Raw genomic sequence first — 57,671 nt, 5'->3', positions numbered from 1 at the left:
ACGCGGCTCAGTACGGCAAGTTCTGATGGGGTATAGGCGTCCCTATGCATCGCATCTCAACTCCCGCGCGGCCCGCCTCCGGAAGGGCCGAGGTGGCCTCAAGCTGGTGTGCCAGCTCCGACGCCAAAGAAACAAGAAATCGTAAACAAGCATTCTCCGGCGCGGCCTAACGCTGAACGGGACAGAATGTTCCGCAGGTTTCGTGGAAGGAGGAAAAACGAAAAACGATGGGGCTTGCTGTGCATTTTGAAGTTGAGAAACGGCGGTTGTGATCCGCGGTAGAAAGAAGACTGTCGCCACTTACATATACAACTGGAATGGTCGGGTTGGACCTCCGCAAGCCGAGCGACCTCCGATTGTCCCGGCCCCAGGCGATGTCGGTGAACGCGGCCTTGGGCGGGTGGAAAGCCGCGCCTGGGCAGCATTTCGACCGCCGACGAACTGGAACCAAGCCTCCTCCAACCCTGACTCGAGGTCGAGCAGTGTCATCGGCTCATCTTCGACGATCAGAACGGCGCCATCGTTCACCGGAATATCCCCAAGTCGCCGCTACCTCGGCGTCAACTTGGTTCCGTCACCCATCGGCGGTGGGTGACTCCGAAGCGTTACGCCACCGCGACATCCAAGCGGAGTGATGAAGGCCCGCCTCGGACAAAACCGAGACGGGCCGAAGCTGCTTTGACAGCCTTGAGGCCAAGACAATGAGGGAGGATTGTAGGCCTGCAACCAAACATTGAGCAGCGGTAAATGTTCCTCGGGGGGTAAGCTCTTTCTTTGATCGGTCTCGGCGGCGGCCCACTCGACCTGTGCATCTTGTTTGCTCAAGATTTCTCCTGATCTGCGGAAGCTTGCTGGATTTGCGTCATCACCTGCCGGGGATCGACATTCTCGGCCAGTTGCGGCAGCTCCTCATCGGCCGGCGTCGAGACATTCAGACGGCCTGTCAAGGCGGCCACCATTTCGATGAGCCGCGTGGTTTCGTGCTCGTTGAGAAGGCTGATCTGGAGGTCCAGTTCCGCTCGGCGCTCGCTGTGTTCGGCCATTCTGTTTTGGTTGATCAGCACGAAAGTGGACAGGAAGATTGCCTCGACCGAGGCGACCATGGCCAGGATCACAAAAGTTGGGTCCCAAGCTGGGATGGCGGGTATCGCGTCAAGGTTGGCAAGAATCCAGGCGACGAGAATTGCGAGATGCAAATAGACAAAGGCCATACTTCCCGCGAAGCGCGAAATGGCGCCAGCAATTCGCGCTTGAACGCCTTGGTCCTCCTCCTGCTGTCGCCTGTGGTCGATCAGGGCCTGGATGTTCTGGTGAAGGACCGACTGTATGTCGGCGGGATGTTGATCGTTCATTTTTTTAAAGCCCGGTTTGGCGGGGATATCATCTGCGGGCCCTCATCGCCGGCTGGTACCTCCGGCGAGACCGAACTCGTCGGCTGGCCTAGGTCGCGGCCGACGGCCCCTTGAAACGAGGAGTGCCGTCCTGCAATCGCGTGGACCATGGCCACCACCGCCTGAGGGGCGCTCTGGTGAACCATATGGCCGGCGTCCGCAACGACGTTGAGGAGGGACCCGCTGACCTCCGCATGCAGGCGTCGTGCTTCCTGCTCCGCGTCGAACAACCGGTCTCCAGAGGCGGCCACGATGCCGGTCGGCACGGCAATATCCCTGTAGCTGGCCTTCGTCAGCAGGGCCGCGGCCAGCATCGATGCCGACTCCGAGCACACGGCGCGCAGTTGGGAGGGGCGGCTGGCGACCTCTTTTGCGCGAGCGGCGAAGTCGGCAGCGACAACCGCCGGGTGAAAGATCTTCTGCATCGCCCACGGCCAGGCAAGCCTCACAAGCGGCGGCAGCAAGGTGTGGCGAAACGCTGTGCCGGCGACCGGCAAAGCCGGAAGTGCGGCCAGCGCAAGATCAAGCCGCGGGGGCGGATAATAATAGCCGGAGACCAGCACGATGCCGGCAATCGAAGGAGAATGCCTGCGCGCCAGTTCGAGGGCTATCCAAGCGCCCCAGGAATGTCCAAGCACCAGATATTTCTCGATGCCCAGCCTGCCGGCGGCGGCATGTATGAGATCGGCTTGGTCGCGGGCAGACCACCGCCGGCCCCGCGCCCGCGTGCTTCGCCCGAAGCCCGGTCGATCAAATGCGAGCACCCGATAGGTCTTTGCCGCCAGATCGAAGATGCCACTCGACTTGAAATCCTGCGCCATCGATCCGTTTCCATGCAACAGAATGAGCGGCATGCCAGTGCCGGCTTCGAGAAAATGCAAGCGTATACCGTCAACCTCCATCAAACGCCCGTGCGCCGCCCGGCCGGCGAGCGCACTCTTGGCGCGGACGTGGTTGTATCCGGCAAGTGCCGCCAACGCGGCGACAAGCAGCACGGTCGAGAGCTTCGGTCCATCTCTGTCGAACGCCATGCCAATGCCTGCCAGGAACTGTCTTGCTCGGTTGCCCGCCGTGTCGAACCTTCCTGGCGACAGCTTGTTCCGCCAGACAAAGAGTTTGTAGCCGGCTGAAACGGCTTAGGCGGTAAGCTCTCTATGGGCATGTGACGCGGCAATGGCAGCCTGTCCAAATGCGACGGCTATCTGGTTCAGCGCTTTTACAACGTCACCGATCGCGTACATGCCGTCGACGGACGACTGCTGGTGCTCATCGACCGTGACGTAGCCCTCCGCGCAACATCTCGCGCCGAGGCCCAGGGCGAGCTGGGAGCGCACCTTGCACCCCAATGCCGCATAGACTGCATCGAAGCGGCATGTCGTTCCGTCGTGCAAAATCGCCGCACACCCGTCAGCAGCCGGGCTGAGCTTGTCGAGAGTGTGACGGATGAGTATCCCTCTTTCGCCGGCCGCGCGGCGCGTGCTGGTTGAAAAATCCGATGCGTGGGTCCCCAGCATCGTTACGTGTGGCGTGAATCGGCTAAGGAAAATGGCCTCGTGCAAGGCTCTGTCGCCCTGCCCGACGACCGCTATCTTCCGGTCGATCACCTCGTATGCGTCGCACACCGGGCAAAGCCGAATGACACCTGCGGCAATTGCCTCCGCCATGCGAGGCAAAACGGGCGTCGTGTCGATAATTCCGGTCGACAGGAAGACCTTACGCGCGCGGATTGTGCCGATCGAGGTCTCAGCGTTAAAGCCTCCGTCGCCAGAGACCAGCGAAAAGACTTGCCCCCGCATCACGGTTGCTCCGTACAAGCTCGCGTGACGTCGGAGCCGATCCAGAAGATCGGGGCCACTTATCCCTTCTGGAAAGCCCGGACAGTTATGGCTCATCGGGATCAGGGCGGCACGGGGATCGCCGGCATCGACCACCAGCACGCGATGGCGGAAGCGGGCAAGATACTGGGCCGCGGTCAGTCCCCCCGGCCCGCCTCCGACGATCAGCACATCTTCGGCCTCGGTGTTCGGGTGACTGGCGTGGCTGTCATGCCTGGTTTGTTCCATTAGTGGTGAACTATCTGGATTGTTCGATGTTCCAGCACGACACGACAAGCCAACCGATCACGCGCCAGCCTGGATCGAACTTGACTGGGGGCCCGACTATTGAGAAATCCGGGCTTCAGAGCGATTGTGCGCACCTGACCGTCAACGTCAGGCAGCGTTGCTGTCTTCCGTTTTCCAATCGCCCTGCCAACGCGCGCGCACGGCAATCATCAGCATGGCCGGTTCCGTCATCCCGGTCTGGAAAAGCCTGATCAGCTCTCTCGCGACGGAATGTGCTGCCGCGGTGTCCGGGAGAACGTCAAACTCCTGGCACATTGCGTCGAAGACCGCACGGAGCGTATCCAGATCATTGGGGTAGAAGGTGTCCGTGCGAATGGGCCGGTCAAGCATCAAGCGTCTCCAAACGAGCGAGAGTGCGATGGTCTCCCAAGCAGCGGAGCATTGCCCGCTGACCTCGCGTTTATGCGGCACAGCGCACGATCTGTCGCTAACCTATGATGTACCAAGCCAAGTCCGCGTACAAAGACTCAGGCCCGTGCTCATCCGCTGCCGCGCTCAAACCGCACGGAGCGGTTTCCGGGTCGAAGTAAGCCACCCTCCAGAAATCGCGCGATGAGTGCTGGTTAGAGGGCTCGCACGCCACACTTGCGAGCAGCGGGCGAGCCCTATCCGCGCAGGAAGGGACATAGCTGCGCGGATCCCGTTGGCCGCCCTCGTCATCCAAGAGCTACGCCGATTGCCAGGAGAGTAATCGCCATCGCGAAGACCGGTGCCAGTAACCAGCGTGCCTGGCCAACACTTTTTTCCATGACGCTTTCTCCAAATTTGCGGCGGTTAACGGCGCCAGTCATGTGACGGTTCCTGGTTTTGCTGAACGCAGACCTTTTCAGCATCATTCCAAGCCCAAAGTCCGGGATGAAATCGGACCTAGGTGCGGGCTCGGAACGTTTCGGATTTGGACACGTTGGGTCCGGGGTGATTATGCCCGAGCTCACAGGAAGGCTGTCACATGAGAATGGATTTCACCGCCGCCGCTGCTTCGTTTCTGCTCCTTGCCGGTGTCGGCGTCGCTGCAGCCCAGGACGTCGTTATCGCGCCTGAACAGGACACCGTCATTCAGGAGTACGTCCACAAGCAGCCCCTCGCGTCCGTGGAAGTCCCCGGCGTCGAACTCAGCGTCGGCGCCGCGCTTCCCGACACCGTCGAGCTTCGCGAAGTTCCCAACGTCAAGTACCGCTATGTCGTGGTCCACAACCGGACAGTTCTCGTGGACCCGGGCACCCGCAAGATCATCAAGGTCTATAATTGACCAAAGTGCGGGTAGGCCCGTCGCTGACCGGGGCGACGGGCCGTACCGATTCAGAAATGGCGATCTTGGGCGTCTCGCCATAGGCGAGGTTGGCGACAGCATCGATGACCGCAAATGCTGTCAACTTCCTCCCCATTCCGATATCCCGCCTTCACGGCATTCCGATCACGTGTTCACCGGTTCGGCCGAAGCGCCGACTCGGCGACCGCTGTGGTGAACCCAAATAGGAAAGCAGCGCTCTCGACTAACCACCTGGCGAGTTGCGCGGCAGACCATTGTGGGCGCGCTCTCCGGCGGTGAGCGTCAGTGGGAGGAAGGCCGGTGCTTTCTCAGCCTGGTAATCGCCGAGCGTCCGACGGTGATCACGCCGCCGCAGTCAGTCCGCACCGTCAACTTGTCGGCTTTGCGATCGATGCGGATGATGTCTCCAACAAGAACGACCTTATCTCCAGCACGGGTTTTAGGTGGAGGGTCAACCGAATAGGGTCGGTCATACGATGGAATGTTTACTTTGGCGCGTCCGCTAGGCAGCATCGTGCTGACCGTACCCGTCAAGGTGACTTCGTCACCGATCTCAAGTTCCCGGGGCACGCTATAGTGTAGCATAGACTCCTCCGGCGCGTTCCTGATATTAATGCCGGCAAACTGACTTGGTTGCGTGAAATCGCAAGTCTCTGCCCCGTTGCCTCCATCAGGCCGAGCACCCCTGTGCCAATGACGGGTAGGAATTGCCGACGCCGCCGATGAATGCATGGATTGATCGCCGCCCATCCAGCGCGCCCCTCAGGGCTGGCTATCTTGTCGAGAACCGCGGCTCGTGACAATTCCCTTACGGAACAAAAGGAGATCAGAGACATTCTCTCCTGCTCAGACAGGAGACCTCAAATGCAGAACCTAACCGACAATGCTGATGTTTCAGCCAATATTGACAAGGACCCTGATGAATGGGTTAGTGGAGACGATCCAATGACGCCATCGCAAGCCTCATACTTGAAGACCCTGAGTGAGCAGGCCGATGACGCCGCGAGCTTCGAACAAGGGCTTAGTAAGGCCGAGGCATCCAAGCGCATCGATGCGTTAAGGGCTAAGCTGAAACTCTAACCGAACCTCCCGCGCTAGCCGTTCAACGCTGGAGACGGCGCAGCGCGTCACTTTGACGGCGCACCATTGCGACTGCCCCACGAGCGGGAGCCTCGGCGAAATCGGCACTATCGTTAACGGACTTCGCTGTGCATGATTGCCGTGAATGCTTAGGCTGCGGGACGGCGTCGTCTGGCGGACCATTGACGAAGGAGCAGGGATCAGATCGTCGCCTGCATCCTTCCCAGCCCACCCTTTGGGATGAGGATGGCTACGACTTTCTGAAAGCCCTTCAATTCGCCTTCCTGATCTCGGCCGCCTTCATTTTGGCCCTGAGCTTGCCCACGCGTGCAGCCAGCGTATCGGGGCCCACTGTAGGGGAGCTACGCTCGATAACGTCGGCTACCTTCACGCTCGATCTTCGCACGTGGATGACGCGGACATCGGCTGTGCCGTTAGCGCAGTCGCTCAGCAACAGGTCTAGAGACTGGACTACGGCCAACGCCGCAACGGCGGAGGCCAACCGCATTGGCGCGTATACGTCGATCGAACCTCCAGCTCCATCCAAACGGGCTTGAGAACTCGTGCGCCGCGCAGCATCGGAACTTCTGGGTCTCTACAAGCTCATAGGCAAACGATCTTCCCTGACTACACGCCTTTGCAGGAATATATGTGAAGTCTTGCCGAGAGGGAGTCCGACTGAAGTCAGCCGGCAACAAACGCAGCAGTAGTTTCCACTGACCGCCTGGCCTCAAACCTTTCTTGGAGGCCTTGAGGTCGCTAGTGGCCGCGCGCCGCGCGCCAGACTCAGGCGGTGCGTCAGTCTTCATCACCTCCCGTTTGATGCGTCACCGGCGCGTCTTTGAAGAGCCGCCCCTGATCGTCGACGTCAAGACCGGGCCGCCGCCGGCGAAAGCGGCAGGCCAGAGTTGACCGGCCGTCGTGGAGCGCAGCCGGCTGCGGAACCATCGGCACGCGGGTCCGTTACGGTGTTCACGAAACGCGAGGGCTAACGTGGACAGAGAAGACGATGCGTCGCCAGTCGCTTCCGGCGTTGAAGGTCTCGATTACGTCCTTCGAGGTGGCTATGCGAAGTTCCGCTCTCATCTCGTCGAGGGCAGGCCTGGATCCGGCAAGACGACGATCGGCCTGCAGTTCCTGATCGAGGGCGCTCGCAACGGCGAGACATGCCTTTATATCACACTCTCGGAGAGCAGGCGCGAGCTGTTGTCGGTCGCCAACCGCCATGGCTGGGACCTGAACGGCATCGAGATCCTCGAACTGGTGCCGCCCGAGCTCAGCCTGGACCCCTCTCAGTTGCAGACGCTGGTGCATTCGTCCGACCTGGAGCTTGGCGAAACCGTGCAGTCGGCCCTTGCCGAGATAGAACGCATAAAGCCGGCCCGGGTGGTGTTCGATTCGCTGTCGGAGATTCGGCTGCTGTCGCAAGGCTCCTTGCGCTACCGCCGGCAGGTGCTTGCGCTGAAAAGCTTCTTTCTGCTCAACAATGCCACCGTGCTGCTGCTCGACGACTTAACTGCCGAGCATGACGATCTCAACCTGCATTCGATCAGCCATGGCGTTATCCGAATGGAGCAGCTGTCGCCGACCTATGGCGGCGAAAGGCGGCGCCTGCGCGTCATTAAGATGCGCGGTGTGCAGATCCGTGGTGGCTTCCATGACTTCGCCATCCGGGTCGGTGGCGTCGTGGTGTTTCCGCGGCTTGTCGCCTCCGAGCACGAATTGGGCGCGCACGGCACGCCGGCGACAAGCAAAAGCTCCCTGGACGCACTGATCGGTGGCGGTCTCGATCGCGGTACAAGCACGTTGCTGATGGGGCCTTCCGGCATCGGCAAGTCGAGCATCGCCAGCACCTACGCCCATGCAGCACTCGCGCGCGGCGAGCGAGTGCTGGTGCTGCTGTTCGACGAAACCAAGCGCATCTTCCTCGCCAGGGCGGCTGGCTTGGGCATGGATTTTGCCGGTTACACCAACGACGGGTCGCTGCTGCTGGAGCAGATCGATCCGGCCGAGCTTTCGCCTGGTGAGTTGTCGACGCGCATCCAGTCGGGGGTGGAGCAATCGGAGGTGAGAATGGTCGTCATCGACAGCCTCACCGGGTATCTCAATGCCATGTCGGAAGAGCAGCACCTGCTGCTGCAGATGCACGAAATCCTGACTTACCTCAACCAGAAGGGCGTGGTCACCATCCTGCTTCTGGCCAATCACGGCCTGATCGGCCACATGGCCGCGCCGGTGGACATGACGTATCTCTGCGATGGCATCATGCTATTGCGGTTCTTCGAAAGCGGCGGGCGCCTACGCCGCGCCATCTCGGTGGTCAAGAAGCGTGTCGGTCCGCACGAGGATACGATCCGCGAGTTCAAGATCAGCGGCACTGGCGTTACCGCGGGCGTGCCGCTGGAGGAGTTTCGCGGCATCCTGACTGGCGTGCCATTTTTTGAGGGCAAGCAGTCCGACCTGCTCAAGGACAAGGCATCGTGAGTCCAGCGGAGACCTCCGTCCTGGTGCTTACTCCGGTCGGACGCGACGCCCAGATTGCCGCCTCGATTTTGGCGGCGAGCAAGATCCACGCGCACATCTGCACGTCACTAGAGGACACCTTGCCGTTGCTGGATCAGGCTCAGTGTCTGGTGGTTGCCGAGGAGGCGCTGATCAACGCGGACCGAAGCCGCCTTGCGGCATGGGTCGAAAAGCAGCCGGCATGGTCGGATTTTCCGATCGTGCTTTTGGTGATGCGCGGGACCGATTTCGACCAGCGGCTGGCCTTTCTCGATCGCTACCTTATCGTACTGGAGAGACCCTTCCTGGCGTCGAGCCTGACCAATTCCGTACGTTCGGCGCTGCGCGCCCGCGCCCGCCAGCTCGAAGTCAAATCTTATATCGAACAGAAACAGGAGGTTGCAGACCGTCAGAAGCTTCTCATCCGCGAGTTGCATCATCGCGTCAAGAATACACTTGCCAATGTGCGTGCTATGATGGGAGCAACCGCCAAGTCGAGCGGCAACATCGAGGATTTCATGAGAGACTTCTCGGCCCGGATCGTCTCTCTGGCCGACACTCACTCCATGCTGACCGACGATTATTGGCAGACAGTTTCATTGCACAAACTGCTGGAGCGGGAGCTTCGCCACTACGAGACGCGCGACACGCCTCGCATCGTGCTCGAAGGCCCCGAGGTCTCGCTGATCGCCGACATTGCGATCCCAGTCGGAATGGCATTCCATGAACTTGCCTCCAACTCTTCCAAGTTCGGCGCGCTCTCGCGCCCGCTCGGTCGGCTCGACGTGCGCTGGTCAGTGGGCAGGTCGGGCGACGCGCGGATCGTCAATCTCCACTGGAAGGAACTGGACGGCCCCAACGTAGAGCCGCCAACACGGCGCGGTTTCGGCACGACGCTGCTGGAGAAGGTGGTGGCCGTGCAATGCGATGCCAGCATCCAGCTGAATTATCTTCGGGAGGGCCTGCATTTCACCATGGCGCTGCCATTGCGCGAGACGAGGCTGGTGCCGGCCTACTCATGATGCCAGCAATGCCGCTTTAGCGATAGCCCTCGTTTGGTGATCAGCTGGCAGGTTGCCGTTTGGGGTCATCTGGTTAATGGCATCCGGCAGATCCCTCGTGATCCTCGCAATCAGCTCCTCGCGCGAAAGGCCAGTCTGCCTCGAAAGAGCTTCCAGCGTCTGCACGTCAATGGCCCTTTCCACCTCGTGAGCCTCGATCGGCTCGTTTGGCCCGGTGCCAACCCAAGAGTCCACTTTCGCGCCTGCACCTGCATTTCTAAAACGGTCGAGAAGATCGCCGAGCGCGGTGCCGGAAACGCCCTTGGACACCTGGTCCAAAATCCCACCTTGCGGATTGTTTGGATCGCGCTCTCCCGCCCCACGGATCATCTCTGCGATCTTGTCGCGGTTTTGATAAGCCAGGACTCCCAGCATAGCGATCGCAAGTCTTCCAAGATTTGCCACTCGTTCCTCCTCTGGTCTCGACTATGGAAAAGGTCGCGCGCTGCCAAAGGTTCCCCAATTGGCCAGCTATGATCTCCGGACGCTGCAGATCGATCCGGTTGTCCAGGGCATCGATTTGGTCGTGTCCGGTCACTCGCATGTGCCGAGGATGGAGACAGTGGATGGCGTGCTTTATTTGAATCCGGGCAGCGCTGGCCACGACGGTTCAAGCTGCCCGTCACCCTTGCGACGGTCGACGTTACTCGGGGCAGCATACAGCCCTCGATGCGGAGCTTGGTAAACGGCTGAACCAATTCAGCGCATACTTAATATACGTCCGCGCCTATATCCGACTGTCTCCTAGTGGATGCTGCGGACCGAAATTGATGTTGAAATTTCGGACGGAATTCTCTGCCTCTCGCGGCTCGTTCAAGAGGGCCGCCTAACTTCCCCCCGAGCCGGTGGCTCCATTCGTCTGCCGGGCGGACATCGTTCCACCGGGGTCCGCCCGTCCAAATTTCGCCTCCTCCCCGACCGCCTCCACCAGCTGCCTGAGAAAGTTCACCAGGGCAGTCTGCGGATCATCGACCTCGCCGACGACCGCCGAAATGCCCCAGTGTCCAAGCACCGCCTCCTCCACGGGGTTTCGGCTCGCCATGAAGATGAACGAGGGAGGACGATCTTTTTCATAGCCGGATCGATGCCAGGTTTGCCAAAGGCGGTGCAACAGCAACCGGATGTTCGGGTCGGAAAGGCTATAGCCTATGAAGAGGATCGTGCTGCCAAGTGCATCGGCACGAAACCGCACATCGAGTGGGGAATTAAAGGAAAGCCGATCGAGGTAGTCCGTTTCGGTCAGGACAAGCGACGAATCATCGTCGAAGTCGCCATGGAATTTCACGATGTGGGTGACCCCCTGCCGGGCTTGCGCTACATCGCGTGCATTGGCCACTTTGACGTATCGCTGACCGTATATTTCGAAAGCCAGTTCCAGGTTACGGTCGTAGTTCGTGGTATAGATAATGGGGAAATTGAGCATCACAATGAGGCGATGCAACTCCGATGTCTCAATGCGGTCCCTGGCGACGGACCAGTTTCTGTCCATCCAGCTGCGCAGTGGTCCGATGCTGCCGTGCCTTATCCGATAGTACTCGGCCAGAGTTTGAAAACGGTCGCGCCGCATCGAAAACTCCTCATCGATCCCAAGTTCTTTTGCCATCTGCTCGATCAGCTTTTCCCAGGACGGAAGCCCAACGCTGATCGACACACCCGCTCCGACAAACAGGATCGCGCTACCGCGGCCGATCGCTTTTGCCAGTGATGCGAGCCCATCGGTCATAGACAGGAGCCGATGCTGGATGAGGCGCTCCAAGCAGTTGCAGCCGTGGCAGAACGCATTGACATTCTCTTTCGGATCACTGCCATCGTTCGTGACCAAACCAGCAGAGCGACGCTGTGTTCCCACGGTGCGGTCCGAAACTTGCGGTCGGGGCTGTCGCGTCTCGTCTGTTGGAGCAGGGCAGCCGTGCCTTGAGTAGTGGGGCGATTACGTCGCGCTGAAGGCACAACCCGGAAGCCAGCAGAGATGTGAGGTTCCGATCAGAGGATCGAGCTTGTCCGTGGCCGAGCACCTTGGCTGATTATTCCTGGGCAAAAATTCATAGCCATTAACAAATCTAAGTGCGGGCGAGTTCTGTTCCTGTACATTCGCGAGGAAAGGAGGCTGCGATGAGCCAAAAGCACCGCGATCTGGACTATCTCATCCAGCACTATATTGAGTGCAGGAGAGGCAAATCTTGGCCGCTTTCGGTATCGGCGGCCGTCGTCGCGATACGCACAGTTTTCCGGGGTTGCCTCGCTTCTGATTATGAACTGGCCACGCTCATTGCAAGAGCTGCGGTCAGCCGAGGCCAGATTGTCGATTTCGACCTCAATGAGCCTGCACAGGCGGCATAGCGCCAGCAGGACGCAGGTTACCTCGACAAATCCGCACGATGTGACAGAGAGTGAGGTGGCTCTTCGGATGTGATGCGGATAGCTCGTCAAGAAGACCCCACGCCGCCCGTCACGCGAATACGAACATGGTCTGTGCCAATTCGGTCAATAGCGCGGCTGCCCTGTTGCCGTGGCGCTCAGCAATTCAAGGCCGGCCGACCAAGTCAAAGGCAGTGGCAGGTCCTGACCAGCAAGAACACGCCCACTGCGTAAGGGATCAACAAAAGCACGACGGCCAACCAGTAACCAGGCTGAGCCATCGCCGCCAAATCTGATCGAAGCTGCTCCATTGGCTATCCAACGCAGGGCAGTTTTGCTTGTTCCCTGGCTGCGATCATCAGAGTCCGGCGGTCAAGCCGGCCCTTCCGGTCACTGGCGCGCTGCAGAAGAGGAAAGATATGCTCTCACCAAGAGCGCTGAGGGCACCTGCATTGGCAGACCACTCAAGGGCAGGCCAGCCCCGGCTGCTTCGCGCGCCTACTGTCGCTCCACGCATCAGGAACAAAGCAGCTCCTTGTTCGTTCGGTGCCCAAGAGCGGATCAGCTCCCATGTAGAAGGTGTTTCGAGGAGCCATGGACCGTCGCCAGTTTCCCTTACCAGCTCTGTGCCTCTTGATCCTGACGATTGTCGGGCTGGCACAAAACCCTGCGCGAGCCCAAGCGCCGTGTCCAGCCGACTACGAGAAGCTGCTCGCAGCCTTGAAGGCCAATGTCAAGGCAAGCGGGGGCCCGGCGAATGGCGGCTTCGAGACCAATGAATGGGCGGCCGTCGTCGCCCGCGACGGGACGGTCTGCGCCGTCGCCTTCAGTGGACCTACCGTCGATGCGCAATGGCCGGGCAGCCGGCTCATCGCCGCCGAGAAGGCGAATACAGCCAATGGGCTCAGCTTGGCGAACATGGCGCTCTCGACCGCGAACCTCTATGCAGGGGTGCAGCCGGGTGGCCCGCTGTTCGGGCTGCAGGCCACCAACCCCGTCAACCAGGCGGCAGCCTATGCCGGCGATGCCAAGACTTTCGGTAGCGCCCAAGATCCGCTGCTAGGCAAGCCGATCGGCGGCATTGTCGTTTTTGGCGGAGGCCTGGCTCTATACGACGGCAAAACGATCGTCGGTGCACTTGGCGTCAGTGGCGATTCCTCCTGCGCCGACCACAATGTCGCCTGGCGCGTTCGCGCGGCGCTCGGCCTCGACAAAGTTCCGGCGGGCGTCAATCCCAATCGTAAGGATGCCATTATCTATGATCTCGATCCCGGTGGCAAAAGCGCTTCCGGGTGGGGCCACCCGCTTTGTGCCGGGCATGAGGCCGATGTCGCGGCCGAACTTGGTTCTGGCGTCGGAGGCTCGACGCCGAAATGAAGCGAACAGCCCAACCTGTCGCGCCCTGCGTTGTCGCGGTATGCGCCAACCGCTCGGCGGCACCGAGAAAACGTCTTGCGAGCATCTTTGCGACGCTGCTGCTGGCTTCCACTCCCTTACTGATGGCCGCTTCGGAAGCTCCGTCAACGCCGGCGATCTCGCCGCCGCCTTCCGCCGCGCCGCCTGACGACGGGCAATGGACGATGCCCGCCAAGAACTACGCGTCGACCCGCTACAGCGAGCTCACGGAAATCAACGAAGGCAATGCCAAGGACCTGCAGGTGGCCTTCACCTTCTCGACTGGCGTCAATAAGGGCCAGGAAGCGGCGCCGTTGGTCGTCGGCGGCACGATGTACATCGTGAGTCCCTTCCCCAACATCGTCTACGCGCTCGATCTCACCAAGCCGGGTGCGCCGATGAAATGGAAGTTCGAACCCAATCCGGAACCCGCGGCGCAAGGCGTTGCCTGTTGCGATGTCGTCAATCGCGGCGCCGCTTTCGCGGACGGACGCATCTTCTTCAACACACTGGACGGGCACACCATAGCGCTCGACGCGAACACCGGTCAGCCGATCTGGAACGCCCATATCGGCAACATCAACATCGGCGAGACCATCACCATGGCGCCCTTGGTGGTGAAAGGCAAAGTGCTGGTCGGCAATTCAGGCGGCGAGATGGGCGTCCGCGGCTGGGTCAAGGCGCTCGACGCCGGCGACGGTCACGTCGTCTGGACGGCCTTCGCCACCGGGCCGGACAAGGACGTGCTTATCGGCCCGGACTTCAAGCCGCATTACGACATGGACAAGGGCAAGGACCTTGGCGTCACGACATGGCCGCCGGAGGCCTGGAAGATCGGTGGCGGTAACATGTGGGGCTGGATTTCCTACGATCCGGATCTCAACCTGATCTTCCACGGCACCGGCAATCCTGGACCGTGGAACCCCGATCTGCGGCCCGGTGACAACAAATGGACGTCAGGCATCTTCGCCCGCGATCCCGATACCGGCGCGGCGAAATGGTTCTATCAGTGGAGCCCGCACGACCTCCACGACTATGATGGGATCAACGAGCAGGTCCTGCTCGACATGAACTGGCAGGGCAAGCCGCGCAAGGTGCTGGTCCGGCCTGAGCGCAACGGCTACCTCTACATCCTCGACCGGACCACGGGCGAAGTGCTGTCCGCGAAACCTTTCGGCCCTGTCAATTCCAGCAAGGGTGTCGATCTCAAGAGCGGCCGTCTGATCGAAAACCCGGACAAGAAGACCGGGACCGGCAAAGTCGTCCGCGACATCTGCCCAACCGCGTCGGGGCTCAAGGACTGGCAGCCTTCCGCCTTCTCGCCGAAGACCGGGCTGCTCTATATTCCGCATAACAATCTGTGCATGGATGAAGAAGGCGTCGAGGTGAACTACATCGCCGGCACCCCCTATGTCGGCATGAACGTGCGCATGATCCCTGGGCCCGGTGGCAACCGGGGCGCCTTCACCGCCTGGGACATCGCTGCGCAGAAGCCCGCCTGGAGCGTCAAGGAGAACTTCCCGGTGTGGAGCGGCGCGGTCGTGACGGCCGGCGATGTCGTCTTCTACGGGACAATGGAAGGTTGGTTCAAGGCGGTCAGCGCCAAGACTGGCGATCTGCTTTGGCAGTTCAAGACGGCGTCCGGCATCATTGGCCAGCCCATCACATATCGCGGTCCCGACGGACGTCAATATGTAGCGATCCTGTCGGGTGTCGGCGGCTGGGCCGGCGCGATCGTATCGGGCGATCTCGATCCGCGCGACGCCACCGCCGCGCTCGGTTTCGTCAACGCGATGAAGGACCTCAAGGAGGCCACAACGGCGGGAGGCACGCTTTATGTGTTCCGGCTGCCCTGAACACCGGGCCGCGCGCCTGGCGCTCGGCATGGCCGCGCTCGCCTTGCTGTTCTTGCCGGTGGGAGCCAATGCCCGTGAACTGAGGGTCTGCGCTGATCCGAACAACATGCCATTTTCCAACGCGGCCGGTCAGGGTTTCGAGAACAGGATCGTTGAGATCGTGGCCGCCGATCTCGGTGCCAAGCTGACCTACACCTGGTGGGCGCAGCGCCGCGGCTTCGTGCGCAACACACTGAAAGCCGGCCTTTGCGATCTCGTACCAGGCACGCCCGCCAACCTCGAAATGCTGCGCACCACCACACCCTATTATCGCTCATCCTATGTTTTCGTCACCCGCCAGGACGGTCCGGATGTGGCGTCCTTCAACGATCCGCAACTGCGCGCTATGCGGATCGGCGTGCAACTCATCGGCGACGACGGGGCCAATTCGCCCCCCGTTCAGGCGCTTGGCCGCCGTGGCATCGTCGGGCACCTCGTCGGCTACCCGGTCTATGGCGACTACTCCGCACCCAATCCCCCAGCGCGCATCGTTGAAGCGGTGGCGACCGGCGAGATCGATCTTGCCGTTGTCTGGGGCCCGCTCGCCGGCTACTTCGCCCAGAAGCAGAAAGTGCCGCTGCGCATCACGCCGGTCACCCCTCGCATCGACGGACCGCAGTTGCCCATGATCTACGACATCTCGATGGGCGTTAGGCGCGAGGACGATGCGCTACGTGGCGATGTGAATAGCGCGCTGGCCAGGCACAAGGCCGAGATCGACGCATTGCTGTCGCAATATGGCGTGCCGCGGCTCGACGGCTCGGGGGGTCCAGTGCGATGAGGCCGGGCACCGCCATGCTCCTGTTTGCGCTCCTGACGCTTGCGGCATGCCAGCGCGAGGAGCGGGACACGCGCCCGCAAAATTCGCTCGGATCGAGCGAGCAGCCGACGCCTGTGACCACATTGGAACCCGGCGGACAGCGGGCTTCCGCCAGCGATAACAAGGCGGCGAGTTTCGAGGCCAACGCCTTCCACCTCAGCGAAGGCAAGCGGCTGTTCAGCTGGTTCAACTGTTCAGGCTGTCATGCCAATGGCGGCGGCGGCATGGGGCCGGCTTTGATGGACCAGAAGTGGCTTTACGGCAGCTCGATCGAAAGCATCCACGCTACGATCCGCGATGGTCGGCCAAAAGGCATGCCGAGCTTCCGCGACAAGATCCCCGATGACCAGATTTGGGAGCTTGCCGCCTTTGTCCGCTCGCTGAGCGGCAATGCGCCCTCGTCCGCCGCCCCGCAGCGCAATGACGACATGATGCCACATCCGTCGGAAAACCGCCTGCCCGATGCCGCCACACTGGGGAAATCACCGTGAAACGCCTTGCGTCGACCGGGTTCGGCACGGCCTGCGTCTTGTTTCTGCAGGGATGCTCGGGATGGCAATCAGCGCTCGATCCGAAAGGTCCCGCTGCCAGTGAGCTGGCATGGCTCATTTGGTTTTTTACCGCGCTTTGCGCAGTGATCTGGGTCCTGGTGATGATCGCGCTTGCCGCGCCGCTGTTGATGCGGCCTCGCACACGTTCCGAGCCGCTCGCGCTCGACGCGGGCGCCGACCATCGCAAGTTACGGGTCGTCGTGATCGCCGTCGGGCTGACTGCCGCGATCGTGGTCGGGCTGACCTTGCTGAGCTTCTTCGCCAACAGGACGCTGGCGGCGATCGGCTCGGACGCTGCGCTCACCATCCGCGTCACCGGCCACCAATGGTGGTGGGAGGTGCGCTACGAAGATGCCACGCCGAGCCGCATCCTGACCACGGCTAACGAGATCCACATTCCCGCCGGGGAGCCCGTGCGGCTTCTGCTGACCTCGACCGATGTTATCCACTCGTTCTGGATCCCGAGTTTGGCCGGCAAGCTCGACCTCATCCCCGGTCATATCAATGTACTTGATATCAGGGCCGACAAGCCCGGCGTCTATCGCGGCCAGTGCGCCGAGTTCTGCGGTGCGCAGCATGCTAATATGGGCACCTTTATCATCGCCGAGCCGCGGGCAAAGTTCGACGCCTGGTGGAACGACCAGTTGCAGCCGGCTGGGCCCCCGACGAACGGGGAGGCCAAAAATGGCGCGGACCTGTTCCTCAAGCGCCCCTGCGTGATGTGCCACAGGATCGGCGGCACTCCAGCGGGAGGAACCGTCGCGCCTGATCTCACGCATGTAGCCAGCCGGCAAACCATCGCTGCCGGTACCTTGATGATGAGCCGCGGCAATCTGGCGGCCTGGATAGCGGATCCGCAAGGCGTGAAGCCCGGCTCCCACATGCCGGTGGTGGAGCTCAACGGCGACGAACTCAACGCCATCGTCGCCTATCTCGAGGGTCTGAAATGAGCAGCGCGGATCTGACGAGCGAACGCGACCTGCCGCAACGGGAGACCGCCACCGAAGGCGACGTTGCTCCCGAGCATGACGGACCGCGTGATACCGGCATGGACGACGCCAGCCTGCACCGCTGGCTGGCGCGGGCATGGCGCACGCCGCCCGGCATCATCGGCGCTCTGTCGAGCGTCGACCACAAGGTGATCGCAAGGCGCTATCTGATCACGGCCTTCATCTTCCTATGCCTTGGCGGACTGAACGCGGTCGCCATGCGAATCCAACTCTCAGGGCCGCAGCGTGGGCTGATCGGGCCGGACCTCTACAACCAGCTGTTCACGATGCATGGCGTCACCATGATGTTCCTATTCGCCGTGCCTATCGTGCAGGCAACGGGAATCTATCTGGTGCCGCTGATGGTCGGCACCCGCAACATCGCCTTCCCGCGGCTCAATGCATTCGGCTATTGGGTCTATCTTTCGGGCGGCGTCTTTGCCTGGGTTTCATTCCTCCTCAACATGGCACCGGACGTCGGCTGGTTCGCCTATGTGCCTTTGTCCGGTCCCGAATTCTCTCCCGGCAAGCGCGCCGATGTCTGGGCGCAAATGATCACCTACACCGAAGTGTCCTCGCTTGCGGTCGCCGTCGCCACCATCGTGACCGTGTTCAAGCAACGCGCACCCGGCATGTCGCTGGACAAGATACCGCTTTATGTGTGGGCACTGCTGGTCACTTCGTTCGTCGTGGTCTTCGCGATGCCGGCAGTCATGATCACCTCGACCTTCCTCATTCTCGACCGGCTTGTCGGAACCCACATTTTCAATCCGGCGGAGGGCGGCGACGCTCTGCTGTTCCAGCATCTGTTCTGGTTCTTCGGCCATCCCGAGGTCTACATCATCTTCCTGCCGGCGACAGGCATGGTCTCCTCGATCATTCCCGCTTTTGCCCGGCGACCGGCGTTCGGGCATCTCGGGCTGGTCCTGTCCTTGATCGCGGTCGGTTTCCTGTCGTTCGGCCTCTGGGTGCACCATATGTTTGCGACGGGATTGCCGAAGTTAGGGGCGAGCTTCTTCACGGCGTCCAGCATGCTGATCGCCATACCCAATGGCCTGCAGATCTTCTGCTGGCTGGCGACTTTGTGGGATGGCAGACCGGTGATCCGCACGCCGCTGCTGTTCGTCTTCGGCTTCTTCTTCATCTTCGTCATCGGCGGGCTCACCGGCGTCATGCTCGCCTCGGTGCCGCTCGACCTGCAGGTGCACGACACCTATTTCGTCGTCGCCCACTTCCATTACGTGCTGATCGGCGGATCGGTATTCCCGCTGCTGGGCGCGGCCTATTTCTGGTTCCCCAAGATCACCGGCCGCATGATGAGCGAACGTCTCGGACGCTGGCATTTCTGGCTGGCCTTCATCGGCTTCAACGTGGCTTTCTTCCCGATGCATCTGGTCGGCCTGTGGGGAATGCCGCGCCGGGTCTACACCTATCCGGCGGAGCTTGGCTGGGGCAACATCAACCTGCTCATCAGCGCCGGCGCGGTGCTGTTCTTCCTAAGCTTCGTGCTGTTCACTTTCAACCTCGTGCACGGCGTATTGAAAGGCGTACCGGCCGGGGACAATCCCTGGGATGCCGGCACCCTGGAATGGGCAACGTCCTCGCCGCCTCCAAGCTATAATTTCACACGCATCCCGATCGTGACAAACGTTGAGCCGCTGTGGGCCGAACGAGACGCGCTTCCCGTCGCAACCGGCCTGCGCGTCGACGTGCGCGAGTTGCTCATCTCGACGGTGGCGGAAGCCCATCCCGACATCCGCGAGAAATCGGCGACGCCGTCAATCTGGCCCCTGCTTGCGGCGATCGCCGTGGGCGGCACTTTCCTCTACTCGATCTTCACGCCGTGGGCGGTCGTGTGGGGCGCCGTGCCGATCGCGGTCACGCTGGTCGGCTGGTTCTGGCCCAAAGGCGATCCGGAGGACGAGGAATGAACCAGCGACCCGTCGCCGACCTTTCCGGGCTTCCCACCTTTGGACATGGTCCGCGCAGCCCGACCTGGTGGGGCACGCTCGGCTTCATGGCGCTGGAGGGGACGGGCTTCGCGCTGGCGGCCGGCGCCTATCTCTACCTGGCAATGTCGTGGCCCAACTGGCGTCTGAGCGCCCCGGAGCCTAACCATTGGCCGGGAACGATCGTCACCCTCCTGCTGATCGCCAGCCTGGTGCCGAACCACATTCTCAATCGCTACGCCGAGCGTTGCGCCATTGTACCGGTGCGGATCGGCATGGTGGTGATGTCGCTGTTCGGTCTCGCCCCGCTCGTGGTGCGCTGGTTCGAGTTCCCGGCGCTGAATATCTATTGGGACACGAACGCGTACGGCTCGATGCTTTGGGTGCTGCTTGGACTGCACACCACCCACCTGATCACCGATGTCGGCGACACGATCGTGCTGACGGTGCTGATGTTCACACGCCATGGCTACAGCGGCCGGCGCTTCGGCGACGTAGGCGATAATGTCTTCTACTGGGATTTCGTGGTGCTCACCTGGATCCCGATCTACCTGCTCATCTACTGGGTACCGAGGCTAGGCTGATGCGCGCGCTGCGATTGGGAACGTCTTGGGGTGGCCTTCTGTCGGGGCCCTCGGCTTGGGCAATTTCGACGCAGCTGAATTACGCGCTTGTTCCCTGGCAATGCAATCGCCAGGTCCCGGTCGTGCTGCCGATCGCACTGCTGCTTGCCTTGCTTTCGCTTCTCGGCGGCATGCTTTCTTGGCGGGCAAAGCGGCAGGGGGGCGCGGCTTTCAAACCGGAGCGCACGCGCAGCACCGAACAATTCGTCGCCGATCTCGGCATTCTTGCGGCTTTGCTTTTTGCCCTCGTCATCCTCATGCAGGGGAGCGCCGCGCTCATCCTTGACGAGTGCCTGCGATGAGCTTCGAGGCTTTCCTCTCAACATCGATCTGCTATGGCGCCGGCGCGCCCGAAGCGGGATGGACACTTGCGTTTCCCATCACGCTCCCTCTGGCCACAATCGCGCTGATCTATGCGATCGGAGCGAGCCGGCTGTGGCGCCGCAGCAGCCGGGGCCGCCCCGAGCGGACGCGACAAGCTCTGTTGTTCGCCGCCGGCTGGGGCTTTCTGACGGGAGCGCTGGTCAGCCCGATCCATGCGCTTGGCGAACGGGTGTTTGCCGCCCACATGATCGAGCATGAACTGCTGATGGCGGTGGCGGCGCCGCTCCTTGTCGCCGCCTGCCCCGGCGCAGCCTTGATATGGGCATTGCCGGCGGCATTCCGCCGAGGAACGGGAATGCTCACGCACGGGAAGTTTCTCCAGGCGGTCTGGGCCGTTGCCAGCCGTCCGCTCAACGCAACCGCCATCCACGGTATCGCGATCTGGATCTGGCACGTCCCCGTCCTGTTCGAGGCAGCGCTTCAGCAGGGCGTCCTGCACTATGCCCAGCATGCGAGCTTCCTCGGCACAGCCCTGCTGTTCTGGTGGGTGATTCTGCCGCGTTCCGGCCGCCAGCAGGCCTATGGCAGCGCGATCATGCATCTCTTCTTCACCTCGCTGCACACCGGTCTGCTTGGCGTGCTGCTGCTGTTGTCGCCCAAACTCTGGTATCCGCAGAATGCCGCTGGCGCGGCGCTCTGGGGACTGACCCCGATCGAGGACCAGCAGCTCGCCGGCTTGGTGATGTGGGTTCCGGCTGGCCTGATCTATGGCGGAGCCGCCTTGCTGCTCGCCGGCCTTTGGATAAGCAAGAGCGGAATCAGGGAGGCCACCCATGGGCTCCGGCCTGGCTAAGATGACCGGCGGCGCGCTCGCCGCCATCCTGCTGCTGATCGCCGCCGTCGCCGGGGCGACCTTGTGGTCGGACCGGCGTGATCGTGTTCGCCACGAATCGGAGGTTGCGACCGGTGGCGTGGGCGCGCGCGCCATTCCGATCATGACCGCGAATGGCTGCTCGGGGTGCCATACAATCCCCGGCGTGCCGGGGGCACAAGGCCAGGTTGGTCCGAGCCTCGATTCCAGCCTTGCCGACCGGGTCTTTATCGGCGGGGTGCTGGCTAACAATCCGGAGAACCTGATCCGCTGGATACGAGAGGCCAGGGAGATCAATCCGCACACGGCGATGCCATCGACAAGGATTACGCAGCAGCAGGCGCGCGATATCGCCGCCTATCTTTATGCCCTCAGATGATTAGCCTTCGCCGCCGCGCCGGGACCACAAGCCACGACCGGGGTCATAGCCGACCACTGCCGCAAGGAAAAACCCGACGAGGCAAGCGAGAACGACGAGAGCCGAAACGGGATCGAAGCGCAGATAGAGGGCGAAGCGTATCAGCTCGACCGCCGAACTGAACGGGTTCCATGCGGCGATCATTGCCAGCACCGGCCCCGCCTCGGCGAGTCGCCATATCGGATAGAGAGCCGTCGAGGCGAAGAAGGTCGGGAAGATGACGAAGTTCATCACGCCGGCGAAGTTCTCCATCTGCGTCGAGATCGACGAAACCAGCAACCCAAACGCGCCGAGCATCAGGCCGGACAGGACGAGCGCCGGAAACACGGCCAGATAGCCTAGAACTGGGGGGCGCACGTCCCAATAGCGCGCGATCAGCAGGAACAGATAGACCAGCGGCAGACTGACGATGACGCTCGCAAGCAGCCGCGCGGCAAGCAGGTACCAGCGCGGAAGCGGTGCCGTCAGCAACAGGCGCATGCTGCCCATCTCGCGGTCGTAGACCATGGCCAGCGAACTTGCCATGGCATGGAAGAGCAGCATCATGGCCGCCAGTCCGGGGACGACATAGACTTCGTAGAGCACGTAGGTCTGGTAAGGCGGCGTGATCGACAGGCCAAGCACCGAGCGGAACCCGGCGGCGAAGATGGCGAGCCAGACCAACGGCCGTATGATCGCCGAGAGCAGCCGGCCACGCTGCCGCAGCGTTCGCAACATCTCCCGGCGCAGTATGCCTGTAAGGGCCCGCAGCGCGTGACGCCTTTTCATGCCGCCTCCGTCAGCACATCGAACGCATCGGCCATGCTGGCGACCGCAAGATCCGCCGCGACGCGGCCGGCCCCGCCAGCCCAACGCAGCCTGCCCTTATGCAGCACCACCAGGTCGTCGTCGGCCGACACCTCTTCCAGGAAATGCGTTGCCCAGAGAACGGCAATACCTCGTTTCCGGCAGAGCGCGCGCACATGCTGCTCGATCGCCCGGCGCCCAGGCACGTCGAGCCCGGTCGTCGGCTCGTCGAGCAGCAGGATGCGGGGCCGATGCATCAGGGCGCGCGCGATTTCGACACGTCGCCGCTGACCGCCCGACAGTGAACGGACCGGCTCGTCGCACCGGTCAAGGACCTCCAGCCGTTCGAGTTCTTCGCGCAACCTCGTTTCGCAGATGCCGGCCGCCAGCCCGTGCAGGGCGCCGTGATAGCGCAGATTTTCGGCGGCGGTGAGATCGAGGTCGAGCGTCTGCTGCTGGAAGACAACACCCATCTGGGCAAGTGCGGCGGCCGGATCGGCCCGCATGGAGTGGCCGAACACATCGATCTGGCCGGATCGGGCATGATAGAGGCCGGTGACCAGCGAGAACAACGTCGTCTTGCCGGCGCCGTTGCGTCCGAGCAGTATGCACATTCTGCCTTCCGCGACCGAGAACGACACGGCTTCGAGAACCCGCCGCTGTCCGAAGCTGTGTCCGAGACCTTCGAGTGACAGCGCCTTCATGGGCCGATCACCACTCCCCAGGGGCCGCGTCCCACCGGCACCGACTTCACCACCGCCTCGTCTTCAAGATCGATGAACGAGATGTCCCCGGAATTGCCATTGGCGCTTACCAGACGCTTCTGGTCATCCGACAGCGCCACATGCCACGGGCGCTGGCCGACGAGGTAGAGGCGGCGCACGGCCAGCGTCCTGGTATCGACTTCGGCAATCCGGTTGGCCGGACCAAGCGCCACATAGGCAGTGGCGCCGTCGCGCGTCATTTCGATACCTACCGCCTGGACGCCCTCGCGGCGGATACCGGGAACCTGGAACTGGACCTTGCCAGCCTCAGCACGAGACGTAGTGTCGAAGACGGTCACGGTTCCGCGTATTTCGGAAGACACCCAAAGCTGCTTCCCATCCGGCGAGAACGACGCCGCGCGGGGACGGGTGTCGACCAGGAGGTTGTCTACGAGGTCGAGCGTGCCGGCGTCGATGAGGTGCACCATGCTGGTGGTCTCCGAGGTGCAGGCAACGTAATGGCCGTCGGCACTGACCGCCATACCCTCGGGTTCGACCCCGACGTCAACGGTACCGATCACCTTGGCGGACGCGATATCGACGACTGAGACCAGATTGTCATTCTCATTGGCGACGAACAGGCGTTTGCCGTCAGGATGCACGACAAAAAATTCCGGATCGACTCCTGAGGGGAGCTGGCCGGTCACCTGCCGTTTGGCGAGATCGACAATGTCGATCCGGTTGTCGTCGCCCACAGCCACGAAGAGCAGCTTCTTGTCGACCGAAAGCGCGATCCCGCGCGGGCGCCTTCCGACGTTGATGGCCGTGGAGAGGCTCATGCTGGCGCCCTCCACCACCGCCACTGTGTTGTCCTGCTCGTTCGATACGTAGATCGTCTCCGCTGCGGCAGGTCCGGCGATAATCAACACCGACAGCAGGATTGGGATCACGACCCGCATGCGCTCTCCTCGAGGTCGATGCCCAGCGTGTCGAGGGGCGTGCGCTGATGCAGGAAACCCGGTTGCGGTGAGCTGGAGACGAGCAGCCGCGGCCCCGCTATCAGGATGGGCTGCCGCATCTGGCCGTCCCATGACCGGAAGCTGAGCCCCTGCCCCTTGAAGCCGGCGAGAAGGAAGCCGTCACTGCGCAAATATGCCGTGATCGCCGAAGCATCGAGGCTGCGCAGGCGTGTTGCCGCTTCTCCGACGCTGCGCACGGCGAGCCAACCGGCGTAGTCGTAAGCCGTCATCCAGCGCCCGGCCTGCTTGCGGAACCGGTCTTGAAGTTGCGTTGCGCCCCATTCCTCGTTGACCGCGCTCCAGCCGGTCGCCACGATCCCCTGCGTCCCGGCGACCGGCCGTGGTAGCGCGGTTCGGCCCTCGAGATAGGCGCCGAACTCGTCCGCCTCGTCGGCGACGACCAGCACGTCGTAATCGCCGACCTGGGTGGCGGCCGGTATCTCGGTCTGAAGCGTGACATGTCCCGTGTCCGCACGACCATTGGCAGGCCGGAACGTCCAAGGCTTGTCGACCACGATCTCGGCGCCGAAGTGTGTCGCCGCGCGGCGCAACGCTGCAGCCAGCGCCTCGTCAGCAGGATGCGGGCCGACCAGCAGGAACCAGTGCTGCCAACGCTTCCAGATGAGATATTGCGCCAGGCCGTCGGCGAGCATGGCGCGACTTGGAACGGTATGCAGGAGGTTCTTGCGGCAGTGCTGCTGGCGGAGCGCATCGTCCGGCGCACGGCTGTTGAACAACAGCATCTTGTCTGCTCCGGGTGCTGCGAGAGCCTGGTTCAGCGTGGCCGCATCGAGGTCGGCCACGACGAAAGTGACGCCGCTCGCGGCAAGGCTGGCGATTGCTTCGGTGGGCGCTTCGCCTGGCTTCAGCACTCGTTCTTCGAGCTGGAAATGCTGGCCGAGGAAGCGGCCGGTGCCGCCGTCATCGGCGATGCCCAGCCGGGCCCCCTGCAGGCCGTCATCGCTGACGGGCTGGTCAAGCGGTCCTAAAGGCAGGGGTGGCGTGCGCTCCTGGCCGATATAGCCGACCACCATGGTCTGCGGTGCGGCGGAGCCGGGGGCAGCGGCCAACAGGAGCAGCACGATCGACAGCACCAGTCTCATTCCGCTCCGCCTGCCTGCAAGCTGGCCGGGCCACGCCGTGAAGCCGGTCCACCACCCCGGGCAATCCCGACATCGCGCACGATAACTGCCGGCGAGCCTTCCAGAACGACGATGCGGTCGGCCAGCGACGAGACCTGGGCCAAATTGTGCGTGACAATAAGCGCGATGGGCGGCCGGGTATTGAAAACTTCACGCAGCAGGAGGCCCATCCTGTTCGCCGTCGCTTCGTCGAGCGAAGCGAAAGGTTCGTCGAGCAGCAACAGCGCGGGCTCGACGGCAAGCGCGCGGGCGAGCGCCACGCGCCGGGCCATCCCTCCGGAGAGACGCTGCGGATATTCGTTTGCGTGATCCTCAAGGCCTACGGCGGCAACCCACCTCGATGCCTCCTGCTCCCGCCCGGGGATCACGAGTTCGACATTGCGCAAGACGGTCAGCCAAGGGAGCAGACGCGGTGTCTGGAACATCATCCCGACAGGAAGCGCGCGTCCGTCCACCACGCCGCGGAATTCGCGGTCGGTGCCTGCGACGATCGAGAGCAGCGTCGATTTGCCAACTCCCGAGGGCCCAGCGATCACACAGACCTGGCCGTGCGGCACATCGAGAGCGAAGTCCCGGAACACGGTCCTACCCTGGCCCTGGCCAGGAATAGCGAAGGTCTTCATCTTTATCCTGATGGTCAGCATCAACGCCGCCACACGCCAAGTCGGCGTTCCAGAGGCCCGAGCAGGCCGTATTCGATGGCCAGCATCACCACTCCGAAGCTTATGGCATAGGCCAGGATGTGGGACACGTCGAAGTTCTGGAAATAGATCTGCAGCTGGAATCCAACCCCGTTGGAGCGGCCAAGCAATTCGGCGAGCAGCACGATCTTCCAGGTCAATGCCAGTCCGCTGCGCAGGGTGACGAGGAAAAACGGTGCCAATTGCGGGAGCACGATGTAGCGCAGCGACCTCGTGCCGCTGAAACGATAGACCTCGGCCATTTCCGTGAGGTCCTTGTCCAGCCGGCCGGCGCCCTCGCGAATGGTCACTGCCACATTGGGGATCTTGTTGAGCGCGACCGCGAACACAAGCGCGGTCTCGACCAGACCGAGCCAGACATAGATGAGGATGACGGTCACCAGCGCCGGCACGTTGAGCAGCAGAACGATCCATGGCTTCAACCAAAGATCAGCATCACGCGAGCGGCCGGCGGCATAGCCAAGCGCGGAGCCGACCACGATCGCGACGGAAAGGCTCACAATCACCCGCGTCAACGAGACGCCGAGGTGAAAAGCGAGTTCGCCCTGCAGCGCCTCTTGCAAGAGGACGATGGTGACCTCCAAAGGGCTTGGCAACAGCCGGCTGGCCACCACCCATGCCGCCGCCTGCCAGATCAGAAGCATACCAAGCAGCGCCGCGACGCTCTGCCATCGCTGGGCATTGGCGGAAGCGGCCAAGCTGTTGCTCATGGATGCGGTCTCAAGCGGGTATGCTCCAAAAGATGCCGGGATCGAAGCCTTTCGCCTTGCCGACCAGAGCTTCACCGCCCAGATCGGCCAAAATTGAAAACAGGCGCGCCGCGTCGTCGCGCTCCTTCCTGCCGAAGCGGCGGGGGATTCCATCCCGATAGGCGTCGCGCAAGGCGGCCTGAAGCCGGACATCATCTGTTCCCAGTTGCGGCGCCAGCGCGTGCCATTCGCTGTCGGAAGTGGCGAGAAGCGACTTTGCGGCCATGACCGTTTTCAGGAAACCGGTAAGAACCGCAGGATCAGCACGCGCCCAGTCTTCATGGAAGACATAGCCGAGCATCGGCAGCTCGCCGGAAACGCCCAGCCCCTCCAGAATCTGTCCAACGTTCAGCAACCGCTGGGCTCCGGCGGCTTCGAGCTGGGCCGCGAAGTTCCAGAATGTCAGCAACCCGTTGAGCCGGCCTGCAAGGAATTCCTGTTCGAGCAAAGGCGGCGCTCCGAATACAGGCTGCACGCTCGCGGCGAGGTCGCGTCCCGACTGTCGAAGGTTAAGCGCACGCAGCAAGATCCAGCTCTTGTCGAGCGGGCCGCCCGCGACCCCGAGCCGTTTGCCATCGAAATCCGCTAGCCTGCGCACGGGGGAACCGGCGGGTACCTCAAGTGCGCCGACCGCGCGCGAATAGGGAACAAAAACAAGATCGGCGCCTTCCGCGCGCTGGCGCGTCACCCAGACCCAATCCGATACGATGACGTCGACGCTGCCGGCCAGCAACGCGGTCTTGCCGGCTTCCGTGCTGGCAAGACGCCGCACCTCGAGAGAGACGCCGTGCGAAATGTCCAGCCCATATCGTTGGACCACGTCGACCTCCCAGGCGGCCGTGCCAAATCCGAGCACGCCAAACCGGACAGGGCGGGATTGCCCAGACGCGGCTGCAGTGGGACCGGCCACGATTAAGGAGGAAAGCGCTGCAAGAACCGCGCGCCGCGATATAAGGGGCCAATCGGCTCGGGTGAGCCACTCACGTGGAGGATTCGAGATCAGCACGAGCGCACCCGGTGTGGCGGAACCCCCCTAACGCCGGGCTGGCAGGAATGTTCCTCCTGGTGCGCTGACCATCGGGTACGCCTGGGCCGCCAATAGGAGTCGCTGCGGGGTCCGGGATTTAGCGCGCTGGAGCAGGCGGCTGATTCAAGGCGGCGATGTGAGCTTGCCTTTTCATACGGTTTCGCTCGGCGCTTAGCAGCTCTTCCTCGCCCATAAGCCCGTTCAGGAAAAGCTTCAGGACATGGGACGCGAGTGTCTGTGCCTGCGGGCTGTCGAGCGGAATATCCCGCTCTTTGCAGGCGGTCCGACAGACGCGGGTGAGCATTTCCAGTTCGTCGGACATGACGACTTGACCCGGAAACAACATGGCTCCTCCGTCCCGCAGATGTGGATTGAACGTTGCAACATGACTCCGCCTGCCCCTTTGAGTCTTTAACAAATGATGTGAGCAGGCGCCTTGGTCAGAAATGGTACAGTCTTTTGGAATTCGAACTGCACACCGGCGAGCGATAAACGCAGCGCATTGGGTTTGGCGTTCTCCGGCAAATCCTCGTCCGCACCGCGCGGAAGGGCGGCCACGGCCGCCGGATGCACAGTGCTCCGGCTTCTTTAGATAAGGGCTCTGAAACGGTCGTACAAAGTCAATTAAGTTTCTTCTGCAACTAGGCTCAGGATGTGCCAGACGGCACAGATCAGCCGTATTCCCCGGTAGCAGGTGGTGTTCCTCGCGGGGATGGCCAGCGGGTGATCAGCCGGGATGCGAGACATCTTCTTGCGAGTTTTTCAAATCTGCCGGTGTTTAGTGTTCTTGCGCTACTCCACGCTGCATGGATGGTGACGTCGAATATGCGCAGCTTGGGCTGAGTAGAGAAATACGATTGACGGAGGCTCAGCAGAAGGGAGATCGGATAGTCCTGCTTGAGTCCGAATTGATCAATGCGGCTGCTTCCAAAGGCAATCCAATTTGCTTAATGCGGGTCACCAGCTTCGTTGGCCAAAAGCTACGCTGGAACGCCTCGAACAATGCATAGCCTGGATGCCGAAACGGCTCTGACAGCGTCACCCAATCCATTGAATCCGTTCGGAGCTTTGCCATGCTGGCAAATCTGAGCCGCGAAGAGATGGCGGTTTCTGGAAATTCTCTGCAAATTCCAGACTGCCTTTATGCGATTTTTGGACGAACACACGGCGAACAGACCTCAACAGCTAGGTTATAAAGCGATCCTGATCAACGCTGGTCCTCCTCAATCCAAGCGACAAGGACGGCTTTCGAGTCTCGCCCTTTTGGCTACGACTTCGAGTTCACGGCCGAGTGAAAGCCGTCCAGCTCCTCGCCGATCTCGACAAGGGCCTTTCTGACTGTGTCCTCAACTTCCTGTCGTTTCTTCGGCGGCATCAGGCTCAGCCCCTTCAGCATCGCCTCGCGCCAGTGCTGCCCCCTACCCCACGCTTCCGAGAACGCTTTTGCAAGGTCATCCGTGCGACGGGTCGCCTCCAGTGCCTCGACGACGAGGCTGGCCTGATGGACGTCTTTTTCGCGCTTGGCGACGCCGTTTGCATCTGATTTCCGGCGAGAGGCGACGATGAGCTTGTGAACTGCATAGCGTTCCGGCGACGGCACGGTTACAGGCACCCCTGACCGATGCAGCATCACGGTCCGGATGGGCTCGTGGATCAGGAAATCGAGGAAACGCAAGGGCTGCGCCGAAGCTCCGCCCAGTGCTGGCATCGGACTGGCGTGGTCGGTGTAGTCACCGGATTCCCGGTTCGGCGTGAGGAACTCGACCTTGTATCTCGTTGCATTCTGGAATTGGGTCGTGTGTCCGGAATCCGATCTAAGCGGGGTCTCCCTGAAGGTTGGATCAATCTCTCTCAAGATTTCCAGGATCGGCGGCAGGGTGTCTTCGACTGACGACGAAATCAAATAGTGCTGCGCGAAATCGGCATCGCCGGTTTGCAATGAAGCACCAGGCAATCTTACGCCGAGATGTCCCGCATACATCTGGAAGGCAACCGTACCGACGAGCACGGCTCTTAGGCGGAAGATTCCTGCTGCTCCCATGGCTTCAACGACATCGCCAGTGAACCGGTCCGGTGCCGTCAGCCCTGCTTCGCGAGTCAGCGTGGAGACGATTTTCCGTCGGCTACGGAGGTCTTCCTTGATCTCTTGGAAGGCTTCAACGCGTTTCGCGATCTCGGGATCGTCGGACGGGCCGACATACTTCCGCGTTTTCTTGGGTTGGGTTTCCTCAAAATACCAGTAGACCCGCCCCTTCACCGGAACCCGGACGAAATTTCCCGCCGTGGAGAGGTCGGTTACGAACGATGCATCAAGGCAGCGCTGAACGAGTTCCGCATACATCGTGCGATAAACGAGATCGACCGTCTTCATGCGTCGGCTCCGTTATAAGAAAAATGCGTTTCTCTTATAACGACATGAGCTCAAGCGACGCAAGTGACGTTATAAGACAATTGCAGAGGTCTTATTACGCTGCCACATCGGCCAACCATGCAGGCGCGGCGATCAATGCCGGGTGCTTCGACACGGAGAAGTTCCGTTTCCACGGCCCGGATGGCTTCGAGGTGGACTACGCCGGGCTTACCAACTACTTCAAGTCCATAGCATTCGACCATCGCTCGATCCCTCGGGGCATCATCATCGTCGAAGGTGACTATGTCGCCTGCCAAACCTGGATCGAGGGACGCTTTGCCCGCGAATTCACACAGTCGCCCGTCGGCCCCCCTGCCTCCGAACGGCCGGCGTGTGACCTGGGATTTCTCCAACATTTTTCGATTCGACGATGAAAGCCGGCTCATTGAGGAGTGGGTGCGGACCGATTACCCGGAGTTTCCTTCACCAACTTGGTGCGGAAGGCCGATAGGCCCGTGGCACCGCGACGCTTCAAGCGATCTCCGCAACTACTCTGGCTCTTGCCCGGCCCGGCGACATTGTGCGGGCAAACTGAGAAGATGGTGGACGGAGGCAGGCAGTACGGATTCAGCTGAAAGCAGGCCGAGGCGCTGATAAGGCGCGACAATGATGGCAACAAGCTCCAAGCTTCTCGGCGAAACTTAAGAAGCAGTCGCGCGTTGGACGCGATTAAGCCATTTCGTCTTGGGTATGGGGCGGGTGAGAGTGGTCATGCCAACGTCGCGTAAGGCAATGCAGGGGTCAACCGCTCATCAAGCGACGTCGCCAACGCGAGACCAAGCCAATTTAGCACTGCCCACTTTTCGGCCCGTCCAGCTCGCAACACTCGTGGACGTCGTCCCTGCCGGCGACCGCTGGATTCACGAAATGAAATACGACGGCTATCGCATTCTTGTTGCGGTCGGCAGCGGCGAAGCGCGTGCCTACACGCGATCTGGCCTGGACTGGTCTCACCGTTTTCCGTCCATTCTTTCGGAGGCCCGCAAGCTCCAGGTCCGCTCTGCCCTGATTGACGGAGAGGCCGTCGTTGTCGATGCCGACGGACGATCAAACTTCCAGGCGCTTCAGAACGCATTAAAGGGTGCACCAGCCACTATCGACTTTTATGCGTTCGACCTCCTTCAACTCGACGGCGAAGATCTTACGAAGCATCCTCTCCTTGAACGCAAGGAAAAGCTCCAGAGGATTTTGCCCGCGAAGAACCCGGTGCTTCGTTATTCTGATCATATTCTGGGGCGCGGAGAAGAGCTGCTCGACCGCTTTTGCGCAGCCGGGCTCGAGGGGGTGGTTTCCAAGCTCGCCGATTCGCATTATGTGGCGGCCCGCGGCGGAAACTGGCTCAAGATCAAGTGCATCAACCGGCAGGAGTTCGTGATTGTCGGTTGGACGCCGTCCGAAAAGGTCCGCGCGTTCCGGTCATTGATCCTTGGAGTGCATGATGGCGGCAAGCTGCGTTATGCCGGAAAAGTCGGTACCGGCTTCGATACAGCTGAACTTTTCCGTCTCATGGAGATCATGGCACCGCTCGAGCAGAAGGCCGCGACCGTCGCGGCGCCGCGAGCCGAAGTTCGCGGAGCACACTGGCTTCGCCCCAAGCTGGTCGCGGAGATTGCCTTCACCGAGATGACTAACGAAGGAACGCTGAGACATCCGAGCTACCTCGGTCTGCGCGAAGACAAGAAGCCGGAGGCGGTCGTGCTGGAGACGGAACGTCGCACAGCCAAGCTGACCACGTCGCCGGCGAAGACCATCGCCATCAGCAACCGTGACCGCGTGATCTATCCGGAGTCGAATATCACCAAGGGTCAGCTCGCCGACCACTACGCGGCCGTCGCTGAGATCATGCTTCCTTGGGTTGGGAGTCGACCGATCAGTCTGGTTCGGTGTCCCCAAGGCCGGGCCAAGAAGTGCTTCTTCCAGAAGCATGATGCCGGGAGCTTTGGCGACAAAGTCCACCACGTCGGTATCACTGAAAAGGACGGCCACGAGGAGCCATACCTTTATGTCGACGATGCCGATGGGCTGATGACCTGCGTACAGATGGGAACGATCGAGCTGCATGGGTGGGGAGCTCGGATCGAGGATATCGAAAAGGCCGACCGCCTCGTTTTCGATCTCGACCCCGATGTGGGTCTCGATTTTGAAGCTGTCCGGGCCGCAGCTTTCCAGTTTCGTGATATTCTGAAATCATTGGGACTTACGACATTCCCGATGCTGACCGGAGGCAAAGGAGTGCATGTGATCGCGCCGCTCACCCCTCAGGCCGAGTGGCCGCAAGTGAAAGACTTCGCGCATCGCCTCGCGCAAGCGGTCGCTCAAAGCGATCCCTCTCACTTTACGGCCGCGTTGTCGAAGAAGCGCCGGAAGGGTCGCATCTTTGTGGACTATTTGCGCAACCAGCGTGGGGCGACCGCGATCATGCCCTACAGCGCAAGGTCCCGATCGGGCGCTCCGGTCGCGGCGCCGATCACCTGGGCGGAAATGAAGACGATTGATGCGCCCTCGCATTTCCACGTCGGCGACGCTTCTGAATTGAAGAAACGCGCAACCAGCAAATCTCTGGCGGGATGGGGGCGAGCCGACCAATCATTGCCTAATTTGTAGCCCCACTCCGCGAAGGCAGTAAGGCTGGTAACGGCTTCGTTGCCTTGGCCTGATTGGAACCTGCGAAGATTGGCCCCGTTTGCCTCGACCATGGCAAAAACCGATACCAGGACAGTCGCCAGCCTCCTAAGGGAATACGGACATCGCACGGCGCTGCGCGGGGACAACCCCTATCGCACCAAAGCCTATCTGCGCGCTGCCGACAGTCTGGCTGCGTTGTCGCAGCCGCTCGACCGGATCATCGCCGCGGGCGCCCTCATCAGGATCCCGGGGATCGGTAACGCGATCGCAGATATTGTGCGCAAGCTCTATGAAACGGGCACGCATCCACGCCTTGAGAAGCTGCGCGACGAGGTGCCGGCAGGTGTGATGGAGCTTTTTACCGTACCAGGGCTTCGGCCCGACAAGATCCTGAAGCTTCATCAGGCGCTCGGCGTGAACTCGTTGGCTGAGCTCGAAGCCGCCGCAAAGGCAGATCGAATCCGGCCAGTCAAAGGCCTCGGTGCTTCGCTTCAGACAAAAATTCTGCAGAACCTCCCTATCGCGCGAAGCGGCGAAACACAGCTTCACCTGCACAAGGCCGCCGCTCTTCTTGAGCATGCGATCATGTCGGTGAAGCAAGAGCATCCCGAGTTTTCGCGCGTGGAAATTGCCGGTGATTTCCGGCGCGGTTGCGAACTGGTCACCGACCTCGCACTGGTCGCAATGGGGAAGAAGCGGACCGCGATCGAGCAGTCCACCCTCACACTTGTGGTCACAGACAAGAAGCACTTTGGCGCGAGCCTTCTCGAAGCAACCGGTTCGGCCGCCCATCTTGAGCAGTTGAAGATGTACGCGACCGAGAGAGGGTTCGCCCTCAAACCCGACGGGCTCTATCGCGGCAGAAAGCTGATTGCAGCAGCGACAGAGGAGGAAATCTACGAAGCGTTGGACCTGCAGTTCATCGAACCCGAACTGCGCGAAGGCAGGGACGAGATTGAGCGGGCAGCGAGCCAGCAGCTACCACCCCTCGTCCGGGACGGAGATCTGCATGGCATCCTGCATTCTCACACGACCGCATCCGATGGCACCGAAACGCTTGAGGCAATGGCTGAAGCGACACGTAAGCGCGGGTTTGAATACTTTGGTGTCGCCGACCATTCGCAGTCTGCCCACTACGCGGGCGGGCTCACACTGCAGGAGATCACTGAACAGCACCGCGACGCGGATCGGCTGAACACGAAGTACGGTGGTAAATTCCGTGTCCTGAAGGGCATCGAGGCAGACATCCTGGCCGACGGCTCGCTTGATTATCCGGACCACGTCTTGAAGCAGTTTGATTTCGTTGTCGCGAGCGTGCACAGCCGCTTCAAGTTGCCTAAGAAAGAGCAGACAGAGCGTATCATTGAGGCAATCGCGAATCCCCTCACGACAATTATCGGGCACATGACCGGTCGCCAGTTGTTGCGTCGTCCCGGCTATGACCTGGACGTCGCCAAGGTCCTCAGAGCGTGCGCAAAATATGGCGTCGCTATCGAAATCAATGCGCATCCGTGGCGGCTCGATCTCGACTGGCGGTGGCATCAACAGGCGCTCGACTACGGCTGCATCTTCAGCATCAATCCGGACGCTCATTCAATCCGCGAACTCGACCACATGCATTGGGGTGTCGAGATGGCCCGCAAGGGAGGAGTGCCCAGGACGCGGGTTCTTAATGCGCTGACCTTGGCAGCTCTGCTTGCGCACCTTTCAAAGCGCAAGTCCGGGTCAAAGACCGGCGGCAAGCGCCGCTCGCCTGCGCGGAAAGCTGTCGCACGAGGCCCGAGTTCCTAGCGGCCCCAAACATGCACCAGTTCTCAATTAGTCGCTGCCTGGTGTGGATCGCTCGGAGCGCCGGGAACGCGATGAAGGAGCCTCATAACGCAACCCCTTTCTTGTGGCGGTCAACATGCCCCTCGCAGTTTAAGCGAGATCACGCCGAGGCGCTCTGCTTTTCGGCGTTTAGACCGGCGTTTTACGTTTTGGATGCGAGGAACCAGTGGACCAGGTTCGGGATCGTCTTGGTTGGGGAAGAAGGCCCGTGCAAAGTCGTAAGCCCGTCAAGGCCGAGCTTGTCAATCGGATCGAGGCGGTTCGGCTGTACTTCATCGCCACAGGCGGAGCTATGCACCGGCTCGAAATCCAACCGGAGGTCCTGGCGTTCCGGATATGAGCTGAACGTGACGTTGCCCCAGTTTCTATCCAGTTCTGAGTTCGTTCCCGGCGTTGGGTATGCCCTGCTGGGCGGGTGGAGCCACGGGCGCTGGCGCGGAGCCGTTGGCGTAGCGCAGCGCGTGACCGTCGCGGGGTGAAGGTGCTGGCGAACTGGCCAACTCGGAGTCCCGTTCGGATCCAAAATATGAGAGAGCCAGCTTGGGGACCGGGCGCCGCGCGAAACGCCGCCAGGAATGCTCGCCTGCGGGCCCAGGGATGGCTCTCTTCCCGAAGTAGCCGCGCTACCCCTGTCGCCAACGTAGCATCAGGTTCTGCATGAGCCATCAGTCTATATCGTCAGGACCATGGACCTACTCCCGGAACCTAGGGCCGTTGTTTTCGTTGGTCGAAAGGGCGTTGGCAGCTACCGACGTCACCAACCAGGCAACAGGAGGAATTTCACAATGATGCGGAAGATCCTAACTACGATAGCGACGGCGGCTCTCATGTCGACAGCGCTCTGCACGGCCGGTGCACAGGCCGCAAATACCAGCAAGCCTGCTACCCAGACGGAGGCTGTTGCCCCGGTCACCGATGGCAAACTCGTCTCGAAGATCATGGGAGCCGCGGTCTATGACAGCAGCGCCGATGACGCGACGAAGATCGGCGATGTTAATGACATTGTCCTGGACAAGGACGGGAACGCCAAACTCGTCGTCATTGGCGTCGGCGGTTTCCTTGGTGTGGGCGAAAAAAATGTGGCCTACGACTTCAACAAGCTTGAATGGATCAACAAGAAGGGCGATCGCTGGTTGGTCGCAAAGACGACCAAGGATGAGCTTAAAGCTCAGCCCAATTTCGATACGAAGGCTTACGATACTGCGGCAGTCCCAACGGCCCAGCCGGCCAACAGCACCGCCGACAGCCAAGCGGCTAATGGCAAAACCGATACGACTGCGACGGCCTCGATCGACAAGTCGACCTTGACCGAAATGCCGTCAGACAAAATCAGTGCGGCAAATCTGATCGGAACCAACGTCTATGGCGCAGATGATGCGAAGGTCGGCGAGATCGGCGACGTTATCCTGACCGGTGACAAGAAGGTCGACTCGATAATCGTTGATGTAGGCGGCTTTCTGAGCATCGGCGAAAAGGAGGTCGCCGTCGGTATGGAGAACCTCAAGTTCATGACCGACAAAAACGGCAACCGTTACCTCTATACGAACTTCACCAAGGACCAGCTGGAGGCGCAGACTGCCTACGACAAGGCAACTTACGCACAAAACCGCGACAAGCAGCGTATCATCGTCAATAAGTAAAAAAGTCATCTCGAAGCGTTCGCCTTCGGGCGGGCGCTTCGGCAGCCAAATAGCAGGAGCGGAAGCCGACGAGGTCCGTCATAGCTCTGAAGATATCAGCGACCTCGTTCTGTCTGATGTCGTATCCGTGCTTCATGAAGGTCAGCCACCAGCTCGATCTTCCTTACATTGCTGGGTAAAGCAGCGATGCAATGAAAATTTACGTCGACCGACACCTGCCGCGCACCATCAGATGGAGAGGCGAGGACGTGCGCCTGGAACCGTTTCTGGTGTGCCACGAAATTGTTGAAAAGCTCTCTTGAACGAGTGCGCCTTCATTATCTGCACGCTCATCAAATCGCTTCGCGCGTCGAAAGAGACGCGGTCAGAGGGTGGCCTGACCTGGCGGCACTACCAAAGCGTCATCAAGAGCCATGAGAAAGCGATCGATGACGAACAGCTTCGCTGCGTATCCGGGATTAGATCTCACGCCTTACAAGGATCTGAAGGATTACCCGTTGCTCCGACGTTTGGTCCAAGCATCGAAGCAACTCGTTGCATGGCATGGTCCAAGGCACCGAGACAGCGGGAAATCGGAGCAGCCGCTTGTCAAATTTTCTCGCCAGTGGAACTTCCCGACGGGCTGCAGGTTCGCCTGCATAGGGACGACTGAGGCTACTTCGGCCTGTTGCAGGCGAAGGCCTCGCCAACAGGAGATGGCCATGAAACATCAGACACTTGCGGAACTGCATGGCGTCGCGGAAGTCGAAGCATCCTTTCCGGCTATGACGCGGCGCCAGCGTTTGGAACACTGGGCCATGCTGCTCGAGCGAAATCCCGAGCGGTGCCTCGCCGCCTTCCCCGGGACGGAATACATGACCTTGGACGTGCGCGACAAAACCCAGTCCCTCGGCTCCGCGCTCAGCATCGCTTTCGCCGATCCAACTTTGCGGGCTGAAGGGCTGAAGAACGATACGTATGGCGAAGCGAAACGCTTCTTCGAGCTTACGGATTGGCAGTTGCACGCTGTCGTCTGCCATTGCCATGTCGGCGGGACGATGAAAGCCGGATGGGCTGCCGTTCAAGTTCGATCTGCCATCAACAAAGAAGGCAAGCTTTTCAGCAAACTGCGCGAAGCGATTGCCCATTGGCCGGTATTCCGCATTTTAACTCACGCGAGGGAGTAAGAGGCGACCGAGCAAGCTGAAATAGGCAGTGACCGGCAAAGGTCCAAGCACACGAACGACGGTATATTTGGACCCTGACATCGCTACCTGTGACAATAACGGGCGAGCGTCAAGTACGGATATGCCCGGGCGAAAGCCGGCAAATGGCATGATGAACGGCGTCGGTTCCGACGGGTTCCATTCTCATCCGACCGGGCTTCCCATCGCTTGCTTGGACTGAACTCTTCGCGCTCACCGTGGGTGATAGGAGAGCTGGTCAAAACGACTTGGCGAAAACATAACGTTCACGCAACGCGGCTACTCCGTCATATCCGAGCGGGAGAAAAGCGAAGCGATGCTCCTGGAAGGCCTGAAGGTTCAGCAGAGCTTCTGGGCGAGGTCCGCATACTGCGCCATTGGGCGGGGGGCCGCGTCGGCGCCATGCCGCTTTCCCCGAGCCGAGTATCCATCGCCAGCGCGGGGTGATGGGCCTGGGGCCATCTCCGTCGCGACCAGCATATCCTGCTTGAAAGGCCGTCCAGCGGCAGCTTTTCGATGAAGTCGGGCCTGACCGTGCGCGGGCCGATAACGTGCGAGTTCGACCAGTGTCGGACCCACAACCGCAAAAGTCCTCCGCGAGCCTCAGCCCATGCGCTGTGAGATCGGAGCCATCATGTCTCCAGCATGAGCGGCAAACTAACCCTACGAGTTCATATGCAAGGCGTGGCATCACAACCGGGACGCTCCAGATTCAATTCGCTTCAGCAAATGCCGGGACTAAACATCTAAAGTTGTGAATGCGCCCTGCTGGCCGTCCAGTCCGTGACCTTCTCGCTCAATGGACGCGATTGCCATTCGGCCAAACTGATCTCCCTTGATCGCTTGAGGTCTTCGTTGAACAAGTCGATTTGCGTGCGCGCAAAATCCCGGCCGAAGACGTTCAGAGAGGCTTCGTCGTTCAGCCGCAAAGACCGCTCGTCTAGGTTGGTTGAACCAAAGCTCGCCCATATATCGTCAACGATCAGGAGTTTAGGGTGGTACATGGTGGGCTGGAACTCATAAATCCGAACTCCGGCCTTGAGCAAATCACCCCAGAAATAGCGAGAGCCTTTTCGAACGATGGGAACATCTGTCAGGCCGCTGGGACAGATGACATCAACCGCCACCCCTCTTTTTCTGGCGTCCAATATTTGTTGCAAGGCAATCTCATCGGGGACGAAATAGGCCATCCCTATCCGAAGGTGTTCTTTGGCGGCGGCTATCGCAGCCAACATCATCAGCTCCATGCCTTCGGAGCCATTTGGCTGGGAAGATAGCACCAGTTGAGCACTCAGTGCTCCCGCTGCTTCCGGTGGCGGGTAGAACTTCTCTCCCTGCAAAGTCTCGCCCGCGGTCTCGAGCCAGTTCTCAGCGAAGGCTGCCTGGAAGGCGGATACAGCAGGGCCCTCGATCTGGTAGTGGGTGTCGCGCCATTCATCAGGGTTGCGGGCGTCCCCCAGCCAGTTGTCTGCGATACCCACCCCGCCGGTAAAGGCGAACCGTCCGTCAACGATCAGCAGCTTCCGATGCGTCCGGTTATTCACCCGGTCCAGCGTGTACCAGTAGATAGGCCGGTAGCGCTGAAACCGCACGCCCGCGCTTGTCATGATGTGGATGAGATCCTCGTCGAATGGCAGACTGCCGACCCAGTCCACCAGCACACGAACCTCGACGCCCTCCCGCGCTTTCGCGGCCAAGGCATTGGCGAACTCGTAGCCGACCGTTCCGGACCAATAGATGTAAGTTTCCATGTCGATGGTCGACCGAGCCGCATGGATGGCCTGCAGCATCGCTGGGAAGATCTCATCTCCATTGACCAGCGTTTGCACAGCGTTTGCCTCGAATACCTGTCCTTGCGAATAAGCGGCCATGCTTCGCGCGAATTGTGGATCGGTCGCGTCAAAACGATGCGGCACAATCGATCGCAGGACACGCGGTTCGGCTGTGAGGTTTATGGCCACCAGGGTGAAGAGACACGTGGCAATTGCCACCGCGACATACTTGAGAGCGTCGAGGCAACGGGCGAACCTCCGTCCGGTCGGGACCGCATTTCTGAGAGCCGACAATGCACCGAAACTTTTAGGCCGCACTTTGGTCCCCTTTGACCTGCCAAGAACTATTGAAATTGATGCGGGTTCCACCCCTCGTAAGTTCGAGACGAGCAAGTGGGCACTATTGTAGAGGATGAACCTCGCCGCCAGCATCGTTCATGAGCGCAGTCCTGATTGCGTCTGCGGTTGCCGCCGAGCGGCCCCAGCAGGCTGCCTGATGCCCGGCCGCGGCATACACCCGATGGGTTTGATCGCCGCCAGGTTCAGGCTTTGGCCGGCTACCGCGTGCCGGAACCCGACATTGCCGGTTTCATCGGCAACGATCCCAAGACTCTGCGCAAGGACATCGATAGGAACTTCATCACCTCAGACCAAGGCCAACGCCAGGTTGCCGAGAACCTCTTTCGCAAGGCCACCGGTGAAGGCCGCGAGGCAGTGAGGGCCGCGATCTTCTCGTTGAAGTCGCGGGCCCGCTGCAGGGAAACGATGCTCTGACCGATGCCCGAAGACCGGCGAGATTGCCCAGGAGGGCTTCGACATCAACTTTGGGATGGTCTTGCGCGGCTTCCCGGCCTGGCTGGCAAACCCTGCCTTCGAGCAGATGATATTTGAAGGCCTGGACGATCTGGAAGCACGCTTCTTCGCGCCTCAGGCGCCTAGGGGGTCGAGCGCTTCCAGGCGAAGGCCGGCTCACTGGCGCCAGCCGCGGTGCGGGAGATTTTCGAGACGTTTGCGCACCCGAAAGTGCCTGTCCGCGTGCCGCGCGTGTCCAGAGCCTGATCACACCTCCGTTGCCGGCAACTGCTGGCTCAATCGAGACTGATGAAACGGGTGCCGCCGACCTTACGCTCCGCCCAACGCGTGAAACGCAGAACCGGGTAGCAGTAGGCGAAATAAACTAGGGCGATCACGCCGCTGCTGCAGGAGGGCCGCGTCCTCGTGGAAGGAACGCCAGAGGAGATCAAGGCCAATGCAAAGGTGCAGGAAGCGTATCTCGGCGGGATCCACGAGGAGGTAGCATGAGCCTGCTCGAGGTCGCCGGGCTGAACAGCTACTACGGTGACAGCCACATTCTATTCGACGTGTCGTTGCGTGTTGAAAAGCACGAGGTGATCGCGCTTCTTGGCAGGAACGGCGCCGGCAAGTCGACGACGCTGAAGAGCCTGATGGGTGTTGTGAGCCCGCGTACGGGCAGTATCAAGCTGGATGGTGAGGAACTGGCCGGCAGGAGGCACACAGCATAGCTCGACGCGGAATGCAGCTGGTCCACGAAGATCGCCGCATCTTCGGCAGCTTGACCGTTGAAGACAACATCATCCTGGCTGGATTGACCGCCGACAACAGATGGCCGCTCGAGCGTATATACGAGATGTTCCCACGGCTGAAAGAGCGCGGCGGCAGCCGGTACCGATCTTTCGGGCGGCGAACAGCAGATGCTGGCGATCGCCCGCGCTCTTGTTCGGGACCCGAAAATCGTCCTGCTCGACGAGCCGTTCGAGGGCCTTGCACCTGTCATCTTACAGAATCTCGTTCGCACCTGCCGCGACCTAGCCGAGGCCGGCCACACCCTCGTTCTGGTCGAACAGAACCTGGCTGCAACGCTGTCGTTGGCAAAGCGCGTCTACATCATCAACAACGGTCATATCGTCGACGAAGGCCCTGCCGCGGAGATCAAGGCGCAGCCCGAACTCTTGCAACGCTATGTCGTTGTTTAGCTGGGGCGATCTGGTGTTCCTGGTCGTCCCGCGACCGCAGGCGCGCGACTGGAATCAGGTCCCGCAACCCGGACCACGCAGCGCCGTTGCACCCGGCAGACCCTCACAAGCAGCCTCTGCGAGCAGCTGCTGAGTGGGGAGAGCTCGCCAGGCCCACACGACATCCGTCGCGCTCGGCGTGACGGATCAGCTTGGGACAGGTCGCTGCGCTGATTGAACGCGTCACCCTTGATTGTTGTCGTTCACGCTCAACTGGGCGCTGCGCTCGGTTCGCAAACGGTGCATGGCGGTCTGGTGGACAGGCACGCGCCGCACGCCCGGTGCAGCCCGGGTGCAACCGAGTGGCATCTCTTTTCAGTCGTGGTGACAGCACAGCGCCTTCAGCAGCCGAGAACCCCAGAACGCCGTCGACTTGTTCACCGGCTGCTGCGGTCGCGTCTAGCCGAACCCGCGCTTTCGGCGGTCAGACCCATTCGTCTGATGAGCCACGGCATGGTCAAGCCTTGGACAAAGATGGAAAAGGCAACGACTGCGAATGCGACAACGATTATTTGACTGCGCTCGGCGATGTTTTCAGGAAGTGCGAGCGCCAGGGCCAGAGCAAGCGCGCCGCGCAGACCGCCCCAGACCAAAATGTGCTGGTAGCTGGCATCCACCTTGAGGGGCGTCGCAGCAAGGAGGGCACAGAAAGGATAAATGGCCAAGGTCCGACCAACCAGCACGAGCATGACAGCGACCGCCGAGGTGCCTGCGAATATCCCAAACGGCTGATGGGCTTCATGGCCGCCGATCAGGATGAACACGATCGAATTTGCCAGGAAGGCCGCGTACTCCCAGAACGCCAGAACGTGACTTCTGGCATTGGCGGAAATAGCGCCTTTCCAGCCGACGTTGCCGACAATCAAGCCTGCGGTGAGAGTAGCCAGCACGCCCGACATGCCAAGATCCTCCGCAAGCAGAAACGAACCATAGGCCGCGATGGTCGTCAGGGTAATTTCAACGAGATGGTCTTCGGTCCGGCCGGCGATCACAAGGAGCACAGCTGCCACGGCCGCGCCGGAGGCAATCCCACCCACGACCGTCCAGAGCAGCGACCCAGCAATGCTCAGGGACGTCGCTTCGGCGCCTGCCGCGATTGCCGCGAGGATTCCGAAGCCAACCGCGGCTGCGCCGTCGTTGAGCAGACTTTCTGATTCGACAAGCAGAGCGAGGCGGGGCTGAACCTTCATCTCCTTGAACGCCGCGATAACCGACACCGGATCGGTCGCCGCTATCAGCACGCCGAACAGCCCGGCACCGATCCAAGTCCATCCGAGCAGCAAATGCATGCCAGCCGCAACCACTGCGGCGGCAATCGCGACCCCGGGAAACGCGAGCAGAATGGTGACCGGCAGATTCACCCGAAAATAACGCCACTCGATCGCAAGTGCCGCCTGGAAGATCAGCGGTGGCAAAAACACCGTGAAAATCAGATCCCGACTGAGGGGGAGTTCGGCAACGCCGGGCATGAAGCCAAGGGCGACACCTGCCGCAACAAGCCCGACGCTGTAAGGAAGTTGCAGCCGTCTGGAGATCATCGCCACCAAAGAAGCGGTGAGCAGGATCATCCCCAGGGTGAGGATTGAAAGATCGTTCATGGCGGCCTCAGGTTTGCTCTGATCAGGTCAACTAGGGCCCTGAGGCTCCACTGGAACCGCCGGTGCGACGAAGTTCGCGTAATCCGAAGCGGCGATGTGCCGAGAGCAGGCCCGGATGGACTTCCCACGCGCTCCGGCCGATCTGGTCGCGCCAATATGTTCCTGATCACAAACTCGTCGGAGACGGAACAATGCGGGGTAAAGCAAAATAGGCCGCCTGCGCAATGCTTCGTGACCGATGGTTTGAAGACGTTGCCAGGCTATCTGCTCTCGGTGAGTTGACCTCAGGCCGCCGGGCTGGTGTCGTGCTAGACTAACGGCGACGGCGTGTACTCCGGATCCTGGGGCTTGCGTCTCCGCCCTTCCCGCACCCTCAGCTTCACAGGCGCAGAAGTTTGACGACACTCAGTGGGACAATGGTTCGCAGCGCGATACGCGCGTGGTGCTCACCTCCGCCTCCGCATCTCTAGCAGGCTCTTGTCCGTTATGGTGTTTCGTCGCGCTGCATTTTGCGGCTGACACTTGTGCGGCCTCGCTGGAATTGCAAGGCGCTGTGCCCGAACATCGCTCCGAGCGCGGCCCAGAGAAGGGTGCTGAACGTAAGCGGACTGGCGAGCCATTCCAGCATGGGCACGGCGTCGCCCGGCCAAGCGTAGGCGAGATAGCCGAGTGCAGTCGACAGGGCGACCCCAGCAGCGACAGCGAATCCCGGTTCCAAAATCGATCTCGTCACAACGCATCAGGGAACGCTAAGAAAAGGGGCCGATCAAGAGCGATAACGCGATCGTGCAATCTTATCCATCAAACGCTCCCATGCGCAAATGTGAATTGCTGCCTGAGCGCCATCCGATTATCTGCTGCCTGTGAACATCTCGAAACTCATGATCTGGATAATGCTAGCGGTGTTGCTGGCCATCGTCATTTACCTGTTCGTTCAGGCGGACGCATCTGACCGGTCGCAGCGACCTTAACCTTTGCCGGGAATGGGCGTCGTGGACGTCGTCGTGAGCTGCAGGAGAAGGGCAAGATTCTAAGGAGTCTTAAACTGAGACAGCATTCACAAGGATTGCACTTGGTGCGTTTGGTGAGCCCATTTTTTCGAAGATTTCAGGCATAGTTGATGGTCCTGCGCCGCCACCTCAGTAGCCCTTTAAAGAGTTCCGAGGGTTGTCGCCACTCGGGGTGTCTCTGAACCCGTTTTCACCGATCAGATTGCGGGCATCGTTGTTCAGTGCTGGAGATTTCGTTGTCGGCGATGCCGTGGGAACAAGCGCGCGGCACTCTGTATCGGGCCTACGCATTAGGTCGCGCCGGAAGTGGCGCGTCCTACATAAGACGCGATTATAGATGCGCCGATCTCCGGGACGACGCGCGGGCAGTTCCTGCCCCGCAGTGTGGCTGCCGCCAAGGCATTCCGCTCAGGCGGTCAAACCATGCTTGACGCCTGCCTCGACATGCCGGCGCAGCACAGTCTGCGCCGTGACCACATCCCGGGTCAACGCTGCATCCAGCAACTGTCGGTGTTCGTCGGCGGCGATTTGCCCACGAAAAGTCAGCGAAATCATCTGATACCGCAAATATTTGTCAAAAACCGCGGCATGCGTTTCCATGAGCGCACGGGACCCGCAGGCGGAGATCAGCGACTGGTGGAACTCCCAGTCGTAGCGTTTCCAGTCCTTGGTGACCGACCGGTCTCCGCTAATCATCCTGATTTCCATCTGGTGTAGCTTGTGGTGGGCGGACACCACCTTGCCCTCCCATTCCACATCGCCGGCGCCGAATGACAATTCCATCGCGTGGCATTCGAGCAATTGACGCAACGCAGCAATTTCCTTGAGGTCCCCTGGCGAGACCGGCGCAACTTCGAAGCCCCGCTGTCCTTCTGCAACGACCAGCCCATCGGAAGCCAGGCGGTTTAGTATTTCCCGCAGAGTTGAGACGCTGGCTCCATAGAGGCCCTTCAGTCTTTCCAGCTTGAGCTTCTCGCCGGGAACAAGTCGGCCAAAGATTATATCGGCCCGTATCTGCCGATAGGCCGTATCCGATATCGTGGCGTCGGACGCGTTCGCAAGCATTTGACAGGAATATCATAAGTTTCTCGAAATACCATACATCGGGGCCATCGTCCTGAGGACTTCGAAGCTCCTCACGCTCGCAAGGATGCTGTCCAGCGCGACCGCGGGGGATGCGAGCGACTGCTCTCCAATGTGAGGCGAATTGTCATACAAAACTCCGAATATCTGACGTCCTGCGCTACGTGGGTTGAAGGAGGAAGGTTGTCGTGCGATGCTCGATGCGTGACGGACTGGGCGTGCCGTGGCCCGACATGCAATTCAGGGAGGAAAAGCATGACCACTATCACGATCGATCGCCGCAGGTTTCTCCGCAGAACCGCTTTCGGCGTAGCCGGTGTCATGTACGCCTCACGCGTCAACCGCGCCCTGGCGCAGGACAAGATCACACTGAGGCTATCGTCACCGGCGACACCGGGCGACCAGCGTGCGGTGGCGCTGACCAGCGTGTTCGCCCCCTCAGTCAGCGCCTTCGCCACGTTTGAGCCGCACTGGAACGCCGAACTGTTCAAGCAAGGCACCGAGCTGGAAGCAATTGCGCGCGGCAACCTCGAAATGTCGATCACCTCGGCGCAGGAATTGGCATCGCTCTATCCCGAATGGGGGATCTTCACCGCCGGCTATCTTCATCGCGACGCCGAGCATCAGAAGAAGGTTTTCGCGGCTGACTTCATGGAGCCGATGAAAAAGAAGGTGGAGGATGAGCTCGGCGTCAAGCTCTTGACGGTAATGTATCTCGGCCGCCGCCAATTGAACCTTCGCATCGACAAGGAAATCAAGACCCCGGAAGATTTGGCCGGCGTCAAGCTCAGAATGCCCGGTACCGATGCCTGGCAGTTTCTTGGCAAGGCGCTCGGCGCCAATCCGGTGCCAGTGGCGTTTACCGAAATCTACACAGCCCTGCAGACCGGCGCGATCGACGGCCAGGACAATCCGCTGCCGTCCGACAAGGACTCCAAATTCTATGAGGTCACCAAGCAGATTTGCCTGACCAGTCACCTCGTGGATCTGAACTACCTCGCCTTTTCGAAAAAGGTCTGGGACGGGCTTGCACCCGATCAGCAGGCGGCGGTGCAGAAGGCGGCTGACGATGCAGCCGAGTCCGGACGGCAAAAGCAGCTGAAGCTGGAATCGGAACTCGAGCAGTTCTTCAAGGACAAGGGTTTGAAAGTCTACGCACCCGACGTCGACGCCTTCCGCAAACATGTGCAGAAGGCCTATCTGGACTCCGACTTCGCCAAGGACTGGCCGGAAGGCATGGTCGACAAGATCAACGCCCTCTGAGCCGGGAAAGACCGATGTCCGCAACCATCCGCTGGTTGCAGGCGCGGGCCGATAACGTGGCGGTGGCGCTTCTCGCCGCCATGTTCATCGCCTTCATCCTGCAGATATTCACGCGCTACGTGATCAACGATCCGCTCGGATGGACACTGGAAGTGTGCCTGACGACCTGGCTGTGGCTGGTGTTCTGGAGTTCGGCATTCGTGCTCACCGAGCGCGACCACGTCACGTTCGACCTGTTCTACCTGATTGCCAGCCGCCGGACCCAGCGCGTTTTCGCGCTGATCTCGGCGGCGGCGATTGTCGCTGGTTTCTTGGCGGCGTTGCCGGCAACATACGACTACCTCGCCTTCTACAAGATCAAAAAAAGTGCCACGCTGCGCATCCGGCTCGACGTCGTGTTCAGCGTCTATGGGCTGTTCGCCGTTGCCGTGATCGTGCGCTACGCGCTGCGCCTATGGCAACTTGCCCGCGGCGGCGCGCCCGAGCCGCATGACGAAGCGACGCCGCTGTGACCGCCGCTTTCTCTCTTTGCCTGCTGGCGCTGTTCGTCCTCGCTGGGATTGGCACGCCAGTCGCCTATTCCATGATCGTGGCGGCGATCGTCTATCTTGCAGTCAAAGGTCAGGACCTGGGGCTTGCCGCCGAGCAGATCATCCAGGGGCTCTATGACGGCTTCATCATCCTGGCGGTACCGCTATTCATCGTCGCCGCCAACATCATGAACGCTGGCACGATCAGCGAGCGGCTGCTGGCCTTCTGCGTGGCGATCGTAGGGCGCCTGCGCGGCGGACTCGGGCATGTCAATGTCGTCGCCAATCTGATCTTTTCCGGCATGTCGGGTTCGGCAGTTGCTGATGCGGCCGGCCTCGGCAAGATCATCATCGAGATGATGACCAGGGACGGCCGCTATCCGCGCGGCTACGCCGCCGCCATCACCGCCGCCGCTTCGACGATTGGGCCGATCATCCCGCCGTCGATCCCGATGGTGATGTACGCGCTGGTTTCGGATGCCTCGATCGGTTTCCTGTTCCTCGGCGGCATCCTGCCTGGGCTGCTGATGGGCGCGGTGCTGATGGGCCTCAACGCGTGGGTCGCCCGCAAGCGCGATTTCGCGGTCGAGGAAGCCGTGCCTCTGCGAGCCTTGCCGAAGGTGACTCTCAATGCATTTCCGGCGCTGCTTATGCCGGTCATCCTGCTCTACGGCATCTATGGCGGCGCGACGACGCCGACCGAAGCGGCAGCCGTCGCGGCCGCCTATGCGCTGGTACTGGCCGGCGTGTTTTATCGTGCGCTGAGCTGGCGGAAGCTTTATGGCATCCTTTCAGAAAGCGCACGCTCGTCCGCTGCTGTTGGCCTGGTCATCGGCGGCGCCCTGATCTTCAATTACATCGTCGCCAGCGAAAACATTCCGGCCCACATGGCAGCCTCGCTGCAGGGACTGCACATATCCCCACTCGCTTTCATGTTCATAGTCAACGTGCTGCTGCTGCTGCTTGGTTGTCTGCTCGACGCTTCGACGATCATTCTGGTCATCGTACCGCTGTTCATTCCGACCTGCCGGCTGCTCGGGATCGACCTTGTGCATTTCGGCGTCGTGGTGGTGGTCAACACCATGATCGGGCTGATTACGCCACCCTATGGGGTCGTGCTGTTCGTCATCAATGCGACGACGCGCATTCCGCTGCGCGAAATCATCAGCGAGATCTGGCTATTCATCGGCGTGCTGGTCTTTGCGCTACTGCTAATGATGCTGTTTCCGGAAATCGTGCTGTGGTTGCCGAGGCAGTTCGGATACCAGGGATGAGCACGGCTCCGCACGATCGCCGAAGTGCCGGCCTCACCGACCCGGTCAGGCTTGGGTTGATCGGCGACAACATAAACCGCTCGCGTTCGCCGGACCTGCATCGTCTCGCCGGCCGCCTCAGCAGCCTGGACGTCAGCTATGACCTCTTCATCCCGCGCGAGATGGGTAAGGACTTCGACGCCGTGTTCGACGCCTGCCGCGACGCCGGTCTTCGCGGCATCAATGTTACCTATCCATACAAGGAGATGGTGGTCTCCAGGCTGTGCATACACGACGACCTGATCAGACGCATCGGTTCGGTCAACACAGTGGTGTTCGACCCGCATTGCGCGCGGGGCTACAACACCGACCATACGGGTTTCGTCGCCGCCTATCGCGCAGTCTTCGACGACATGGCGCCGGGCAAGGTCGTCCTGATCGGAGCCGGAGGAGTCGGCAAGGCCGTGGCCTTCGGACTACTGGCCCTCGGGGCTGATGGCCTGACCATCATCGACAGAGATGCCGGCAAAGCGCGGTCACTAGCCGCCGCGATCGCGACCGCCTCGAAGGGCGCTGTCGCAACGTCCTCCGGCGTCGACGTCGGTCCGGCGATGGACGGCGCGGGAGGCATCGTCAATTGCACGCCGCTCGGCATGCACGGACATCCGGGCTCTCCGGTGCGGCTGGAATTGCTGCGGGAGCTGCGCTGGGCATTCGACGCCGTCTACACGCCGGTCGACACGCAGTTCAAACAGCAGGCGGAGGCGGCGGGCATCAAGGTTCTCAGCGGTTTCGAGCTGTTCTTTCACCAAGGTGTCGAAGCCTTCCGTATCTTCACCGGGCGGACGCCAGCCGATCTTGGATCGTTGCGCCGAATGCTCCTCGAAATCCCGCCAATTGATCAAGGATAATACCTGTGTCCGAAGACCATCACATGCGCAAGAAGATCGGCCTCAGCGCGGCGCTGACAACACCGTTTGAGCAAAGTGGCGCAATCGACTGGCCCCGCTTCGTCGCACACGCTGGACACTTGCTGGGGCAAGGTATGCGGGTGGTAACCGCCTTCGGCACGACTGGCGAAGGCATATCAATTTCGGCCTCGGTCCGCGCGACCCTCTACGAGAGAACGGCCGCGGCCGGCATCCACGCCGGCAGCCTGATCGAATGTGTCTACGGGCCGTCGTCCGAGGACGCAGGCGACCACGTCCGGCGATCGCTTGAGGCTGGTTGCGGCGGCATCCTGCTGACGCCCCCCTTCTATTTCAAGCAGCCAACGGAGGAAGGCATCTATCGCTGGATCAGTGAGGTGCTGGAGCGCTCCGGCGTGGCCGCCCGCGATGTCATCCTCTACAACATCCCGGGCCTTACCGGTGTCCGTATCGGCCCGAAACTGGTCGCGCGCCTGCGCGTCGCCTTTCCGCAGGCCATCGCCGGCGTCAAGGACTCCAGCGGCGACTGGGAGCAGACAGTGGCGCTGCTTGCCGAGCATCGCGACCTCGCCATACTCGTAGGCCATGAAGGCGATCTGGCGAGAGCGGTCAGGCAAGGCGCCAGCGGGGCGATCAGCGGGGTGGCCAATTTCGCGCCGGCGCTGCTGGCGAAACTCGTGCGCGGTGAGGACGATCCCTTGATCGATCACTTGCTTGGCAAGCTCCTGAAGCTGCCCGTCGTGCCAGCGGTCAAGGCGGTTCTGGCCCAACGAACCGGTGACGCCGTATGGTTGCGCGTTCGCGCTCCACTCGAGGCACTCGAAGAAACAAGCGACCTGCAGGCCTGCATGGAAATAGCAGCGATGGTTTAGGAAGAGCCATCTGGCGAAACGCCAACGATGACCCTCGCTCTACGGCATCCGTCGGCGCTTATCCTGGAGAAGTCCCGTGAACAACAACGCGGAGGAAATCATACGTGCAACTTCAGCGCTTATATAGAATGTGCGGATAGCAGCGCACCTGAAGTAGCAAGGATCCACTCAGGCGTGAGCTCGTCGGGCTGTTCAGACTTGGCTGACCGAGTGTTAACCGGCCGACGCCCAAGATCAATCCGCCTCCCGATTGCCGTATCCATGGAAGAAGGATTGGATTTCCTCCATGTCGACGCGGCCGTCGCCGTTTTCGTCTACCGCATTGAATATGCGGTCTACAAAGTCCTCGATTTCGCTCTGTGAGACCGATCCATCGCCGTCGGCATCCACGATGGCAAACATCATTCGCATCGCTGCGCCATGCATCATTCTGGCTCCCGTGCGGCCGCCACCTTCGGCCATCCGGTCTCGTTCACGCGGTCCCATTCTGTAGCCCCGGCTTCCGCGGTCGCCACTTTCACGGTCTGGCTGGGAGCGCCCATCTGCGTGCGACCTTTCCTGCATCATCTCGTTCATCATCTGGCGCATCATTGTCCTCATCGAATCCTGGGGCTGTCCTGTGCCGTCGGACGGCCGTTCGGGGCCATGATCCTCTGCTTTGACTGCGGGCACCGGCGTTCCGCTGGACTGGGCCAATGCTGGCAATGCGCATACGGCAAGGGCCCCGGCGATTGCCGTCGCTTTTATTGCTCCCGTCATCTTGCTCTCCTTTCGGATGGTCGGACCGGTGTCGGCATCTCAACCAAACCTGCTGCTCCGTTTATAGTTCCTCGCGACGCGCAAAAGACCGCTTCGGAGAAGCGGCACGCCTGCACACAAGCTTTTTGGGGCTTCTATTTTTGGGGACAAACGACAAAGAGTGCGGCCGTGTACCGAAAGCAGTGGATGGCCGCACACATTGGGAGGCTTCAGGAAGAAGGCGCCGTCTGCAACGTTCAGGTCCACCTTCCGCTGGATTCATAGGCCCGCGACCGCCAGCAAATGGGGTAGCGACATTCGATCATCGCCTCAGCCATGATAGCTGGTGGCACGAAATAGACGGAGGGTAAGATAGCGCGGCCACGTATGGGCAACGTCTTTTAGTCCCCAACAATTCCGCGCGAGCGGACTGTCAGTTTTCGGCCCCAAATGGATGCTCTAATATATCGCGAACATTCTCGCGAGCTCGGTGCTGTCTTTCGTCCGCGAATGCCCTGTGTCTCGGTCCGTCATGCCGACGCCATGCAAGTCAGACGGCGTAGAGATTCGTCTCCTCCCAGGCAGGGCCGCCCTCGTGGACTACCAGACGTAGGCAGGCTCAAGTTGAAGAAGTTGTTAACCCGACCGCTCGCCACCGGTGTCGGCCAAGCTATACTCATACACCGCCCACCGCCGCCTCGTTTTCATCAACGACGCGAAACCAATGGTCCTGCAGGGCCCGTGGCGAGACCTTTCGACCTGCGACCATTTCGGCGCCTTCATAGGATCGCCTCCCGCGACGGTACGAGAGGACACGACCTTGTCCCTGTAGAGCTCTTCTATCTGGTAAACAGCCATTATATGTCACCGGCCCCTGAGCGCCTTCGCCCCTAGCCCGTGGCGCGGTCGTTCCCGTGTCTGGCAATGAGATCCCTTACCGTTGGGGAGTGATGCCGGCCTTCTGGGCGAAATATTCGGCTTCGTTATCCTCCTCCGCCGACACGCGGCCGCGATCGTGAAAATCGCGCTTCACTCTTGTCGTCTGTCATTGCCTTTCCTCGCTGAGTTCTGGTTTTGGCCACTTGCGGCTGACGTCTTGGCGTCTTTCGAATGCGCGGCCATAGCCGGACCAGCGCCGGTCGCCTTTCGCATGTCGCCGCTGGCCTTCGCCGGCGATGATTTCCGGCTGAACAAGCCTGCGAAGTACTTACCGAAGAAACTCATGCTCCATCCTCCGCGACGGCCTAGCAAGGCTTGGCGATAGTCGATTCCCGTTCAACTCCCAGGACGATCGACGGTTCCTTTGACCAAAGCTCGTATCGGGCTTGAAAGCTATTTCAGTTCATGCCTCAACGGGCCGTCCCGCCATGCGCTGCGGTGCAAACGCTCTCAAGCAGCTCTCTCAGCGAGGATCAGCCGCCGTCCTTGCCCTCAAGGGCTGCGTGGGGCGGCCCTGCTTCCGTGCCCAGTGCTCGGACATCCTCCTCTCCGCTGATGCAGCAGGGGCTGGAGCGCCCCTGTATCTTAGGGACGGTCCCTCGTTCGACGGAGGGCGTTGGTCGAATGTCTGCCATATTTGGGGTAGACGCTGGGGTACTTGGGAGAAAGCTAATGCCGGCACTCACATTGGCCGTGGAGATTGCAGACGCGGTAGCGGCGGCAAAGAAGCGGCGACAATTTTCGTTTGACCTGAAATCCAAGGCACAGGAACTTGCGAAGGCTCACCCCGATGCGGAAGCGAGCGTCGGTGATGTGACAGATGTCCTCGAAGAGGAGAGCCTGGCCGCTGGCGTCACACCCGTATCAGAGCCATAGCCGTTAGCTTGCCACGCAAAACTGATTGAGATCAACTTTTACGTATGCTGGCCAGTATGTGGGAGCCGATTGTCAGCGCGCCGTTTTCCAAGATGCTGGAACTCGCAGTTCTGGACCGAGAAGGCGCGCACTCGCTGGTTTTTCCCGTGTGAGCGGGCCGAATTTGGATGGAGGCATGGCCTCAGCGGGGTGCCAGTCGATATCCAACCCCACGCATTGGCGCGATCGGGTTGAGGAGGGGCGCCCGAAGCTGCGATTATTCCGGTCCGAGCGTCACTGAAAGTCTCTGCCAAAGCTCTCACGCTCGGGAGACGCGTTTCCCTTAAATGTCCTGCAGGTCTAGTTTGTCGAGCTTCTGTTGTTCCTGGTCCAATGGGCCCTGAATCACCCGTTTTTTCAAAGCCTTGAAGCGGTTTGCGTTGCGTTGCGCGATACCGATCCATGAGGGTGTCTCGCTCCTGTATCCGCCCCGGGTGTCTGGCACCCTGAGAGCCGCGCGGCAACCGGGCAGATAGCCGCTCAGAGCGGCGTTCACTTGTGTACTTGCGCGCCTGACGAGGGGAAAAGTCAGAGAGGCGGGCGCACCATTCGGTCCCTCCAGGCGTCCGTCGAACACAGCGGGAAGTCGTCAGCCTGGCTGAACTCTATGGGCCTGGGAGCAACAAGCTTGAGCCGCACCTGGTCTCGGGAACGTCCCGATGGACGATCTAACGGGCCGTTCTGGTGGCCGTAGACGAGAACCGCTTTCCAGCTTTGGGTTGTCGAATATGAATATCACAAAATGTTTCGCCGGGAACGTCGCTTGAGTCTGTCGGTTCTGGTTGTTCGGGGAAGTCGAAACGCGATCCTCGAATTTCGCTAGCTTTGAACAATGGGCGAACGCCGTTCTGTTTGGAACAGCAAGCCAACCGAAGGAGAGACATTGATGGTGAAGAACAGTTCGTCCGGCGCTGCGAACGGCCTGGAAAGCCTGTTCGTGGGTGGCCTGAAAGACATCTACTATGCGGAAAAGAAAATTCTAAAGACGCTGCCGAAGATGGCCAAAGCGGCGCAAACGGAAGAGGTGAGCGCAGCCTTCGAAAAGCATCGCACCGAGACGGAAGGTCAGATCGACCGGCTCGAGCAAGTTTTTGAAATGCTAGGCAAGCAGGCCCGGGGCAAGACGTGTCCCGCGATCGACGGCATCATCGAAGAAGGTTCGGAAATCCTCGAGGAATACAAGAACGAGCCGGCACTCGACGCGGGCCTCGTGGCGGCCGCCCAGTCGGTCGAGCACTATGAAATAGCGCGCTACGGCACGCTGATTGCGTGGGCGGAGCAACTGGGCCTGAAAGATGCCCTGCCCTTGCTGCGCCAGACTCTCAAGGAAGAATCCGCCACCGATGAGACACTAACTAAGCTCGGCGAAAGCGGTGCGAACGAGCGGGCCTTGCAGGCGGCCGCCTGAGACGCCTCGCATACGCTCGGTTCGCGTGCCAAAAAGGCCAACTGGCGATGCGGCCTCAGTCTCCCGACCGAGGCCGCGGTTTTCTGGGTTACCAACCGCAAATGTTGTGCGAAGAACGGTCAGCGCGCAGTCTTTTCTATGTTCGCGAAACCCTTTGCCGAGAACCTCTTTCGCAAGGCCACCGTGAAGGCCGCGAGGCAGTGACGGCCGCGATCTTCTGGTTGAAGTCGCGGGCCCGCTGCAAGGAAGCGATGGTCCACGAACATGTGGGCCAACCTTTGTGCGCCATTCTGCGCCAATTCGTTGACCTGCGAGGCGAAATGAAGCTGAACAGAGCCAGCGCTGCGAAGGCGCCAAGCACGATCAATACGACAGCCGCGACCCGGGGCATGCCGGCCCGTTTTAGCGAGGAAACCATCGGGGCGAGTGCGAAGGTCAACAGTAGGGCAATCGCTATCGGCGGAAAACCTCGCGCCCGAAATACAAAGCGGCTACGGTCACTACGACCGTCGCGACGGTCGGCAACGCGGTGCGCCGATGTGCTACCGAAAGGGTACTTTGCAGTCCGGAGAAGGGATATCTGCCGTTACGATCGATCCCCACAATAACCCCTCCACCTTGCCCTTCAGTGACAGGGCGCCTGGTCAGTTGGCCTGCAACGTTAGCAGAGACTAATGGTTGCAGTGGGTTTTTGCGAATATGCAAGGTTCGAATCCATAACCCAATGCGAACTTGGACGCGTACCGGTGCAGGAGTGTAATTGTTCCGTCCAAGACGAGGATGCCGCGAATCGACGGTCCTGCATCAAACGGCTTCGCGGGTTGGCAATTGCCCCGGACAACCGGGGCGTCCGGTCGTTTTGAATTGCGACGTTTGCGAAGGGGTCATCGAATCCTCACCACTCACCACTCACCGATTGCCATTAAGGGCGACGTAGGCGACACTTGCACCCAGGATGGAAAGCAATGCATGACGTGAAGTAGACATTGTTCAGTCTCCCCTTCAACTTCAGCGATAGCTAAATTAACACAAGAGAAGATGGACGCGTCACAGGGAAGATATGGGCAAACCGCGTGACGGTGAACCTGGGTATTCCCGTCACCAGCGATGCCGCTGTTGTCAGGCTGGTAACCGCGCCATCGATGAAGACGACATCGGCTCATCGTGACATGGGATATGCCAGCGAACCTTCGGCGGTATCCCAACCTCCAGGCTGTGTTCTGCATCGGCGCGGAGACCAGTTTGCGAGGTCCTCTATCCCTCCAGTTGTGAAGCTCGTTCGCATGGTAGATGAGGGCATTATCAGGCCGGGCGGTCGAAGAGTTTGTCCGCGGCGTGGGGGCGAGCCGGACGAGCCAATCAGCCGTACCGCAGGAAACCAGACCTTCACACAGGCACCGATTTGCGCGATCAACAGAAGCCTTCCTCACACGGTGCATCCATAATGAACGTCATCGCAGTCAGTCTCGTATCGCTCGTTCTGGCAATCGCGTGCGTTCTCGTCCACTACGAGGCTTTCAAAATGGTCGCGAGCTCGGCCCGGTCAACCGAGATCGGCGGATTTCCGAGCCGAGGACGATTGCTGATCGTTATTTTTGGAGCGCTTGCCGCGCATACCGTCGAGATTACGCTCTACGGTTTCGTCTTCTGGGGCCTCCATAGCTACGGCCTGTTAGGCGGAATCGTCGGAAAAATCTCCGATGGCTGGATCGACTTCCTGTATTTCTCCATCACAAACTATACAACGCTGGGAGTCGGTGATGTCAGGGCCGAGGGTCCGATGCGACTGATTGCCTCTTCAGAAGCGCTCACCGGCCTGGTGCTGTTAAGCTGGACAGCCTCGTTCACCTACCTCTCTATGGAGAATTTTTGGAAGAGGAGGTAGAGCCGGAGATCGCCGGCCTGTCTTGGATGTGAGGTCTACGATAGAGACACCGACCACAGAAGGCATGCCGATGTTCCGGCCTCTTGTTCCCAGGCCGGCCATCGGGCAAAGAGCGCCCCAAGTCTGAAAATCTCAAGCTTCTCGCCCTAAGAGAGCCGTTGAAGCGGCGAGATGGCTTGCCGATGGCGAAATCACTACTGCTTTGGCTGAGGCACGTGCTCGAAGCGGAGCACCAGTCACGAGACATGCCACGTTATTTTTTGCGCCACGAAGATTTCCGCACCGACTGGCGGCGGCATTTGAACCATGCGGCTGACGAAACCGGGGTCATCTGGCCGGCTCCTTGCAGCCAGTCCGATATCGAGATTGAAAAGTTCCTGAACGAGGCCCTGCATCACGAGAGAGCCTCGATCGAAGAGCTGCGAAACCATCCGGACATCACACCTCTGATCCGGATCGCATATCAGATTTTGCGTTCCATGGCGGTCGACGGCGAAAGCCGTGAACTGCGCGCTCAAATGGACCTGGTGCGTACGATATTCAACGAAAGCTGTGATGTTCTGGCGATAGCGACGGCGGAGGCTGAACATCTCCGTGGGGAGCTTCGAGCGCGGATTTTAGATCACGAGGCGGTCGTTCGCACTCACCATGCGATCGTTCGTGCTCACCACGAGCTCAGCCTCGAATGTGACGCGATGGTCCGCGATCGGGACGCTTTCCTCGCAGAACGCAACGCGCTTCTCGCGTCCCGCAGCTGGCGCTGGACCGCACCCTTGCGATGGGTACGCGGTCCCTTCGTGCACCGAACTTGATGACAGCAAGATAGAACGCAGCCCGCGCGGTGCTCGACACGAACTGTGGTTGGTTTGTCGAGGAACAGTCATACGCCTCCCCAAATTCACCCTCCCCGCAGCACGCGCCAGATATCCGACCAATACGCCGTGACGAGGGAGGCCAGGGCCGCGGCTGCCATGCCGGTTACGCCAAGTGTCCCCAGCCCCATAAGTTTCCAGCGCGTCACCTCGGCCGTCACTTCCTTGACGCTGGTCATATTGGCATTGATCTTACTGACCGCGCTCTAGGTAGCGCTCACACGCTCCACCAGCTCGTCGGTTCCCTCCTCCACGCTTGGTTCGAGCTAGTCTAACACGTGCGGACGTTCTCGGGCTCCGATCCTCTCCAAATCAGATGAGCTTCACCTATGCATGACGCTCCCTAGAGAGCCCTGCTCTGTCAGTGGGACAGCTATACGAACTCCACCAGCCGCGGCTTCAGGAGATTTCTGCGAGAGGATTCCAGAGATTTGGGCCTCTCCTGATGCCACGCGGTCGGCGAGTTCAGGCAGCGATCAGCACCGTGCTCTCCGGCGACCAGTTCAGCACAACTTCCTGGCCCTCGGCCAGCCTTTCGGCACCTGTATTCTGCACGATCACCTTTAGCGTCTGGTCACCGCGTTCGACGAAATAGGTGCTGTTGTTGCCGGCGAAGATGCGCTTCGAAACCTGGCCCTTGAGCGTGTTGGCATTGGCGTGATCAGACTTCCCCGCGCCAGTCGAGATCTGGATGCGCTCCGGCCGCACGGCGCAGCTCGCCTTTGCACCCGTGGGCACGGACGCGCCGACAGAGGCAGCGATCGCTGTGCCGTCCGGTAGCTTTATGCCGTTGGCGGTCGCTTCGCCGCGCAAGATGTTGGCGTCGCCGAGGAAGGTCGCGGCGAATTCGCTTTGCGGCCGGTCGTAGATTTCTTCGGGCGGCCCCTCCTGTACCAGCCGGCCGTCGCGCAATATGCCGATGCGGTCGCTCATCGTCAGCGCCTCTTCCTGGTCGTGGGTGACGAAGATGGTGGTGATGCCGATCTCGCGCTGGATGCGTTTCAATTCGATCTGCATGTCGACGCGCAGCGCCTTGTCGAGCGCGCCGAGCGGCTCGTCGAGCAGAAGCACGCGCGGCTTGGTGACGATGGAGCGTGCCAGCGCCACACGCTGCCTCTGGCCGCCGGAGAGTTG

General features: G+C 60.8%; 55 protein-coding genes and 2 pseudogenes (1 of these 57 running past the window's edge). 34 read left to right on the top strand and 23 right to left on the bottom strand.

Going from position 1 to position 57,671, the window contains the following annotated elements:
- Positions 1-26, top strand: the final stretch of a protein-coding gene (locus O7A61_RS02070) for a hypothetical protein (protein ID WP_337128174.1). Its footprint begins 319 nt before the window's first position; 26 of the gene's 345 nt are visible here — the last part of the coding sequence; the start codon falls outside the window, past its left edge; it ends in the stop codon at positions 24-26.
- A 795-nt stretch (positions 27-821) separates the two neighbouring features.
- On the opposite strand, the gene O7A61_RS02065 is transcribed toward O7A61_RS02070, so the two are convergent.
- From O7A61_RS02065 to O7A61_RS02045, 5 genes are all read right to left on the bottom strand, one after another.
- Complete coding sequence (locus tag O7A61_RS02065) at positions 822-1,352, bottom strand: DUF1003 domain-containing protein (RefSeq protein ID WP_027144703.1); 531 nt, start codon at positions 1,350-1,352, stop codon at positions 822-824.
- Positions 1,349-2,386, bottom strand: a complete 1,038-nt coding sequence (locus O7A61_RS02060; protein WP_337128173.1) for an alpha/beta fold hydrolase — start codon at positions 2,384-2,386, stop codon at positions 1,349-1,351. Before O7A61_RS02060 ends, O7A61_RS02065 begins: the two co-directional genes overlap by 4 nt.
- Before the next feature lie 141 nt (positions 2,387-2,527).
- A complete protein-coding gene (locus tag O7A61_RS02055) occupies positions 2,528-3,454 on the bottom strand; it encodes an NAD(P)/FAD-dependent oxidoreductase (RefSeq protein WP_337128172.1) in 927 nt (308 codons plus the stop codon).
- Between the two features lie 147 nt (positions 3,455-3,601).
- On the bottom strand, positions 3,602-3,844 hold the full coding sequence (locus O7A61_RS02050) for a hypothetical protein (protein WP_337128171.1): 243 nt from the start codon (positions 3,842-3,844) through the stop codon (positions 3,602-3,604).
- 326 nt (positions 3,845-4,170) lie between these two features.
- Positions 4,171-4,305 (bottom strand): hypothetical protein, encoded by a 135-nt coding sequence (locus O7A61_RS02045; RefSeq protein ID WP_337128170.1) that lies wholly within the window; start codon positions 4,303-4,305, stop codon positions 4,171-4,173.
- A gap of 158 nt (positions 4,306-4,463) precedes the next feature.
- On the opposite strand from O7A61_RS02045, the gene O7A61_RS02040 reads away from it, so the two are divergent.
- The 4 genes from O7A61_RS02040 to O7A61_RS02025 all read left to right on the top strand — a co-directional run bounded on the left by O7A61_RS02040 (position 4,464) and on the right by O7A61_RS02025 (position 9,388).
- Positions 4,464-4,763, top strand: a complete 300-nt coding sequence (locus O7A61_RS02040; RefSeq protein ID WP_337128169.1) for a DUF1236 domain-containing protein — start codon at positions 4,464-4,466, stop codon at positions 4,761-4,763.
- 885 nt (positions 4,764-5,648) lie between these two features.
- Positions 5,649-5,864 carry a DUF3072 domain-containing protein gene (locus O7A61_RS02035; protein WP_027144699.1) on the top strand — a complete coding sequence of 72 codons (216 nt, stop codon included), beginning with the start codon at positions 5,649-5,651 and terminating at the stop codon, positions 5,862-5,864.
- Positions 5,865-6,857: 993 nt separating this feature from the next.
- Positions 6,858-8,348 (top strand): ATPase domain-containing protein, encoded by a 1,491-nt coding sequence (locus tag O7A61_RS02030; protein ID WP_337128168.1) that lies wholly within the window; start codon positions 6,858-6,860, stop codon positions 8,346-8,348.
- Entirely contained in the window at positions 8,345-9,388 is a 1,044-nt protein-coding gene (locus O7A61_RS02025; protein WP_337128167.1) for a sensor histidine kinase, read from the top strand. The genes O7A61_RS02030 and O7A61_RS02025 overlap by 4 nt, the downstream gene beginning before the upstream one ends.
- Here O7A61_RS02025 and O7A61_RS02020 read toward each other — a convergent pair.
- Positions 9,383-9,832, bottom strand: a complete 450-nt coding sequence (locus O7A61_RS02020; protein ID WP_337128166.1) for a YidB family protein — start codon at positions 9,830-9,832, stop codon at positions 9,383-9,385. The genes O7A61_RS02025 and O7A61_RS02020 overlap by 6 nt on opposite strands.
- A 148-nt stretch (positions 9,833-9,980) precedes the next feature.
- Here O7A61_RS02020 and O7A61_RS02015 point away from each other — a divergent pair, with 148 nt between their 5' ends.
- Complete coding sequence (locus O7A61_RS02015) at positions 9,981-10,112, top strand: hypothetical protein (RefSeq protein ID WP_337128212.1); 132 nt, start codon at positions 9,981-9,983, stop codon at positions 10,110-10,112.
- 141 nt (positions 10,113-10,253) lie between these two features.
- Here the strand turns inward: O7A61_RS02015 and O7A61_RS02010 are convergent, their stop codons facing one another.
- Positions 10,254-11,150, bottom strand: coding sequence for an SIR2 family NAD-dependent protein deacylase (locus O7A61_RS02010; RefSeq protein ID WP_337128211.1), 897 nt, complete (start codon positions 11,148-11,150; stop codon positions 10,254-10,256).
- Positions 11,151-11,539: 389 nt separating this feature from the next.
- On the opposite strand from O7A61_RS02010, the gene O7A61_RS02005 reads away from it, so the two are divergent.
- The 11 genes from O7A61_RS02005 (at position 11,540) to O7A61_RS01955 (ending at position 21,581) form a co-directional block, all read left to right on the top strand.
- Positions 11,540-11,767 (top strand): hypothetical protein, encoded by a 228-nt coding sequence (locus tag O7A61_RS02005; RefSeq protein ID WP_027145379.1) that lies wholly within the window; start codon positions 11,540-11,542, stop codon positions 11,765-11,767.
- Between the two features lie 612 nt (positions 11,768-12,379).
- Positions 12,380-13,162 (top strand): heme-binding protein, encoded by a 783-nt coding sequence (locus tag O7A61_RS02000; protein WP_337128165.1) that lies wholly within the window; start codon positions 12,380-12,382, stop codon positions 13,160-13,162.
- 122 nt (positions 13,163-13,284) lie between these two features.
- A complete protein-coding gene (locus O7A61_RS01995; protein WP_337108886.1) occupies positions 13,285-15,036 on the top strand; it encodes a methanol/ethanol family PQQ-dependent dehydrogenase in 1,752 nt (583 codons plus the stop codon).
- Complete coding sequence (locus tag O7A61_RS01990) at positions 15,017-15,856, top strand: substrate-binding domain-containing protein (protein WP_337108854.1); 840 nt, start codon at positions 15,017-15,019, stop codon at positions 15,854-15,856. The genes O7A61_RS01995 and O7A61_RS01990 overlap by 20 nt, the downstream gene beginning before the upstream one ends.
- Entirely contained in the window at positions 15,853-16,386 is a 534-nt protein-coding gene (locus O7A61_RS01985; protein ID WP_337128164.1) for a c-type cytochrome, read from the top strand. Before O7A61_RS01990 ends, O7A61_RS01985 begins: the two co-directional genes overlap by 4 nt.
- Entirely contained in the window at positions 16,383-17,396 is a 1,014-nt protein-coding gene (gene coxB, locus O7A61_RS01980; protein ID WP_337108855.1) for a cytochrome c oxidase subunit II, read from the top strand. Before O7A61_RS01985 ends, coxB begins: the two co-directional genes overlap by 4 nt.
- Positions 17,393-19,366, top strand: coding sequence for a cytochrome c oxidase subunit I (ctaD, locus tag O7A61_RS01975; RefSeq protein ID WP_337108856.1), 1,974 nt, complete (start codon positions 17,393-17,395; stop codon positions 19,364-19,366). Before coxB ends, ctaD begins: the two co-directional genes overlap by 4 nt.
- A complete protein-coding gene (locus O7A61_RS01970; RefSeq protein WP_027145372.1) occupies positions 19,363-19,968 on the top strand; it encodes a cytochrome c oxidase subunit 3 in 606 nt (201 codons plus the stop codon). Before ctaD ends, O7A61_RS01970 begins: the two co-directional genes overlap by 4 nt.
- 122 nt (positions 19,969-20,090) lie before the next feature.
- Positions 20,091-20,309: a hypothetical protein gene (locus tag O7A61_RS01965; protein WP_337128163.1), complete on the top strand. Its 219-nt coding sequence runs from the start codon at positions 20,091-20,093 to the stop codon at positions 20,307-20,309.
- Complete coding sequence (locus O7A61_RS01960) at positions 20,306-21,184, top strand: cytochrome c oxidase assembly protein (RefSeq protein ID WP_337128162.1); 879 nt, start codon at positions 20,306-20,308, stop codon at positions 21,182-21,184. Before O7A61_RS01965 ends, O7A61_RS01960 begins: the two co-directional genes overlap by 4 nt.
- Complete coding sequence (locus O7A61_RS01955) at positions 21,165-21,581, top strand: c-type cytochrome (protein WP_051442773.1); 417 nt, start codon at positions 21,165-21,167, stop codon at positions 21,579-21,581. The genes O7A61_RS01960 and O7A61_RS01955 overlap by 20 nt, the downstream gene beginning before the upstream one ends.
- On the opposite strand, the gene O7A61_RS01950 is transcribed toward O7A61_RS01955, so the two are convergent.
- From O7A61_RS01950 to O7A61_RS01910, 9 genes are all read right to left on the bottom strand, one after another.
- On the bottom strand, positions 21,582-22,388 hold the full coding sequence (locus O7A61_RS01950; protein WP_337108859.1) for an ABC transporter permease: 807 nt from the start codon (positions 22,386-22,388) through the stop codon (positions 21,582-21,584).
- Positions 22,385-23,110 (bottom strand): ATP-binding cassette domain-containing protein, encoded by a 726-nt coding sequence (locus tag O7A61_RS01945; protein ID WP_337128161.1) that lies wholly within the window; start codon positions 23,108-23,110, stop codon positions 22,385-22,387. Before O7A61_RS01945 ends, O7A61_RS01950 begins: the two co-directional genes overlap by 4 nt.
- A complete protein-coding gene (locus tag O7A61_RS01940) occupies positions 23,107-24,069 on the bottom strand; it encodes a PQQ-dependent catabolism-associated beta-propeller protein (protein WP_337108861.1) in 963 nt (320 codons plus the stop codon). Before O7A61_RS01940 ends, O7A61_RS01945 begins: the two co-directional genes overlap by 4 nt.
- Complete coding sequence (locus tag O7A61_RS01935; protein WP_337128160.1) at positions 24,057-25,232, bottom strand: ABC transporter substrate-binding protein; 1,176 nt, start codon at positions 25,230-25,232, stop codon at positions 24,057-24,059. The genes O7A61_RS01940 and O7A61_RS01935 overlap by 13 nt, the downstream gene beginning before the upstream one ends.
- Complete coding sequence (locus O7A61_RS01930) at positions 25,229-25,915, bottom strand: ABC transporter ATP-binding protein (protein WP_337128159.1); 687 nt, start codon at positions 25,913-25,915, stop codon at positions 25,229-25,231. Before O7A61_RS01930 ends, O7A61_RS01935 begins: the two co-directional genes overlap by 4 nt.
- Positions 25,915-26,682: an ABC transporter permease gene (locus O7A61_RS01925; protein ID WP_337108864.1), complete on the bottom strand. Its 768-nt coding sequence runs from the start codon at positions 26,680-26,682 to the stop codon at positions 25,915-25,917. The genes O7A61_RS01930 and O7A61_RS01925 overlap by 1 nt, the downstream gene beginning before the upstream one ends.
- A 10-nt stretch (positions 26,683-26,692) precedes the next feature.
- A complete protein-coding gene (locus O7A61_RS01920; RefSeq protein WP_337108865.1) occupies positions 26,693-27,727 on the bottom strand; it encodes an ABC transporter substrate-binding protein in 1,035 nt (344 codons plus the stop codon).
- 118 nt (positions 27,728-27,845) lie between these two features.
- The gene (locus O7A61_RS01915; RefSeq protein WP_337108866.1) at positions 27,846-28,070 is read right to left on the bottom strand and encodes a hypothetical protein; all 225 of its coding nucleotides are present in this window, start codon (positions 28,068-28,070) and stop codon (positions 27,846-27,848) included.
- Positions 28,071-29,015: 945 nt separating this feature from the next.
- The gene (locus O7A61_RS01910) at positions 29,016-30,119 is read right to left on the bottom strand and encodes a nucleotidyltransferase family protein (RefSeq protein ID WP_337128158.1); all 1,104 of its coding nucleotides are present in this window, start codon (positions 30,117-30,119) and stop codon (positions 29,016-29,018) included.
- A 23-nt stretch (positions 30,120-30,142) separates the two neighbouring features.
- Here O7A61_RS01910 and O7A61_RS01905 point away from each other — a divergent pair, with 23 nt between their 5' ends.
- From O7A61_RS01905 to O7A61_RS01885, 5 genes are all read left to right on the top strand, one after another.
- Positions 30,143-30,532: a hypothetical protein gene (locus O7A61_RS01905; RefSeq protein ID WP_337128157.1), complete on the top strand. Its 390-nt coding sequence runs from the start codon at positions 30,143-30,145 to the stop codon at positions 30,530-30,532.
- A gap of 316 nt (positions 30,533-30,848) precedes the next feature.
- Positions 30,849-32,762, top strand: a complete 1,914-nt coding sequence (gene ligD / locus O7A61_RS01900; protein WP_337128210.1) for a DNA ligase D — start codon at positions 30,849-30,851, stop codon at positions 32,760-32,762.
- A gap of 90 nt (positions 32,763-32,852) precedes the next feature.
- Entirely contained in the window at positions 32,853-34,574 is a 1,722-nt protein-coding gene (locus tag O7A61_RS01895) for a PHP domain-containing protein (protein ID WP_337108889.1), read from the top strand.
- Between the two features lie 824 nt (positions 34,575-35,398).
- Positions 35,399-36,253, top strand: coding sequence for a PRC-barrel domain-containing protein (locus O7A61_RS01890; RefSeq protein ID WP_337128156.1), 855 nt, complete (start codon positions 35,399-35,401; stop codon positions 36,251-36,253).
- Between the two features lie 701 nt (positions 36,254-36,954).
- Positions 36,955-37,419: a hypothetical protein gene (locus O7A61_RS01885; protein WP_337108869.1), complete on the top strand. Its 465-nt coding sequence runs from the start codon at positions 36,955-36,957 to the stop codon at positions 37,417-37,419.
- 764 nt (positions 37,420-38,183) lie between these two features.
- Here the strand turns inward: O7A61_RS01885 and O7A61_RS01880 are convergent.
- Positions 38,184-39,428, bottom strand: a complete 1,245-nt coding sequence (locus tag O7A61_RS01880; protein ID WP_337128155.1) for a phospholipase D-like domain-containing protein — start codon at positions 39,426-39,428, stop codon at positions 38,184-38,186.
- Positions 39,429-39,758: 330 nt separating this feature from the next.
- On the opposite strand from O7A61_RS01880, the gene O7A61_RS01875 reads away from it, so the two are divergent.
- The 3 genes and pseudogenes from O7A61_RS01875 to O7A61_RS01865 all read left to right on the top strand — a co-directional run bounded on the left by O7A61_RS01875 (position 39,759) and on the right by O7A61_RS01865 (position 41,203).
- Positions 39,759-39,983 carry a hypothetical protein gene (locus tag O7A61_RS01875; protein ID WP_337128154.1) on the top strand — a complete coding sequence of 75 codons (225 nt, stop codon included), beginning with the start codon at positions 39,759-39,761 and terminating at the stop codon, positions 39,981-39,983.
- A 420-nt stretch (positions 39,984-40,403) separates the two neighbouring features.
- Positions 40,404-40,511 (top strand): annotated as a pseudogene (locus tag O7A61_RS01870) (ABC transporter ATP-binding protein); the annotation flags it as partial.
- Positions 40,508-41,203, top strand: a pseudogene (locus tag O7A61_RS01865) (ABC transporter ATP-binding protein). The pseudogenes O7A61_RS01870 and O7A61_RS01865, both read left to right, overlap by 4 nt.
- 416 nt (positions 41,204-41,619) lie before the next feature.
- Here O7A61_RS01865 and O7A61_RS01860 read toward each other — a convergent pair.
- The 3 genes from O7A61_RS01860 to O7A61_RS01850 form a co-directional block, all read right to left on the bottom strand.
- Entirely contained in the window at positions 41,620-42,840 is a 1,221-nt protein-coding gene (locus tag O7A61_RS01860) for a cation:proton antiporter (RefSeq protein WP_337128153.1), read from the bottom strand.
- A gap of 484 nt (positions 42,841-43,324) precedes the next feature.
- Positions 43,325-43,558, bottom strand: a complete 234-nt coding sequence (locus O7A61_RS01855) for a hypothetical protein (RefSeq protein ID WP_337128152.1) — start codon at positions 43,556-43,558, stop codon at positions 43,325-43,327.
- Between the two features lie 700 nt (positions 43,559-44,258).
- On the bottom strand, positions 44,259-44,915 hold the full coding sequence (locus O7A61_RS01850) for a GntR family transcriptional regulator (RefSeq protein ID WP_337128151.1): 657 nt from the start codon (positions 44,913-44,915) through the stop codon (positions 44,259-44,261).
- Positions 44,916-45,188: 273 nt separating this feature from the next.
- Between O7A61_RS01850 and O7A61_RS01845 the strand changes: the two genes are divergently transcribed.
- From O7A61_RS01845 to O7A61_RS01825, 5 genes are read left to right on the top strand one after another with little or no spacing between them, the layout of a single operon-like run.
- On the top strand, positions 45,189-46,196 hold the full coding sequence (locus O7A61_RS01845) for a sialic acid TRAP transporter substrate-binding protein SiaP (protein WP_337128150.1): 1,008 nt from the start codon (positions 45,189-45,191) through the stop codon (positions 46,194-46,196).
- 14 nt (positions 46,197-46,210) lie between these two features.
- The gene (locus O7A61_RS01840) at positions 46,211-46,708 is read left to right on the top strand and encodes a TRAP transporter small permease (protein WP_337108876.1); all 498 of its coding nucleotides are present in this window, start codon (positions 46,211-46,213) and stop codon (positions 46,706-46,708) included.
- Positions 46,705-48,000: a TRAP transporter large permease gene (locus O7A61_RS01835; RefSeq protein ID WP_337108877.1), complete on the top strand. Its 1,296-nt coding sequence runs from the start codon at positions 46,705-46,707 to the stop codon at positions 47,998-48,000. The genes O7A61_RS01840 and O7A61_RS01835 overlap by 4 nt, the downstream gene beginning before the upstream one ends.
- Before the next feature lie 56 nt (positions 48,001-48,056).
- Positions 48,057-48,890: a shikimate dehydrogenase family protein gene (locus O7A61_RS01830; protein WP_337128149.1), complete on the top strand. Its 834-nt coding sequence runs from the start codon at positions 48,057-48,059 to the stop codon at positions 48,888-48,890.
- Between the two features lie 5 nt (positions 48,891-48,895).
- Entirely contained in the window at positions 48,896-49,780 is an 885-nt protein-coding gene (locus tag O7A61_RS01825) for a dihydrodipicolinate synthase family protein (RefSeq protein ID WP_337128148.1), read from the top strand.
- Between the two features lie 234 nt (positions 49,781-50,014).
- Here the strand turns inward: O7A61_RS01825 and O7A61_RS01820 are convergent, their stop codons facing one another.
- A complete protein-coding gene (locus tag O7A61_RS01820) occupies positions 50,015-50,539 on the bottom strand; it encodes an EF-hand domain-containing protein (RefSeq protein ID WP_337108880.1) in 525 nt (174 codons plus the stop codon).
- A gap of 1,590 nt (positions 50,540-52,129) precedes the next feature.
- On the opposite strand from O7A61_RS01820, the gene O7A61_RS01815 reads away from it, so the two are divergent.
- From O7A61_RS01815 to O7A61_RS01800, 4 genes are all read left to right on the top strand, one after another.
- Entirely contained in the window at positions 52,130-52,333 is a 204-nt protein-coding gene (locus tag O7A61_RS01815) for a hypothetical protein (protein WP_337108881.1), read from the top strand.
- A gap of 925 nt (positions 52,334-53,258) precedes the next feature.
- Positions 53,259-53,780: a YciE/YciF ferroxidase family protein gene (locus O7A61_RS01810; RefSeq protein WP_337128147.1), complete on the top strand. Its 522-nt coding sequence runs from the start codon at positions 53,259-53,261 to the stop codon at positions 53,778-53,780.
- A gap of 1,444 nt (positions 53,781-55,224) precedes the next feature.
- Positions 55,225-55,665 (top strand): ion channel, encoded by a 441-nt coding sequence (locus tag O7A61_RS01805; protein WP_032935792.1) that lies wholly within the window; start codon positions 55,225-55,227, stop codon positions 55,663-55,665.
- A 182-nt stretch (positions 55,666-55,847) separates the two neighbouring features.
- Positions 55,848-56,477, top strand: coding sequence for a hypothetical protein (locus O7A61_RS01800; protein ID WP_337128146.1), 630 nt, complete (start codon positions 55,848-55,850; stop codon positions 56,475-56,477).
- 86 nt (positions 56,478-56,563) lie between these two features.
- Here O7A61_RS01800 and O7A61_RS01795 read toward each other — a convergent pair whose 3' ends face one another.
- Together O7A61_RS01795 and O7A61_RS01790 are read right to left on the bottom strand one after the other, a co-directional pair.
- Complete coding sequence (locus O7A61_RS01795) at positions 56,564-56,728, bottom strand: DUF1515 family protein (RefSeq protein ID WP_337128209.1); 165 nt, start codon at positions 56,726-56,728, stop codon at positions 56,564-56,566.
- 274 nt (positions 56,729-57,002) lie between these two features.
- Positions 57,003-57,671 (bottom strand): ABC transporter ATP-binding protein (locus O7A61_RS01790; protein ID WP_337128145.1); only part of this gene is annotated, 669 nt, incomplete at its 5' end.

This window comes from Mesorhizobium sp. Cs1321R2N1 (assembly GCF_037179725.1).
Taxonomy (GTDB): domain Bacteria; phylum Pseudomonadota; class Alphaproteobacteria; order Rhizobiales; family Rhizobiaceae; genus Mesorhizobium; species Mesorhizobium salmacidum.
Note: the sequence above shows the minus strand (reverse complement) of the source record. Positions and strands in the feature narration are given on the sequence as shown.

Bases quoted from the DNA above. Each gene is read 5' to 3' on its own strand.
- O7A61_RS02065 (WP_027144703.1), bottom strand. From the start codon at position 1,352: ATGAACGATCAACATCCCGCCGACATACAGTCGGTCCTTCACCAGAAC.
- O7A61_RS02055 (WP_337128172.1), bottom strand. From the start codon at position 3,454: ATGGAACAAACCAGGCATGACAGCCACGCCAGTCACCCGAACACCGAG.
- O7A61_RS02050 (WP_337128171.1), bottom strand. From the start codon at position 3,844: ATGCTTGACCGGCCCATTCGCACGGACACCTTCTACCCCAATGATCTG.
- O7A61_RS02045 (WP_337128170.1), bottom strand. From the start codon at position 4,305: ATGACTGGCGCCGTTAACCGCCGCAAATTTGGAGAAAGCGTCATGGAA.
- O7A61_RS02040 (WP_337128169.1), top strand. From the start codon at position 4,464: ATGAGAATGGATTTCACCGCCGCCGCTGCTTCGTTTCTGCTCCTTGCC.
- O7A61_RS02035 (WP_027144699.1), top strand. From the start codon at position 5,649: ATGCAGAACCTAACCGACAATGCTGATGTTTCAGCCAATATTGACAAG.
- O7A61_RS02015 (WP_337128212.1), top strand. From the start codon at position 9,981: ATGGAGACAGTGGATGGCGTGCTTTATTTGAATCCGGGCAGCGCTGGC.
- O7A61_RS02010 (WP_337128211.1), bottom strand. From the start codon at position 11,150: ATGACCGATGGGCTCGCATCACTGGCAAAAGCGATCGGCCGCGGTAGC.
- O7A61_RS02005 (WP_027145379.1), top strand. From the start codon at position 11,540: ATGAGCCAAAAGCACCGCGATCTGGACTATCTCATCCAGCACTATATT.
- O7A61_RS02000 (WP_337128165.1), top strand. From the start codon at position 12,380: ATGGACCGTCGCCAGTTTCCCTTACCAGCTCTGTGCCTCTTGATCCTG.
- O7A61_RS01995 (WP_337108886.1), top strand. From the start codon at position 13,285: ATGGCCGCTTCGGAAGCTCCGTCAACGCCGGCGATCTCGCCGCCGCCT.
- O7A61_RS01990 (WP_337108854.1), top strand. From the start codon at position 15,017: ATGTGTTCCGGCTGCCCTGAACACCGGGCCGCGCGCCTGGCGCTCGGC.
- O7A61_RS01985 (WP_337128164.1), top strand. From the start codon at position 15,853: ATGAGGCCGGGCACCGCCATGCTCCTGTTTGCGCTCCTGACGCTTGCG.
- ctaD (WP_337108856.1), top strand. From the start codon at position 17,393: ATGAGCAGCGCGGATCTGACGAGCGAACGCGACCTGCCGCAACGGGAG.
- O7A61_RS01970 (WP_027145372.1), top strand. From the start codon at position 19,363: ATGAACCAGCGACCCGTCGCCGACCTTTCCGGGCTTCCCACCTTTGGA.
- O7A61_RS01960 (WP_337128162.1), top strand. From the start codon at position 20,306: ATGAGCTTCGAGGCTTTCCTCTCAACATCGATCTGCTATGGCGCCGGC.
- O7A61_RS01955 (WP_051442773.1), top strand. From the start codon at position 21,165: ATGGGCTCCGGCCTGGCTAAGATGACCGGCGGCGCGCTCGCCGCCATC.
- O7A61_RS01950 (WP_337108859.1), bottom strand. From the start codon at position 22,388: ATGAAAAGGCGTCACGCGCTGCGGGCCCTTACAGGCATACTGCGCCGG.
- O7A61_RS01945 (WP_337128161.1), bottom strand. From the start codon at position 23,110: ATGAAGGCGCTGTCACTCGAAGGTCTCGGACACAGCTTCGGACAGCGG.
- O7A61_RS01940 (WP_337108861.1), bottom strand. From the start codon at position 24,069: ATGCGGGTCGTGATCCCAATCCTGCTGTCGGTGTTGATTATCGCCGGA.
- O7A61_RS01935 (WP_337128160.1), bottom strand. From the start codon at position 25,232: ATGAGACTGGTGCTGTCGATCGTGCTGCTCCTGTTGGCCGCTGCCCCC.
- O7A61_RS01930 (WP_337128159.1), bottom strand. From the start codon at position 25,915: ATGCTGACCATCAGGATAAAGATGAAGACCTTCGCTATTCCTGGCCAG.
- O7A61_RS01925 (WP_337108864.1), bottom strand. From the start codon at position 26,682: ATGAGCAACAGCTTGGCCGCTTCCGCCAATGCCCAGCGATGGCAGAGC.
- O7A61_RS01915 (WP_337108866.1), bottom strand. From the start codon at position 28,070: ATGTCCGACGAACTGGAAATGCTCACCCGCGTCTGTCGGACCGCCTGC.
- O7A61_RS01910 (WP_337128158.1), bottom strand. From the start codon at position 30,119: ATGAAGACGGTCGATCTCGTTTATCGCACGATGTATGCGGAACTCGTT.
- O7A61_RS01905 (WP_337128157.1), top strand. From the start codon at position 30,143: ATGCGTTTCTCTTATAACGACATGAGCTCAAGCGACGCAAGTGACGTT.
- ligD (WP_337128210.1), top strand. From the start codon at position 30,849: ATGGGGCGGGTGAGAGTGGTCATGCCAACGTCGCGTAAGGCAATGCAG.
- O7A61_RS01895 (WP_337108889.1), top strand. From the start codon at position 32,853: ATGGCAAAAACCGATACCAGGACAGTCGCCAGCCTCCTAAGGGAATAC.
- O7A61_RS01890 (WP_337128156.1), top strand. From the start codon at position 35,399: ATGATGCGGAAGATCCTAACTACGATAGCGACGGCGGCTCTCATGTCG.
- O7A61_RS01885 (WP_337108869.1), top strand. From the start codon at position 36,955: ATGAAACATCAGACACTTGCGGAACTGCATGGCGTCGCGGAAGTCGAA.
- O7A61_RS01860 (WP_337128153.1), bottom strand. From the start codon at position 42,840: ATGAACGATCTTTCAATCCTCACCCTGGGGATGATCCTGCTCACCGCT.
- O7A61_RS01850 (WP_337128151.1), bottom strand. From the start codon at position 44,915: ATGCTTGCGAACGCGTCCGACGCCACGATATCGGATACGGCCTATCGG.
- O7A61_RS01845 (WP_337128150.1), top strand. From the start codon at position 45,189: ATGACCACTATCACGATCGATCGCCGCAGGTTTCTCCGCAGAACCGCT.
- O7A61_RS01840 (WP_337108876.1), top strand. From the start codon at position 46,211: ATGTCCGCAACCATCCGCTGGTTGCAGGCGCGGGCCGATAACGTGGCG.
- O7A61_RS01820 (WP_337108880.1), bottom strand. From the start codon at position 50,539: ATGACGGGAGCAATAAAAGCGACGGCAATCGCCGGGGCCCTTGCCGTA.
- O7A61_RS01815 (WP_337108881.1), top strand. From the start codon at position 52,130: ATGCCGGCACTCACATTGGCCGTGGAGATTGCAGACGCGGTAGCGGCG.
- O7A61_RS01810 (WP_337128147.1), top strand. From the start codon at position 53,259: ATGGTGAAGAACAGTTCGTCCGGCGCTGCGAACGGCCTGGAAAGCCTG.
- O7A61_RS01805 (WP_032935792.1), top strand. From the start codon at position 55,225: ATGAACGTCATCGCAGTCAGTCTCGTATCGCTCGTTCTGGCAATCGCG.
- O7A61_RS01800 (WP_337128146.1), top strand. From the start codon at position 55,848: ATGGCGAAATCACTACTGCTTTGGCTGAGGCACGTGCTCGAAGCGGAG.